The sequence below is a fragment of the Shewanella sp. TB7-MNA-CIBAN-0143 genome (assembly GCF_040310065.1).
Classification (GTDB): Bacteria; Pseudomonadota; Gammaproteobacteria; order Enterobacterales; family Shewanellaceae; genus Shewanella.
On sequence record NZ_JBEOPL010000029.1, the window covers coordinates 1 to 49,014 of the forward strand.

Annotated in this window: 45 protein-coding genes, 1 tRNA gene and 1 pseudogene; 32 read left to right on the forward strand and 15 right to left on the reverse strand. The window is 41.9% G+C overall.

Going from position 1 to position 49,014, the window contains the following annotated elements; translation table 11 throughout:
• Nucleotides 1–72: 72 nt before the first annotated feature.
• Together degS and degQ are read right to left on the reverse strand one after the other, a co-directional pair.
• Nucleotides 73–1,095 carry an outer membrane-stress sensor serine endopeptidase DegS gene (gene degS, locus AAEY97_RS18965; protein ID WP_351000850.1) on the reverse strand — a complete coding sequence of 341 codons (1,023 nt, stop codon included), beginning with the start codon at nt 1,093–1,095 and terminating at the stop codon, nt 73–75.
• Between the two features lie 156 nt (nt 1,096–1,251).
• Nucleotides 1,252–2,601, reverse strand: coding sequence for a Do family serine endopeptidase DegQ (degQ, locus tag AAEY97_RS18970; protein ID WP_162023889.1), 1,350 nt, complete (start codon nt 2,599–2,601; stop codon nt 1,252–1,254).
• A gap of 322 nt (nt 2,602–2,923) precedes the next feature.
• On the opposite strand from degQ, the gene zapE reads away from it, so the two are divergent.
• The 8 genes from zapE to rlmB all read left to right on the forward strand — a co-directional run bounded on the left by zapE (nt 2,924) and on the right by rlmB (nt 11,126).
• Nucleotides 2,924–4,036 (forward strand): cell division protein ZapE, encoded by a 1,113-nt coding sequence (gene zapE, locus AAEY97_RS18975; RefSeq protein WP_351000853.1) that lies wholly within the window; start codon nt 2,924–2,926, stop codon nt 4,034–4,036.
• Between the two features lie 263 nt (nt 4,037–4,299).
• Nucleotides 4,300–4,728: a 50S ribosomal protein L13 gene (gene rplM / locus AAEY97_RS18980; RefSeq protein WP_011638797.1), complete on the forward strand. Its 429-nt coding sequence runs from the start codon at nt 4,300–4,302 to the stop codon at nt 4,726–4,728.
• Between the two features lie 17 nt (nt 4,729–4,745).
• A complete protein-coding gene (rpsI, locus tag AAEY97_RS18985; RefSeq protein WP_011494965.1) occupies nt 4,746–5,138 on the forward strand; it encodes a 30S ribosomal protein S9 in 393 nt (130 codons plus the stop codon).
• A 392-nt stretch (nt 5,139–5,530) separates the two neighbouring features.
• Nucleotides 5,531–5,719, forward strand: coding sequence for a DUF2065 domain-containing protein (locus tag AAEY97_RS18990; protein WP_011638796.1), 189 nt, complete (start codon nt 5,531–5,533; stop codon nt 5,717–5,719).
• A gap of 69 nt (nt 5,720–5,788) precedes the next feature.
• Complete coding sequence (locus AAEY97_RS18995; RefSeq protein WP_101085197.1) at nt 5,789–7,084, forward strand: adenylosuccinate synthase; 1,296 nt, start codon at nt 5,789–5,791, stop codon at nt 7,082–7,084.
• 122 nt (nt 7,085–7,206) lie between these two features.
• A complete protein-coding gene (locus AAEY97_RS19000) occupies nt 7,207–7,824 on the forward strand; it encodes a tetratricopeptide repeat protein (protein ID WP_502959475.1) in 618 nt (205 codons plus the stop codon).
• 37 nt (nt 7,825–7,861) lie between these two features.
• Nucleotides 7,862–10,381 carry a ribonuclease R gene (gene rnr / locus AAEY97_RS19005; RefSeq protein ID WP_351000860.1) on the forward strand — a complete coding sequence of 840 codons (2,520 nt, stop codon included), beginning with the start codon at nt 7,862–7,864 and terminating at the stop codon, nt 10,379–10,381.
• Nucleotides 10,382–10,385: 4 nt separating this feature from the next.
• Nucleotides 10,386–11,126, forward strand: a complete 741-nt coding sequence (rlmB, locus tag AAEY97_RS19010; protein ID WP_011638792.1) for a 23S rRNA (guanosine(2251)-2'-O)-methyltransferase RlmB — start codon at nt 10,386–10,388, stop codon at nt 11,124–11,126.
• A 216-nt stretch (nt 11,127–11,342) separates the two neighbouring features.
• On the opposite strand, the gene AAEY97_RS19015 is transcribed toward rlmB, so the two are convergent.
• Nucleotides 11,343–12,767: an MFS transporter gene (locus AAEY97_RS19015; RefSeq protein WP_351000863.1), complete on the reverse strand. Its 1,425-nt coding sequence runs from the start codon at nt 12,765–12,767 to the stop codon at nt 11,343–11,345.
• A gap of 81 nt (nt 12,768–12,848) precedes the next feature.
• Nucleotides 12,849–13,601: a DUF481 domain-containing protein gene (locus tag AAEY97_RS19020; RefSeq protein WP_174839655.1), complete on the reverse strand. Its 753-nt coding sequence runs from the start codon at nt 13,599–13,601 to the stop codon at nt 12,849–12,851.
• Nucleotides 13,602–13,817: 216 nt separating this feature from the next.
• Here AAEY97_RS19020 and rpsF point away from each other — a divergent pair, with 216 nt between their 5' ends.
• From rpsF to rplI, 4 genes are read left to right on the forward strand one after another with little or no spacing between them, the layout of a single operon-like run.
• Nucleotides 13,818–14,210 (forward strand): 30S ribosomal protein S6, encoded by a 393-nt coding sequence (gene rpsF / locus AAEY97_RS19025; protein WP_011638789.1) that lies wholly within the window; start codon nt 13,818–13,820, stop codon nt 14,208–14,210.
• A gap of 21 nt (nt 14,211–14,231) precedes the next feature.
• Nucleotides 14,232–14,519, forward strand: a complete 288-nt coding sequence (gene priB, locus AAEY97_RS19030; protein ID WP_011638788.1) for a primosomal replication protein N — start codon at nt 14,232–14,234, stop codon at nt 14,517–14,519.
• Between the two features lie 12 nt (nt 14,520–14,531).
• Nucleotides 14,532–14,759 (forward strand): 30S ribosomal protein S18, encoded by a 228-nt coding sequence (gene rpsR, locus AAEY97_RS19035; RefSeq protein ID WP_101085203.1) that lies wholly within the window; start codon nt 14,532–14,534, stop codon nt 14,757–14,759.
• Nucleotides 14,760–14,804: 45 nt separating this feature from the next.
• Nucleotides 14,805–15,257 (forward strand): 50S ribosomal protein L9, encoded by a 453-nt coding sequence (rplI, locus tag AAEY97_RS19040; RefSeq protein ID WP_162023883.1) that lies wholly within the window; start codon nt 14,805–14,807, stop codon nt 15,255–15,257.
• Nucleotides 15,258–16,206: 949 nt separating this feature from the next.
• Here rplI and AAEY97_RS19045 read toward each other — a convergent pair.
• Nucleotides 16,207–18,396, reverse strand: a pseudogene (locus AAEY97_RS19045) (S46 family peptidase); the annotation flags it as partial.
• Between the two features lie 130 nt (nt 18,397–18,526).
• Between AAEY97_RS19045 and dnaB the strand changes: the two are divergent.
• Both dnaB and alr read left to right on the forward strand, forming a co-directional pair.
• Nucleotides 18,527–19,933: a replicative DNA helicase gene (dnaB, locus tag AAEY97_RS19050; RefSeq protein ID WP_101085206.1), complete on the forward strand. Its 1,407-nt coding sequence runs from the start codon at nt 18,527–18,529 to the stop codon at nt 19,931–19,933.
• A gap of 145 nt (nt 19,934–20,078) precedes the next feature.
• Nucleotides 20,079–21,197 carry an alanine racemase gene (alr, locus tag AAEY97_RS19055; protein ID WP_101085207.1) on the forward strand — a complete coding sequence of 373 codons (1,119 nt, stop codon included), beginning with the start codon at nt 20,079–20,081 and terminating at the stop codon, nt 21,195–21,197.
• A gap of 165 nt (nt 21,198–21,362) precedes the next feature.
• Here the strand turns inward: alr and AAEY97_RS19060 are convergent, their stop codons facing one another.
• Nucleotides 21,363–21,830 (reverse strand): chemotaxis protein CheX, encoded by a 468-nt coding sequence (locus AAEY97_RS19060; protein ID WP_101085209.1) that lies wholly within the window; start codon nt 21,828–21,830, stop codon nt 21,363–21,365.
• Nucleotides 21,831–22,171: 341 nt separating this feature from the next.
• Here AAEY97_RS19060 and AAEY97_RS19065 point away from each other — a divergent pair, with 341 nt between their 5' ends.
• From AAEY97_RS19065 to AAEY97_RS19090, 6 genes are all read left to right on the forward strand, one after another.
• Nucleotides 22,172–22,333 carry a hypothetical protein gene (locus AAEY97_RS19065; RefSeq protein ID WP_192114199.1) on the forward strand — a complete coding sequence of 54 codons (162 nt, stop codon included), beginning with the start codon at nt 22,172–22,174 and terminating at the stop codon, nt 22,331–22,333.
• Between the two features lie 195 nt (nt 22,334–22,528).
• Nucleotides 22,529–22,924 carry a cupin domain-containing protein gene (locus tag AAEY97_RS19070; protein WP_182743147.1) on the forward strand — a complete coding sequence of 132 codons (396 nt, stop codon included), beginning with the start codon at nt 22,529–22,531 and terminating at the stop codon, nt 22,922–22,924.
• Between the two features lie 255 nt (nt 22,925–23,179).
• The gene (locus AAEY97_RS19075) at nt 23,180–23,689 is read left to right on the forward strand and encodes a hypothetical protein (protein WP_351000868.1); all 510 of its coding nucleotides are present in this window, start codon (nt 23,180–23,182) and stop codon (nt 23,687–23,689) included.
• Nucleotides 23,690–24,154: 465 nt separating this feature from the next.
• Nucleotides 24,155–25,204, forward strand: coding sequence for a tRNA dihydrouridine(20/20a) synthase DusA (dusA, locus tag AAEY97_RS19080; RefSeq protein ID WP_162023880.1), 1,050 nt, complete (start codon nt 24,155–24,157; stop codon nt 25,202–25,204).
• Nucleotides 25,205–25,926: 722 nt separating this feature from the next.
• The gene (locus tag AAEY97_RS19085) at nt 25,927–26,232 is read left to right on the forward strand and encodes a hypothetical protein (RefSeq protein WP_059744650.1); all 306 of its coding nucleotides are present in this window, start codon (nt 25,927–25,929) and stop codon (nt 26,230–26,232) included.
• A 181-nt stretch (nt 26,233–26,413) separates the two neighbouring features.
• A complete protein-coding gene (locus AAEY97_RS19090) occupies nt 26,414–26,614 on the forward strand; it encodes a PspC domain-containing protein (RefSeq protein ID WP_011638776.1) in 201 nt (66 codons plus the stop codon).
• Nucleotides 26,615–26,686: 72 nt separating this feature from the next.
• On the opposite strand, the gene AAEY97_RS19095 is transcribed toward AAEY97_RS19090, so the two are convergent.
• Nucleotides 26,687–27,424, reverse strand: a complete 738-nt coding sequence (locus AAEY97_RS19095) for an enoyl-CoA hydratase-related protein (protein ID WP_182743153.1) — start codon at nt 27,422–27,424, stop codon at nt 26,687–26,689.
• Nucleotides 27,425–27,459: 35 nt separating this feature from the next.
• On the opposite strand from AAEY97_RS19095, the gene AAEY97_RS19100 reads away from it, so the two are divergent.
• From AAEY97_RS19100 to AAEY97_RS19110, 3 genes are read left to right on the forward strand one after another with little or no spacing between them, the layout of a single operon-like run.
• Complete coding sequence (locus AAEY97_RS19100; protein ID WP_182743155.1) at nt 27,460–27,948, forward strand: copper chaperone PCu(A)C; 489 nt, start codon at nt 27,460–27,462, stop codon at nt 27,946–27,948.
• 12 nt (nt 27,949–27,960) lie between these two features.
• Entirely contained in the window at nt 27,961–28,932 is a 972-nt protein-coding gene (locus tag AAEY97_RS19105; RefSeq protein WP_101085216.1) for a DUF2333 family protein, read from the forward strand.
• A 2-nt stretch (nt 28,933–28,934) separates the two neighbouring features.
• Nucleotides 28,935–29,669 carry a TIGR04219 family outer membrane beta-barrel protein gene (locus AAEY97_RS19110; protein ID WP_351000873.1) on the forward strand — a complete coding sequence of 245 codons (735 nt, stop codon included), beginning with the start codon at nt 28,935–28,937 and terminating at the stop codon, nt 29,667–29,669.
• Between the two features lie 118 nt (nt 29,670–29,787).
• On the opposite strand, the gene tolC is transcribed toward AAEY97_RS19110, so the two are convergent.
• On the reverse strand, nt 29,788–31,083 hold the full coding sequence (tolC, locus tag AAEY97_RS19115) for an outer membrane channel protein TolC (RefSeq protein ID WP_351000876.1): 1,296 nt from the start codon (nt 31,081–31,083) through the stop codon (nt 29,788–29,790).
• A 424-nt stretch (nt 31,084–31,507) separates the two neighbouring features.
• Between tolC and nudF the strand changes: the two genes are divergently transcribed.
• From nudF to parC, 7 genes are all read left to right on the forward strand, one after another.
• Nucleotides 31,508–32,134 (forward strand): ADP-ribose diphosphatase, encoded by a 627-nt coding sequence (gene nudF / locus AAEY97_RS19120; RefSeq protein WP_101085219.1) that lies wholly within the window; start codon nt 31,508–31,510, stop codon nt 32,132–32,134.
• A gap of 39 nt (nt 32,135–32,173) precedes the next feature.
• Nucleotides 32,174–32,611 (forward strand): DUF1249 domain-containing protein, encoded by a 438-nt coding sequence (locus AAEY97_RS19125; RefSeq protein WP_162023877.1) that lies wholly within the window; start codon nt 32,174–32,176, stop codon nt 32,609–32,611.
• Between the two features lie 35 nt (nt 32,612–32,646).
• Complete coding sequence (gene cpdA, locus AAEY97_RS19130) at nt 32,647–33,486, forward strand: 3',5'-cyclic-AMP phosphodiesterase (protein WP_101085221.1); 840 nt, start codon at nt 32,647–32,649, stop codon at nt 33,484–33,486.
• Nucleotides 33,487–33,550: 64 nt separating this feature from the next.
• Nucleotides 33,551–34,123 carry a YqiA/YcfP family alpha/beta fold hydrolase gene (locus AAEY97_RS19135; RefSeq protein ID WP_162023876.1) on the forward strand — a complete coding sequence of 191 codons (573 nt, stop codon included), beginning with the start codon at nt 33,551–33,553 and terminating at the stop codon, nt 34,121–34,123.
• 70 nt (nt 34,124–34,193) lie between these two features.
• Complete coding sequence (gene parE / locus AAEY97_RS19140) at nt 34,194–36,080, forward strand: DNA topoisomerase IV subunit B (protein WP_101085223.1); 1,887 nt, start codon at nt 34,194–34,196, stop codon at nt 36,078–36,080.
• Between the two features lie 117 nt (nt 36,081–36,197).
• Nucleotides 36,198–37,289, forward strand: coding sequence for a PQQ-dependent sugar dehydrogenase (locus AAEY97_RS19145; protein ID WP_502959474.1), 1,092 nt, complete (start codon nt 36,198–36,200; stop codon nt 37,287–37,289).
• Nucleotides 37,282–39,585 carry a DNA topoisomerase IV subunit A gene (gene parC / locus AAEY97_RS19150; protein ID WP_351000881.1) on the forward strand — a complete coding sequence of 768 codons (2,304 nt, stop codon included), beginning with the start codon at nt 37,282–37,284 and terminating at the stop codon, nt 39,583–39,585. Before AAEY97_RS19145 ends, parC begins: the two co-directional genes overlap by 8 nt.
• A gap of 93 nt (nt 39,586–39,678) precedes the next feature.
• On the opposite strand, the gene AAEY97_RS19155 is transcribed toward parC, so the two are convergent.
• The 7 genes from AAEY97_RS19155 to rsgA all read right to left on the reverse strand — a co-directional run bounded on the left by AAEY97_RS19155 (nt 39,679) and on the right by rsgA (nt 48,087).
• Nucleotides 39,679–39,870: a bacterioferritin-associated ferredoxin gene (locus AAEY97_RS19155; RefSeq protein ID WP_011638763.1), complete on the reverse strand. Its 192-nt coding sequence runs from the start codon at nt 39,868–39,870 to the stop codon at nt 39,679–39,681.
• 354 nt (nt 39,871–40,224) lie between these two features.
• Nucleotides 40,225–41,178, reverse strand: a complete 954-nt coding sequence (locus AAEY97_RS19160; protein ID WP_351000884.1) for a D-2-hydroxyacid dehydrogenase — start codon at nt 41,176–41,178, stop codon at nt 40,225–40,227.
• Nucleotides 41,179–41,211: 33 nt separating this feature from the next.
• Nucleotides 41,212–41,946 (reverse strand): glycerophosphodiester phosphodiesterase, encoded by a 735-nt coding sequence (locus tag AAEY97_RS19165; RefSeq protein ID WP_162023872.1) that lies wholly within the window; start codon nt 41,944–41,946, stop codon nt 41,212–41,214.
• Between the two features lie 24 nt (nt 41,947–41,970).
• Nucleotides 41,971–45,177: a mechanosensitive ion channel domain-containing protein gene (locus tag AAEY97_RS19170; RefSeq protein ID WP_182743239.1), complete on the reverse strand. Its 3,207-nt coding sequence runs from the start codon at nt 45,175–45,177 to the stop codon at nt 41,971–41,973.
• A gap of 48 nt (nt 45,178–45,225) precedes the next feature.
• Nucleotides 45,226–46,098 (reverse strand): DMT family transporter, encoded by an 873-nt coding sequence (locus AAEY97_RS19175; RefSeq protein WP_351000889.1) that lies wholly within the window; start codon nt 46,096–46,098, stop codon nt 45,226–45,228.
• Nucleotides 46,099–46,103: 5 nt separating this feature from the next.
• Entirely contained in the window at nt 46,104–46,970 is an 867-nt protein-coding gene (gene asd, locus AAEY97_RS19180) for an archaetidylserine decarboxylase (RefSeq protein WP_101085230.1), read from the reverse strand.
• A gap of 55 nt (nt 46,971–47,025) precedes the next feature.
• On the reverse strand, nt 47,026–48,087 hold the full coding sequence (gene rsgA, locus AAEY97_RS19185) for a small ribosomal subunit biogenesis GTPase RsgA (protein WP_101085231.1): 1,062 nt from the start codon (nt 48,085–48,087) through the stop codon (nt 47,026–47,028).
• A gap of 112 nt (nt 48,088–48,199) precedes the next feature.
• Here rsgA and orn point away from each other — a divergent pair, with 112 nt between their 5' ends.
• Nucleotides 48,200–48,745, forward strand: a complete 546-nt coding sequence (gene orn / locus AAEY97_RS19190) for an oligoribonuclease (protein WP_351000892.1) — start codon at nt 48,200–48,202, stop codon at nt 48,743–48,745.
• 197 nt (nt 48,746–48,942) lie between these two features.
• Nucleotides 48,943–49,014 (forward strand) — tRNA-Gly (locus AAEY97_RS19195).

The following is a 49,014-nucleotide window of genomic DNA, read 5'->3' on the forward strand; positions in this document are numbered from 1 at the left end:
AGTGCCTCCTTAAATTGGTGAGGTACTATGACAAATATTTTATTGATTGAGGATGTGGGGTTTATTTACCGCTTACCGAATAATGGTCATGTTGACTTTAGTACCCGGGGTAGTTTCTGCAATTCTGTCCATTAACATTTCAACACCTGGAACATCTTCGTCATTATATTGAGTAATAACATCTCTAGGAGATAAACGAGCACGTGCTGCTGGTCCGCCAGGATCAATACCTGTAACCAACACACCTTTTAAATCAGGTAAGTTGAGTATCTGGGCCATTACGGGATTAAGTGGTTCACCAGAAATGCCTAATGCACCGCGGATAACTCGACCATGCTTAATCAATTTGTCCATGATACTGTGAGCTAACTTTATCGGAATCGCGAAACTAATCCCATTACCCCCATTATCACCACCCACTTGGAATGCGGCAGTATTGATACCAATTAATTCACCACTGGTGTCGATTAATGCTCCACCAGAATTGCCAGCATTAATGGCGGCATCAGTTTGTAGGAAGTCTAAGTAACCTGAACTTAAGCCGTTACGTCCTGTTGCACTGATAATCCCTTGGGTAATGGTTTGGCCTATATTATAAGGATTGCCAATGGCCAATACCACATCGCCTACTTGGGCGAGCTTATTAAGATTAATCGGTACGATAGGTAAAGTGTCACCTTCAATTTTGAGTACTGCTAAATCAGTTTCGGGATCGGAACCAACCACTTCGGCGGTAAATTTACGCCCATCTTGCAGCGCAATCACAATCTCATCGGCTTTTTTTATCACATGGTAATTGGTTAATACGTAACCTTCTTTACTCATTATTACTCCAGAGCCGAGACCTTGAAGTGAACTTGAATTGAGTGGGTTATGTTGATCAATACTAAGGCTATAAATATTAGCAACGGCAGGGGCTGCACGGCGGACCGCTTTAGCAAAAGATAATTCTGAGCCATTATTGCTGACATTCGTTAAGCTATGGTTGAGCGAGGAGTTTTGGAGCAAGGAGGTTATGGCTAAAAAAACTGCTGCCATGATCAGACCAAATACCACAGCTTTAGTTATATAGATGCAAGTGTCTTTTAGGTTCATGGCATGAATAATTGTTAAAAAAAATGGCTGTTATATTAACATAGCTCAAAAAATTAAGCATCGACCAAACGGTTGTCGATGCTTAATTCCTTAACTGAAGTCACACTCAATAAACTCATGGTTGTTATCGAGTGCGATTCTAGTGGTTTGACAATATTAACGTAAAACTAGGTAGAGCAAGTTGTTGTCACGTAATATTTTTAGCGCTACAGAGCTTTGATTGTCTTTCAACATTTCTTTTAATGTTTTAAGACTGGTCACTTTGTTGCGGTTAAGTCCCACAATTAAGTCTCCTTTTTGCAAACCGCTCATTGCAGCTGGTGAGCCTTGAGCAATCTCAGTGATCTGGATGCCTTTCTTGCTGTCTTCTAACGTTGCGCCTTGTAACATAGGGTGGACGTTACCCGCTTCTGCCTCGACTTTATCCGCTTCGCCTAAGGTCGCTTTGATGGTCTTTTTATCACCGTCACGAATAATCCCAAACTCTACTTCTGCACCCGCGCCCATAGTGGCAACTTTTGCGCGCAGTTCTTGGAAAGTCTTAATGCTGCGGCCATTCAGGCTGGTAATAATGTCACCCGCTTTTAGTCCGGCTTTGTCAGCTGAACTTTTTGGCATAACTTCATTAACAAAGCCACCATGCTGAGTGTCTAAACCAAAGGCTTTAGCAAGTTCATTGTCAAGGTCTCGTCCTGATACTCCGAGTACGCCACGTCTTACTTCACCGTGTTCAATAATTTGATCAACAAGGTTATTAACCATATTGGCAGGAATCGCGAAACCAATACCGACGTTACCACCATTAGGGGCCACGATTGCGGTGTTAATTCCGATGAGTTCACCTTTTAAGTTAACTAATGCACCGCCCGAGTTACCACTATTTATAGCGGCATCGGTTTGGATAAAGTTTTCTAGCATTTCAATGCCTAAACCACTGCGGCCTAGCGCGCTGACTATCCCTGACGTGACGGTTTGTCCAAGACCAAATGGGTTACCAATGGCCACAGCAAAATCACCGACGCGAATTTCGTCAGAATCAGTTTGTTTAATAGCAATTAAGTTTTTTGCTTCAATTTGAAGCAGGGCAATGTCTGATTCTTTATCTGCACCGATTAGCTTAGCTGTAACTTCACGACCGTCGTGTAAGCCGATTTGAATGTCGTCAGCGCCATTAATGACATGGTTATTGGTTATGATGTAGCCTTTGTCGGCATCAATAATAACCCCTGAACCTAAACCTCTAAAAGGACGTTCCTGAACTTGTTCTTGTGGTGCATTTGGACCGAAGAAGTAACGAAACACATCTGGTACGCGTTGCTTGGAAACTTGGGTACCCGATACTGCTACCGACACAACAGCTGGCGTTGTCCGTTCTAACATTGGTGCTAAGCTAGGAATGGCTTGCCCGTCGACAGCTTGTGGAATGGCAGCAAATGATAGCGTGGGTGTCATGGCTAACGATGCAGTTAATAACGCGGCAGAAAGTAAGCTTAATTTGGTTTTCATCTATGGATAGCTCCTGTATGCATTCAAGCTTGATAACATAAAATATGTGGCTTGATGGCATGATTTCAAAGTTAAATATCGTTAATCATTTTTGTTAGTGTGTTGTCGTGAGCTTGTTTAATGATGTTCTACAATGGCGAGCAAGTCAGCACAATGATAAGCAAACAATTAGCAAATTTACGTTAATCAATCAGAGTAACGGTCATCGTGTTAGTTCCATTTTTATTAACAAAGGTTAATTTGATCCGTTGAAGCCATTACTCGTATTTATTATTTAATGTTATTATTCGCAGCAATTATTTGATGCAAGAGAGTCGTAATCGTGTCGCAGTTAACCCCTTGGCAGCATTATCAGCAAGACCTTACCCGAGATGATTTTTCACATGATGCCGCACAAGAACAAGCGGTTAAGTCACTACAGCGAGTCTATGATGAATTGATTGTCGCTGCTAAACCCACATCTGGCGTCAGTAAATTGTTTAGCGCAATAGGGATTAAGTCTACACCTCCACCAGTAAAAGGTTTGTATCTTTGGGGGGGGGTTGGCCGGGGTAAAACCTATCTAATGGACACCTTTTTTGATGCATTGCCTACAGAGCTAAAATTACGCGCTCATTTCCATCGATTCATGCATCAAATTCACCATGACTTAGGTGAACTCAAAGGCGTACAAGATCCTCTGCTTACTATCGCTAAAAAGATGGCGTCACAATATCAAATTATCTGTTTCGATGAATTCTTTGTGTCGGATATCACCGATGCCATGCTGTTAGGGACGTTATTTCAAGCATTATTTAAAGAAGGGGTTGTCCTCGTGGCAACCTCAAACATCATTCCTGATGAATTATATAAAAATGGCTTACAACGGGTGCGTTTTTTACCTGCCATTGCCTTGATTAATCAGCACTGTGAAGTCTTAAATGTCGATTCTGGAATTGATTACCGTTTGCGAACTTTAGAGCAGGCGGAGATTTATCATTATCCCCTCGATGAACAAGCTGACATCAATCTAATACATTATTTTGACCAACTGGCGCCGGAATCTGAAAAGCTTACCACTTCTATAGAAGTTGATGGGCGTGCAATTCGTATTCGTCAACAGTCACAAGGAGTACTATTAATAAACTTCCGTGATTTATGTGATGGGCCTCGCTCGCAACGTGACTACATGGAAATGGCTTGCCTCTATCATACCGTGCTGGTGAGTGGTTTAGAGCAAATGGGATCGCAGCAAACGGGTGATGATATTGCCAGACGCTTCTTAGCCATGGTAGATGAATTCTACGAAAGAAATGTCAAATTGATTATTTCAGCCCAAGTCGAATTGGAACATATTTATACCGATGGCCAGCTAAATTTTGAGTTCAGACGCTGTCGTTCAAGGCTGATTGAAATGCAATCAAGAGAGTATCTGGCGCTGGAACATTTACCTTAAGCCTGCAAACGGTACTTTTTGAAAACTCGGGCATATTTTGTTCAGCACTCATTGAGTAGTTTATTTGAAATATTATCAGAAAGCAGGTGATCTTTGCTGTGGCTTTGCGTATAATCTGCGACCTGCCCGCGTTAATCCGCCAATTTGGGCGGAAGTTGTAAGCCAATATTCATGTTCGAAGGGGCAAGAATCGGTAATTTTGTGTTGATTGCAACCTGCAGTCAGCATGTGAGACAGAAAATTAACTTTGGGTTTTTGTAATAATGAAGACTTTTACTGCTACACCAGAAACTGTAACTCGTGACTGGTTTGTTGTTGACGCTGAAGGCAAAACTTTAGGCCGTATCGCAACTGAAATCGCAACTCGCTTACGTGGCAAGCATAAGCCAGAATACACTCCACACGTTGACACTGGTGATTATATCATCGTTATCAATGCTGAAAAAGTGACTGTAACTGGTAATAAAGCTGCTGGTAAGATTTACTACTCTCATTCAGGCTTCATTGGTGGCATTAAGCAAATCAGCTTTGAGAAGCTTCAAGCTCATAAGCCTGAAATGATCATCGAGAAAGCAGTTAAGGGTATGTTACCAAAAGGTCCTTTGGGCCGTGCCATGTTCCGTAAGCTTAAAGTTTACGCTGGCACAGAACATAACCACGCTGCACAACAACCACAAGTTCTTGATATCTAAACGGGAGGAGTAAGCAAATGTCTGCAACTCAGTACTACGGCACTGGCCGTCGCAAAACATCTACAGCTCGCGTTTTCGCTAAAGCAGGTAGTGGCAATATCGTTGTAAACCAACGTCCTTTGGATGTATATTTTGGTCGTGAAACTGCTCGTATGGTTGTTCGTCAACCATTAGAATTAGTTGAAATGACTGATAAGTTAGACATCTATGTAACTGTAAAGGGCGGTGGTACTACTGGCCAAGCTGGTGCAATTCGTCACGGTATTACCCGTGCATTATTGCAACTAGATGAAGCTTTACGTCCTACTCTACGTAGCGCTGGTTTTGTTACCCGTGATGCACGTAAAGTTGAACGTAAGAAAGTTGGTCTACGTAAAGCACGTCGTAAGCCACAGTTCTCTAAGCGTTAATTCGTTTTTTGGATTCAAAAAACCCAGCATTTGCTGGGTTTTTTATTGTCTAAAATTTATCGTGTAAAATGTGCTGTGTGGGTTAATGATGTTGTATAGCATCAATGTGAATAGGCCAGAAACATCGGCCGAAAGGTACATAGCCTGAACTTGAGATAACAAACGCCTCGCAAGCAGTCCTTTGTCTTGCTAACTGCGTTATTCTTTATACAAGCAGGCTTGCAATAGGCCAGCTATTGACGCGTCAATTCGCCTTGTTAGTAAAATAAATGACAAGTTTGATAGTGGCTAATGACTAAGCTTTAATTTTTATAATGATGTAACCTCATTTATATGCCGAGTTGAGGTTACATAATTAATGGAATTGGTATCAGTTAAAAAGAGGCTAAAACATGAATTTACCATTGTTAATGACCGCATTTGGCTTAGTTTTAATTATTGAAGGGCTTGGTCCGTTACTTTTTCCTAACAAGTGGCAAAAATATTTATTAGAGCTTTCTACACAAAAGCAAAATGTTCTCAGACGCTTAGGTGGATGTTTAGTTACTGCAGGAATTGTTTTATTGATCATTTTTCAATAAAACACTTGCCTATAACCCCCTAAAATCTGTTAAAATTCTATTTTATACCACAAGACGTTGCAGCTAATAATGGGCAAAAATGTAGTCGTACTCGGCACTCAATGGGGTGACGAAGGCAAAGGTAAGATTGTCGACCTTTTAACAGAACAGGCAAAATACGTAGTTCGTTACCAAGGCGGTCATAATGCCGGTCATACTTTGGTAATTGATGGTGAAAAAACCGTTCTTCATCTTATTCCGTCAGGCATTTTACGTGATAACGTAAAATGTATTATCGGTAATGGTGTGGTTGTTGCTCCTGATGCGTTGATGAAAGAAATCAACATGCTAAAAGGACGCGGCGTACCTGTCGAAGAGCGTTTATTAATTTCTGAAGCATGTCCGCTTATCCTTCCATTCCATTGTGCATTGGATGTTGCTCGCGAGAAAGCTCGCGGTAATAAAGCCATTGGTACAACTGGTCGTGGTATTGGTCCTGCATATGAAGACAAAGTTTCTCGTCGCGGTTTACGCATCGGTGATTTGTTTAATGCAGAACTTTTTGCGACTAAGTTACAAGAAGTGATGAAATATCATAACTTCATGCTAACTGAGTACTACAAAGTTGAAGCCGTTGATTACCAGCAAACACTTGATGATGCATTAGCGATTGCTGATTATCTAAAAAGCATGTGTACTGATGTTAGCGAAATGCTTGATGTTGCGCGTAAAGCGGGTGAGCCAATTCTTTTTGAAGGCGCTCAAGGCACATTATTGGATATCGACCACGGTACTTATCCATTTGTGACTTCATCAAACACGACAGCTGGTGGTGTTGCGACCGGTTCAGGTTTTGGTCCTCGTCATTTAGACTATGTTTTAGGCATCATGAAAGCTTATACGACTCGCGTCGGTGCTGGTCCTTTCCCAACAGAATTAGCCAATGAAATTGGTGATTATATTGGTGAGAAAGGCCAAGAGTTTGGTGCAACAACTGGTCGTAAGCGTCGTCCAGGTTGGTTAGATGCTGTGGCAATGCGCCGCGCAGTTCAAATCAACAGTGTTAGTGGTTTTTGTTTAACTAAATTAGACGTTTTAGACGGCCTAAAAGAAGTTAAAATTTGTGTTGGCTATCAATATGCTGATGGAACAGTTTCAAAGGTTACGCCTTTGGCTGCAGAAGGTTATGATTTAGTTACCCCAATATACGAAACCATGCCTGGTTGGAGTGAAACCACTTTTGGTGCCACAACAATCGAGCAATTGCCTCCAGCGGCAATAAATTATATCAAGCGTATCGAAGAGTTATTAGAAACGCCTATTGATATTATCTCTACAGGGCCGGACAGAAATGAAACCATGATTTTGGTTAGTCCGTTCAAGTAAACCAAAAAGGCCGCGATAAGCGGCCTTTTTAATGGATGCTATTAACGGTTGTAACAGTTTCTATTCAAGAAATACGCTATACTGCCGATGGATAAGTCATGAAAGTGCCATTGAGAATCCTTATGTTGCGTATCTGTTTATTGTTGTTGAGTGTGGTTTCGATCAATGTATTTGCGGTGACAGAAGCCGTCGATATCTATAGCGATCAACAATTGATTTCGCTCATCCGCTCAAATCAATATTTACAACGCGTAAAAGCAGACGACTGTCAGCTGGTTCAAGACATTGAAGCCCGTGCTGAAGTATTACAGCAACCCATGTACCAATTTTTATGGGCTGAAATGCTTAATAACGGTGTTTGTGTCAAGGCTCATCCTTCTCGCGGCATGGCGCTGCTGCAAACCTCTGCTGAGCAGGGTAGCGCTGAAGCGATGGTAAAATTGGCAGATTATTATTATCGCGGTAAACTAGTGGTTAAAGATCCCAATCGTGCAGTGCAATATATATTGCCTGCGGCAGCTAATGGGGATTTAACCGCAAGAATGACACTGGTTCATTTATTTGGTGAAGGCTACGGAAGTCCTGCCGATTATGAACTTGGCTATCATTGGTTATATAACAGTATATTTGATGACGACGCCCAACAGAAAAAGGCCTCGTCTTTACTGCAGATGCTCGCTGCAAAAATGCCCGCCAGTATTGTGGCCAGGGCACAGCAGCCTCAGCTGTACACACGTTAAAGGCTCCAAAATATGGAGCGAATTATTTGGAAATTGAATGATCAACGATCCTCATTTTGAGAGAGAACAAGACAAGTACGACAATCCTATTCCTAGCCGTGAGTATATTTTAGAATACTTGCGCGCCCAAAAGTCTCCTGTTTCCCGCGATAAAATAGCTGAAGCATTATCCATTACAGATGAAGTGCCATTAGAAGCCCTCCGCCGTCGTTTACGTGCAATGGAGCGTGATGGCCAGCTAGTCTTTACCCGCGGACAAAGCTATGGCTTACCTGAACGGATGGATTTATTGTCTGGTACCGTTTTAGGCCATCGCGATGGATTCGGCTTTTTTAAGCCAGATGAAGGCGGTGACGATTTATTTATTAATAATCGCGATATGCTGATGTATTTCCATGGCGATAAAGTGCTTGCTCAAAAAGCAGGTACTGATCGTCGTGGTCGTCGCGAAGCACGAATTGTGCGCTTAGTTCATGAGCGAACAGCTGCATTAGTTGGCCGTTATCACGTCGACGGCGGCATGGGTTTTGTTATTGCTGATGACAGACGCATCACCCAAGAAATATTAATTGCCAGCGAAGATACACTAGGCGCGCGCGCCGGTGATGTTGTCGTGGTTGAGTTAACCCGTCGCCCTGGTCGTTTTGTTAAAGCGGCAGCGAAAGTGACCGAAGTCTTGGGTAAGACAATGGCACCGGGTATGGAAATTGAAATTGCGTTACGTAATTATGATTTACCACATACTTGGTCAGCGATTATTGAGAAAAAACTCAAACGTATTCCTGACGAAGTCACCGAAGAAGATAAATTAGGTCGCGTCGATTTACGTCATTTACCGTTAGTCACTATTGATGGCGAAGATGCCCGTGATTTTGATGACGCGGTGTATGCTGAAGCAAAACCAAGTGGTGGCTGGCGTTTATGGGTAGCAATTGCTGATGTGAGTCATTATGTACGCACTGATTCAGCATTAGATACTGAAGCGCGCTCACGTGGTAACTCGGTATATTTCCCATCGCAAGTTATCCCAATGTTGCCTGAGAAAATATCTAATGGCTTGTGTTCATTAAAGCCAAAAGTCGACCGTTTATGTATGGTCGCTGAAATGACCATTTCTGCAGCGGGTAAGTTATCGGGTACTAAGTTTTATCCCGCGGTAATGCACTCTCATGCACGTTTTACCTACACCCAAGTTGCCGACATGCTAGAAGGTGGTGCAATTGCCCCTGAGCATGAAGTATTATTCCCGCATTTATTGTGTTTGCAGTCGTTATATCTGATCTTAGATGAGCGCCGTGCAGAGCGTGGGGCGATTGCTTTTGAAACGCTAGAAACGCAATTCATTTTTAATGAACAACGTAAAATTGATAAAATTGTCCCTAGAGGTCGCAATCAAGCGCATAAAATCATTGAAGAATGTATGATTTTAGCCAACGTGGCGTCGGCGAAATTTGTTAAAAAGCACAAAGGTGAAGTGCTATATCGTGTTCACGAAGCACCATCAGAGCAAAAACTGGCTAATTTTAAAGAGTTTCTTGCTGAGCGTGGTTTAAGCATGGATGGCGGATTAGAGCCGACCCCGACTGACTATCAAAATCTGATGTTAAAAATTGCTGACCGTCCTGACTTTGAGTTAATTCAGGTGATGTTATTGCGCTCAATGCGCCAGGCCGTTTACAGCCCAGACAACGAAGGTCACTTTGGTTTGGCATTAGAAGCTTATTCGCATTTTACGTCGCCAATTCGTCGTTATCCTGATTTAGTTTTACATCGAGTGATCAAATATTTACTCGCTAAAGAGCTGGGTAATGCCAACGACAAATGGACTCAAGATGGTGGTTATCTCTATCAGATTGAAGAGTTAGATGCATTAGGTGAAGAATGTTCTACCACTGAGCGTCGTGCAGACGAAGCAACCCGTGATGTGAGTGATTGGTTGAAATGTGAATATATGCAAGATCACGTCGGCGACACCTTCGACGCGGTCATTGCCTCAGTCACTAGCTTTGGTTTATTTGTCAGATTAAACGAATTATTTATTGATGGGCTAGTACATATTTCAAGTCTTGCCAGTGACTATTATCAATTCGATCCGATGCGTCAGCGGTTAATTGGTGAAAATTCTCGCCAAGTATATCAAGTAGGCGATCCAGTAACGGTTAAAGTTGCGGCGGTGAATCTTGATGATCGTCAAATTGATTTATTGATGGTAGGTGACAACACTAAAGGTGCGGGTAAAACAGCGCGTAAAGGCAGTAAGCCAACAACAGCGCGCCAACGAGTGAATGCTGAAGGCGCTAAGTCAGCACGAGGTAAGTCATCTGCAAAGTCTGATAAACCTAAATCAGATAAGCCTAAGTCTGATAAATCAAAGTCTGACAAACCAAAGTCTGATAAGCCTAAAGCCAGCAAGCGTCGTTCAAGCGGAAAAGCTTCATCTCCAGCAGCAAAACCAGCGGCGGTGAAAAAACCTTCTGCAGTTGCACAAAAAACGGATGCAGCAAAACCAGATTCTAGCGTTAAGAAAAACCCTGCCAAGCGCAGCAAGAGAAAGTAATTAAATGAAAAAACAAGATACCATTTTTGGCATTCACGCCGTTCAAGCTTTGTTAGATAACAGCCCTGAACGTGTCATTGAACTTTGGCTATTACAAGGCCGTGATGACGAACGCTTAACCCCGTTAATTAATCTAGCGTCAACCTTTGGTACAACACTACAACGTGCAGCACGTAAAGTGTTAGATGATAAAGCGGGTAGCTCACAACACCAAGGTATTGTGGCTCGCGTCAAGGCTGTTAAGCCGTTGACTGAAAAAGATTTAGATGAGTTACTTGATAAAACTGCAGTGCCTTTCTTATTAATTTTAGACGGTGTAACTGATCCACATAACCTTGGCGCATGTTTACGTAATGCTGATGCTGCTGGGGTACATGCGGTTATCGTACCAAAAGATAACTCAGTAGGGTTAACCTCAACCGTAAGCAAAGTTGCTTGTGGCGCAGCAGAAACCATACCGTTATTTCAAGTGACTAACCTTGCTCGTACTATGCGTCACTTGCAAGATAAAGGTGTTTGGATTGTAGGTACTGCAGGCGAAGCCGAAGGTAATGTATACCAAGCTGACCTCAAAGGGCCGCTAGCGATTGCTATGGGCGCGGAAGATAAAGGTTTACGTCGTTTATCACGCGAAGGTTGTGATTCACTTGTATCAATTCCAATGTCTGGAAGCGTGTCGAGTCTCAACGTGTCTGTTGCCACTGGTGTTTGCTTATTTGAAGCGGTTAGACAGCGTTTAGGTTAATCACCTATCCATTAGCGTTGTTGCTAGCGAAAGTAGCAAAGAATGCGATCAAAAAACGGCGATATTAATCGCCGTTTTTTATTATCTCGAGCTCAGAATATTGAGTGTTTTACATACTGCTTTAACGTTTTTATTAATTCAAAACGGCTAATGCGTTCAGTTTAAACAAGTGCACTTTAAATAAATACACTTTATATATGCAATTTATGACATCAATTAACGTCTACCGATCTCATTATCGACATCTTCGTCATCCAATTCCTCATGCCCCAAACTATCATCGTTTACTACGCTAGCATAAGCAGTATTATAACCGGCTTGCTCATCGGCATCTTCAAGCTCATCGTCGGTTGGATCTGGCACGCTATCAAATGCATCCTCGGCAGGATTGATCATTTGCTCGTTGACCATTTCTATATCCACACGTGGATCGAATGATGCTGCCAACGGCGAGCTGACTAAATCACCACCTGCCATTATGTAATCTCCAGTGGCAGTCTGTTCGGCTTTTTGGCGTAAATTAATCCACAGTAGTCTTACTAATAAGGTAAACGAACAGATTGCCATAAACCCATACAGCATTTGGTCACCTAAGACCTGCATTAAACCAGAAGCAACTAAGGGGCCAATACTTGCTCCGATACCGAAGGTCACTAATATAGTGGCAGACAGTCCTACTCGTTCGTGTTGATCTACGCGTGAGTTTGCTAATGCGGTTGCTAATGGGTATAAGGTGAACGCTAAAATACCAAATAAACTGGTTAATATTAATGAATACACTGAATGGAATGGAACGACAGTAATAATTAATACAATAACCCCCAATAACGTACAGTTAATGCGAATTAATAAGCTACGAGAAATAATGTCAGATAATTTACCCATTGGCCATTGGGCTAACAACCCGGCAAAAATGGTACAAGACATGTAGAGTGCAACATGTTCAGGATCAATACCTTTGGCAGTCGCATAAGATGGCGCTAAACCATAAAAACAACCTACAATCATGCTTCCTAACGCTATTGTCGTTAAGGCTTGAGGGGCTCGTTTCCAATACAGACCCATTTGTAATGGTGCCGGCGTTAACGGTTCTGGGTGAATTCTTCGAGTGATTGAAATAGGCACAATGCATAATGCAAAACATATGGCGATTAACAGCAGTGGTTCTATGCCCAAATCAGGATATAAGCTAATGGCTCCCTGGCCAGCCATTAACCCTAAATAAGATACAATCATGTAACTGGCAAATACGGTGCCGCGTTGATTATTTTCGGCCTGTTCATTGAGCCAGCTTTCTAACACCATATATTGGCACATCATTCCCATACCAACGGCAAGGCGCAATACTAACCATATGGTTAAGTTGTCGATGAGGGCATGACCCAGTGCTGATGCGGTGACGATTCCAGCACAGGCAACAAAAGCACGAATATGGCCAACTTGAGCGATAAGTTTATGGCCAACTTTGGAACCGCATACAAGACCAATATAGTAGGCAGACATCATGCCACCAATCCATATTTGTGGCACTTGCATGGTGGTCAGGCTTAAGCCCAGGTAGGTTGTCAGTAGACCTGCAGCAAGTACCATTAAAAAAGTGGTGCTATATAAGGATGCAAAACTGCGAAGCGGGCTGTCCATAACTGCGCCTTTATTGGTTCAGTAAGGCTACGTTAGCCCTACTGATTGATTGTCTTGTTACGCTTCATTTACGATCAATAATTATTGAAACGTGTACAACAAGTTGAATGTGGTGACTGTATCGGTGTTTTTACTTTCATCAGGCACCACTTCAGTGTACTTGATGTTCATACCGATTTTAAATGCCCAATCTTGAATAAATGTATTTTTATAACTCATATCAAGGGTTAACGTGTTGTTGTCTAAACCTGTTTCGGCTGTTACGTCGGCGTTGAAGCTAGTATATTCTTGCAATTTTACCGTATATTTAGCCGCTGAACGTAATATTACATCACGATTTTCATCAGGGTTTGGTTCAGCAATACTGGCTTGCGGTTGGTCGTAACGATAACCAGGGCCGGCTTCAAGGCTCAATTTGGTTTTATAGTTTTTAATTAAGTCAAAACCGTAACCAGTAGAAATAGTAGAAATACGGGTATAAGAACCAAACTCGTTCCAGGTAAATTCACCACGACCAAATACATAACCACGCTCTAATTTATAGTTAGACTGTAAAAACAATTCGTACTTTTCCGCAGTAGACTCATTTCCATCAGAGGCATAATAAGCCTTTAATGTCGCTTCTTGTTTGGTGCTCGGCGAGTCGTAAGTTAAATAAGTACGGCCGTTAAAGTTTTTAGTTTCGTTGTTACCACTGTTTAGCTGTAAACCAGCTTCAACTTCAGCATTAAAATTACTAGGCGGTTCTTGATAATCTGGTGGTACTAACGCCCATGCCGGAGCAGACAATAAAAAGAGGCAGCATGTTGTGACTATGTTTTTCATGGTTATCATTAGACTGTTTTATTCTTGACGGCGTAAACGCGGTATTTTGGACTGTCGCCATCATACCTGTATTCAAGATTGCTGAAAAGAGTGAGTTAGTGCTTGAGTTTATAGCGCACTTTATGTATCATCGCGCGCTCAAATCAGTCACTTTAATTCGTTCCTTGCCTCCACATTGGTCTGACTGAGCCAGAAAAGAGGCTACTTAACCGTAAGGAGCAATAAATGCGTCATTATGAAATCGTATTTATGGTTCACCCAGATCAAAGTGAACAAGTCCCTGGTATGATTGAGCGTTACACCGGTGTTATCACCGCTGCTAATGGTACAGTCCACCGTTTAGAAGATTGGGGCCGTCGTCAATTGGCTTACCCGATCCAAGACCTACATAAAGCTCACTATGTTCTTTTGAACGTAGAAGCATCTGCAGAGTCTATCGAAGAACTAGAAACAGCTTTCCGTTTCAACGACGCTGTTCTGCGTAACATGGTAATGCGCACTAAAGCTGCAGTTACTGAAGCTTCTCCTATGGCAAAAGCAAGAGACGAACGTGATTCACGTCGTTCACCTTCTGATGACCGTAATGTAGAAGAAAGCGCTGAAGAAAACGCTGAATAATTTTTTGTGAATAATCACTTAATGTTGTCTGGAACGATAACTCGTTCAAGACGATTAGATAGCCCTAGCGGTATAGCCCATGTGGTCATAACGGTAGAGCATAAATCACAAAGACAAGAAGTAGAAATGTTGAGAAACGTCTACTGTTTGATTCAAGTGGTATTAAGTGGTCCGCGCTTTGATAGCGTAGCAAATAAATTACAAGCAGGTGTGCAAGTTGATGTTGAAGGGTTTCTTTCACTACAACAAGGGCGAAATGGACAAAACCGTTTAGTCTTGCATGCTGAAAATGTCGAATTGAAAACTTAGGAGACTGTCAAAATGGCACGTTATTTCCGTCGTCGCAAGTTCTGTCGCTTCACCGCTGAAGGTGTTGTCGAGATTGATTACAAAGATATCGTTACTTTAAAGAACTACATCACTGAAAGCGGCAAGATTGTTCCTAGCCGTATCACTGGTACCAGTGCTAGATATCAACGCCAACTAGCTCGCGCTATCAAGCGTGCTCGTTATCTTTCTCTACTGCCATATACTGATTTACATCAGTAATATTGCAGTATTAATTATTCCTAACAGAATATTGAGGATTTGATAATGAACGTTATTTTGCTAGATAAAGTTGCAAACTTAGGTAGCTTAGGCGACCAAGTTTCTGTTAAAGCTGGTTATGCTCGTAACTTCCTTTTACCTTATGGTAAAGCAGTTGTAGCAAACACAGCAAACACTGAAGTATTTGAAGCTCGTCGTGCTGAATTAGAAGCTAAATTAGCTGCTGAATTAGCTACTGCGACAGCTCGTGCTGATAAATTAACTGCATTAGAAGCTGTTGTTATTGCTTCTAAAGCAGGTGATGAAGGTAAATTATTCGGATCAATTGGCAACCGTGATATCGCTGATGCAGTTACTGCAGCTGGCGTAGCACTTGCTAAATCTGAAGTTCGTTTACCTTTAGGTGCTTTACGCACTACTGGTAGCTTCGAAATTGAAGTTCAAGTACACGCTGAAGTTAAAGCTGTAGTTAAGATTGCTATTGTAGCAGAAGCTTAATTACTGTTTAGCTCCATAAAAAACACCGCCTCCGGGCGGTGTTTTTTTATGTCTGCGATTTAATCACTAGCCTTGTTAACACCATCTGTTTAGGCCGCATGGCCAGCTGTTTAGGATCTTTCAATGCCAGAGAATATTCCAGTGAACCTCTATTTGATGGTCACTGGAATATTGTTTACCAGGGCTAGTTTAGTTCTTTTTTAGTCGCTGCTTCAGGCGCTACTACAACAGTCGCTTTGGCCGGTGCTTTGGTTACAACTTCGGCAGCTGCTTCAGGGGCTACTACAACTGCCGTTTTGGCTTGTTCTTTGGTTGTAACTTCAGAGGCTACTACAACTGCTGGTTTGACTGGTATTTCTGTTGTAACTTCGGCAGCTGCCTCAGGGGCTACTACAACTGCCGCTTTGGCTTGTACTTTGGTTGCAACTTCTGCAGCGGCTTCTGGTACGACTACAACTCCGGCTTTAGCAGATGCTTTGGTTGTAACTTCGGGGGCTACTTCAGGCGTTACTGCAACTGCTGGTTTGGCTGGTATTTCTGTTGTAACTTCGGCAGATGCTTCTGGTGTTACTGCAACCACTGCATTGGTAGGAACTTCAGTCGCTGCTTTTATTGCAACATCGGGTGCAACTTCAATTGCCGCTTCTGCTGGTATTTCAGTTGCAGTTTCTATTGCAACATCAGGCGCTACTTCAGTTACCGCTTTGGCTGGTGTCTCAGTTGCCACTTTGGCTGGTGTCTCAGTTGCCACTTTGGCTGGTGCCTCAGTTGCCGCTTTGGCTGGTGTCTCAGTTACCACTTTGGCTGGTGTCTCAGTTACCACTTTGGCTGGTGCCTCAGTTGCCACTTCGGGTGTGACGACTGTTACTGCTTCAGTTGCAATTTCAGGCAATATTTCGGTTGTTGCTATGGCAGTAACTTCAGTTGCTACCTTTGCTTCTCCTTCAGTCTTGGTCACTAAGGTTAACTCTTTTATCAAATTATCAGCGTGATCGACCTTGTCCATCATCCACAAAATGTAGCGAATATCGACATGTACGGCACGGGTAATCGTTGGGTTAAAGAACCAGTCTTTAGTGATGGCTTCATAAGTTGAGTCGAAGTTAAGACCAACTAACTCACCTTTACCATTTAACACTGGTGAGCCTGAGTTACCACCAGTAGTGTCAGCACTTGATAAAAAGTTAACCGGTACAGAGTTAAAATCGGCGGGCTTGTCTAAACAAGACATAAATTGACAACTGCTTTGCTGCTTATATACCGATGTGACGCGATGTTTACCTAAGTCGTCAGCTTTAATTGCCGCTAACAGTTTCGCGGGAGCATTATACGGTGCTTCACCGGTGTTTTTGGCTAGGATGCCAGCTAAGCGAGTAAATGGCTGCTTGTATAATGCATCTTTAGATTGATAGCCATCAACCATACCGTAGGTAATACGTAATGTGCGGTTAGCATCAGGGTATACAGGCCAGTTATTTGATTTGTAATAATCAATAATCGCCTTCATATATTCAGGACGAACAGATGACAATTTACCTGCAAGTAGCTTTTCGCTCTTTTCCAATGCCATATTGGTGTCATGAATGGCCACCGCTAAACGAATAAATGGGTCATCGCTAATCTCAAAATCTTCAGCTCTTTTACTCATCCACGCTAGGCGTTTAGCTTGGTCGGTGAGCTCTGTTAATGCATACAAACCTTCCACTTTAGACTCTAGCTGTTCAAAATTGTCTGAGCTGCTTAAGGCGTTATCAAACACTTCAGTTTTTAACGGTTGTCTTACATAGGCTTGTAAGTCTTGTAACCATAAAATTTTATCGACCACGGGATCGAAGCTGCTATCGATACGTTTAAGTGCTGCTTTAAACATTTTCATATCACGCAGCTGAAACCCTGACTCACGTTGGTCATTGGGTTTCTTCCTTTCTTTAGCTAAACGGTACAGTTTGCTAGCAGCCTGGAGCATTTCGCTTGATTGGGCATTTTTAAAGAAATAATTGGTTTGCATTTGCTGATGTTTTTCAGCAAGTAGTGCTTCAAGATCACTGATGAGATTTTGGTTAGCACCAGGATCTTTTTTAAGCCAAGCGAGAAAGTCATTCTCACGTTGCTGTTTAATACCAACAATATCAGTGGCGTTAAAGCCATCTAATAAGCCATTAAGCTTTTTCATCCGGTTAGCCATTGAGGCCATAGTGCCGGCATATTTAAGCGCGATATCTTTATCTACATCGCCCATTAAGGTAATGGTATCAATTTGCAACTGGTAGCGTTTTGCGTAGGTTGGATATATCCAATCACTAGCAAACTGTAACTCACTGGTTAAGTTGTAACGGCTGGTAGAACCTGGATAACCGGCCACAAAAATACCATCGCCTGCTTTTACACCGTCTGCGTTCACTTTTAAGTAGCTCTTAGGCTGATATGGCACATTGCCTTTCTTAAACGTTGCAGGCTTACCGTCTTTGCCCACATAGGCGCGTAAAAAGGTAAAATCGCCAGAATGACGAGGGTATTCATAATTGTCGATATCGCCGCCAAAGCCGCCAATACTTTTAGGTGGCGCATACACCAAGCGTACATCTCGAATGATTAACTGTTTCGTCAGATAATATTCTAAGCCGTGGTGAAAACTGTTAACTGAGCAACGGTAGTTGTCATCTGATTCGCAGATTTTAATTAATGCTTTTTTATTCGCCTGGATATCTTCAAAGCGTACCAAAGGTTCGGTGCTTAAGTTAGCCATAACGCTATCGGTCACGTTGGTAACTTCCTCGGTAATGTATAAGCGTTCGTTTGGCCCAGCAGAAGGTTCTTCCGCTTGGGTGTTTGCTAAAAAGCCATCTGCGAGGTAATTATGTTCTTTTTTGCTGTTATATTGTATGCCGCGATAAGCACAATGATGGTTTGTGACAACTAGGCCTTGGGGGGATACAAAACTGGCGGTACAATACCCCAAACTGACGACAGCATTCATTGGGTACTGTCCCAAATCTGCCAGTTGTGATGCGGGAATATCAATACCACGTTGCAGGAGTTTGTCGGCAATGGATGGCATTTGATACGGTTGCCACTGCCCCTCATCGGCAAAGGCAAAACCAGATGTCAGCACAAGTGCTGCAACAAGTGCTATACGCATGTATTTTCCTTAAATAATTATTTTATTTCCGTTTGACGGAGCTGTTATTCTAATCGGTAATGACGGCAAATTAAGCTAGACCACGGTGTTATACCATATTTTATAAAGTCGTTGGAAATTGGGAGTGTTAATGTCACAGCAAGGTGCTTTTAAAGCAAGAAACAGGCAAAGAGATGTAGAAGTTAATGCATTAAAATTGCCTCCTCATTCAATAGAAGCAGAACAATCCGTTTTAGGTGGATTGATGCTAGATGCTGAAGCGTGGGATCGTGTTTCTGAAGCGGTTGTGCCAGAAGATTTTTATTCTCGTTCTCATCGAATGATTTTCACGGCTATGCAACGTTTAATGGAATCGGGCCAACCGCTGGATTTAATTACCGTATCCGAACAGCTCGAAATTGAAGATCAATTAGACGATGCTGGCGGCTTTGCTTACTTAGGCGAAATTGCCAAAAATACCCCCAGCGCCGGTAATATTCTATCTTACGCAGACATTGTGCGTGAACGTGCCGTAGTACGTGACATGATTGCCGTTGCCCACGAAATTGCCGATGCGGGTTATAACCCAGAAGGCCGTGATTCAAGTGCATTATTAGACTTGGCTGAAACCAAAGTCTTTAAAATCGCAGAAATGCGTACCAATGCCAATGAAGGCCCGGAAAACATTAAAAGCATTCTTGAAAAAACCGTCGATAGAATTGAGCAGCTTTATAACAATCCCCATAACGGTGTGACAGGTGTTTCAAGTGGTTTTAATGATTTAGATAAAATGACCGCAGGTTTTCAGTCTGGCGACTTAATTATTGTAGCCGCGCGTCCTTCTATGGGTAAAACCACCTTCGCGATGAACTTGTGTGAACAAGCCGCCATGAATGAAGACAAGCCAGTACTTATTTTCAGTCTCGAGATGCCGTCAGAACAGATTATGATGCGTATGTTAGCCTCGCTTGGCCGTGTAGACCAAACCAAAATTCGTACAGGTCAATTAGACGATGAAGATTGGGCGCGCGTGTCTTCAACCATGGGTATCATGCTTGAACAAGGTAAAATGTACATCGATGATGGCTCAGGATTAACCCCAACCGAAGTGCGCAGTCGTGCCAGACGTATTGCGCGTGAGCATGGCGGTTTATCAATGATCATGATCGATTACCTGCAATTAATGCAGGTACCGTCGTTAAAAGATAATCGTACCTTAGAAATTTCAGAGATCTCTCGTTCATTAAAAGCCTTAGCCAAAGAATTAGAAGTACCTGTTATTGCATTGTCGCAGCTTAACCGCTCGCTAGAGCAACGAGCCGATAAACGCCCAATTAACTCTGACTTACGTGAATCGGGTGCGATTGAGCAGGATGCCGATTTAATTATGTTCATCTATCGCGACGAAGTGTATAACGACAGCTCTGAAGATAAAGGCACCGCAGAAATCATTATCGGTAAGCAACGTAACGGACCTATTGGTCGTATTCGTCTGGTATTCCAAGGTCAATTCTCTCGCTTTGATAACTATGCTGGGCCGCAATTTGAAGAAGATTAATCATTGATTAGACTGTATTTGTGTTTTTAGTATCGTTATTTATGATATTAGTTTATCTCTGTTAATGAGGTTGCATTCATGGCCCTAAACCTCTTAACAGACAGCAAGCCGCGCCATGTTATTTATTGTTAATTAAGGCAACCTATTGAAACCTTTTCCTCGTGCAGAAATCAGTCGTTACGCATTGCAAAGTAACTTGGCACAATTGCGCCTTATTGCGCCCAATAGCAAAATTATGGCAGTGGTTAAAGCCAATGGTTATGGCCATGGGTTATTAAATGTGGCTGAAAGTGTCGGCTTATTAAATTATGTAGAAAGTGTCGGCAAGTATCATGGCGGCGCAGATGGGTTTGGTTTGGCAAGGCTTGAAGAAGCATTGCAACTCAGAGAAGGAGGCGTAAAAGGTAAGCTTTTATTATTAGAGGGTTTTTTCCGTCAGTCAGATTTACCCACACTAGTTAGTCATAATATCGATACTGTGGTTCATCATGAATCGCAATTGCAAATGCTTGAAACTATCACGCTAGATAAGCCTGTCACCGTATGGATAAAAATTGATACTGGCATGCATCGTATCGGCTTTAGTCTTGAGCAGTTCGACAGTATTTATCAGCGTTTGCTGGCTTGTCCGCAAGTGGCTAAGCCGATTCATTTAATGACTCACTTTGCCTGCGCCGACGAACCCGATAATATCCTTACTCAAACGCAAATGAATGCCTTTGAGCAATTGATTAGTGGCTTAGAAGGCGATCGCACCTTAGCAAATTCTGCAGGTACCTTATTTTGGCCAACAAGCCAAGCCGACTGGATAAGACCCGGCATTGCGCTTTATGGTGTATCTCCGGTGGTGGGTGATAGGGGCGTTAATCATCGATTAATTCCGGCGATGGAATTAGTATCCAATCTGATAGCTGTGCGCGAACATAAAGCCGGCGATAGTGTCGGCTACGGTGCAACTTGGACCGCTAAAAAAGACACTCGCTTAGGGGTTGTTGCCATTGGTTATGGTGATGGTTACCCACGTAATGCGCCAGAAGGCACACCGGTATGGATTAACGGCCGCCGAGTACCGATAGTCGGTCGAGTGTCTATGGACATGTTAACCGTAGACCTAGGTGCCGATGCACAAGATAACGTCGGCGATAGTGTTCAGCTGTGGGGTAAAGCGCTTGCAGTAGAAGAAGTGGCCGAACACATTGGTACCATTGCTTATGAATTAGTCACTAAGCTTACGCCACGAGTGTTGGTTGAACTGCTCGATTGAGCATGAGATTGATATAAACAATGCCCAATACGTAGATAACGTGTTGGGCATTGTTGTTTTAGATACTTTTTTAGGTGCTGTAGTTTTGAGGCTCTGTTGTTTTTAAGAATTGGGTGCCAGCGTTAGATTCAGTTTTTCACTTTGGCGTTAACTTCTAATGTTTGATTAAGAATCCTCAAAGCAAATTTCAATAAAAGCGTTACCGAATTCGTGGCTAAAAGGCATCATGATTTTTTTACCGCGCGCTTTATGAGAAATAGTATGGTTTTTACCAGACACCACAGCCGGTGTTGCCATATCAAAGTCGTAACCTTTTTCGCTGAGTAAGTTTTTGGCACCGCCAGTCACCATGTTAGTTATTTCACCCACTAAATCAGTTACTTCATCATTAATAACCCCCGGTTTTTCACCAAGCATTTTATTCATAATTTCAAGGATAAGTGATTGCTCAAAAGTAATCGACAGCGAACCGCGAGTTTTAGGACCCACCATACCAATCAAGCCAGATACGTCACCTTTTGCAAGGTCATGGTTTTTTAATTGAGGTTTACCAGGCTTAAGATCCATTGTTGCCATGGTAGAGATTACATTGATTAAAGACACAAGAAATGGGTTGATGAATTCAACGTTCATAGGCAAAGCAATCCTTCTACATTTTAAAGGGTGGCATAGTATATAGAGAGGGCATAAAGAGTGCGTAACGCTACACGGCCCTATCATTATAGTAGCTGACTAACACAAATACTGACTATATCAGCAAAGTAAAATACAGGTTTAAGCTTAGAGCACAAAAAGGAAATTGATAGTGGCATTAACGGTAAAAATATTTTTATACAGTTAATTCATGTAACAAAAATCTAGAATGAGCCATTAATTTACTATGGTCGGTCTAACGCTACAAGGGCTGAGCTGAGCATCAATTGATTGCGCTACTGACTAAGGTGGTTTCTAGTTGGAGCTAATATTGATTACCCATGCACTTAAAAGTAATTAGCGCGACAGCGAAGACTGCAAACGTTGATTATCCAATGATGATAAATTCGGTTAATGCCACATCAAAGCGAGGCTCACCAACGGATAAGCACAGCAATAGCTATGCTCGTGCGCTTCTTTTCCATTATACCGATGTTGGATAGTTCATTATGTTAAGTCGCTGACTGTAATTGTAATGATTCAGTTTGGAATTTCTATTAGCTAGTTCATGTTTTTAACGCTGTGTTGGCTACCTGAAAAGCTAAGATGATTTAATCGCTTTACATCAATAAGATGGCAAATGTAGGATAAATCAATAACGCAATGACTAAACGTCATGTACCACAAGGATCGAGCAAGTGTCGAAATCTGTAGCAATCACAATAAATGATCAATTTTCACGAGTTGATTTTCTGAAACATAGAACGCCAGAAACCACTAATGAACAAGCAAAAAATGCTTTTGCGCTATTATCTGAATATAGAGACGGTGGAATATATATCGCTCATTATTCCGGTTTTAGTGAGTGGGAGAAACACCCAAAAGGTGATGAGTTCGTTCAGATTTTAGGTGGAGAAACGACATTAGTCCTTCTAGTTGATAACGTAGAGCAACGTTACCCTTTATCGACGGGGCAAATGTTGGTTATCCCCCAAGATGTTTGGCACCGTTTTGAATCACCAGAAGGTGTTAAAATTATGACAATAACACCGCAACCAACAGAGCATAGTATCGAGAAGCCAAACGGAACATAACAAATAACGATAGGTCGGCTGAAGCCGTATTAAGTACCCATTAGCGCGAGCAGCCCGATTCGGTTAAGCAAAAATGCTGTCGTGAAATGTGCCGTTGTGCAATGTGCCGTTGTGAAAGGTAGTAAGAAGATAAACCTTGGATTACTCTGCGTTTTTGCAACCTTAAGTTCTTGTTGTGGCTTAGGTTTTATGGTTTTTAATTTCATGAGAAATCATATCGTTGTACAATAAAAATAACTAAATAAGAGGTGTTCTATGGATGGAAAATCATTAATCGTTATTTTAATAATGGTGTCAGCTTCAGCTTCTGCAGAAGTCTATAAGTGTGCAGATGGTAAGTATCAAGCAGACCCGTGCGACGACCAAAGCGAACTGTTAGATTTAAGTAATGTAGGCAGCGTGGTTGCACCATCGAGAGGTTACCCTGAAAGCCTAACTAACGAGACCATAGATGCAAGGCAGCTGGATAGTGCTGTTAATGCGCGTGATAAAAAAGCTGAAATCGCTCAATACTTACGTAAACAAAAAATTGAACGTGACATTAGAAACCTCGAAAAAGAACGGAAAAAAGCGTTCAAAGATCGTGATGATAAAATCGATCAATTGCGTACCACTGGTAAGCGAGCTAACAATAATTTAGCGGGTGCAACTTGGCAGCAAAGTCTAGCGCAAGAAATGACTGCAGTTATGCAACAGGGAAGTACAGAAGTCGAATCAATTGATCGTCAAATATCTGCACTTAGGTCTGAATTAAAACAACTGTAAACCAAACAAACTAATCAATAACCGTGGCTGCCAATAGCGAGTCTCTCTTTACGCGAATTAAGTAACGCTACTGACGTGTATTATCAGCTTTATCACGTTTATGAATGCTATAAGACACCATAATTTGGGTTCCCCACTTTCATTTGCCCAATGCATTATGGTTCCCCTGGCCTCTAAAAACGTGTAAAAACGTCTTAAAATGTGTGAAAAACTCAAAAACGTGAGAGGTGTTAATTCAGTGAATACAACGTCAAAGCTAGCCATACCAACGTATACACTCTATCGCACCGTGATCTTTCCCTAAATCAGTAGACACTTGCTTCTCGATGATGGGTTAATGATATAATTAGCCATTACTTAGGGCAGCCCAGTTGTTTTAGCCTAATTTATGACTTTTTTACTGGCTCCTTGTGCAACAACGATTACCCAAAATGCAGCTAAAAAGGTGCATCAATACCGCAAATTATGAGTATAAAGAATTCAGTGAATACAACACCAAAGCTAGTCATACCAACAGATACGCTTGATCGCACCTTTTCCATAGCGCCGATGCTGGATTGGACTGACCGCCACTATCGTTACTTTGCACGCCTTATGTCGAGCAAAGCCTTGTTGTATACCGAGATGATCACCACGGGTGCTATATTACAAGGTAAGGGCGACTATTTAGCTTATAACGAGCAAGAGCATCCTGTAGCGTTACAGTTGGGTGGCTCTAACGCTGTGGATTTAGCGGCGTGTGCCAAATTGGCTGCTGAGCGCGGTTATGATGAAGTGAACCTCAATGTAGGGTGTCCGTCTGATAGAGTGCAGAATGGTCGCTTTGGTGCGTGTTTAATGGCTGAACCTGCGTTAGTAGCGCAATGTGTTGATGCGATGAAGCAGGTAACCGATATGCCGATCACGGTAAAAACCCGTATTGGGATTGATGAGCAAGACAGTTATCAGTTTTTAACGGATTTTATTGAAACCGTGAGCGCTCAAGGTTGTAGTGCATTTACTATTCATGCGCGTAAAGCCTGGTTACAAGGGTTAAGCCCGAAAGAAAACCGTGAAATTCCGCCGCTAGATTATGATCGGGTTTACCAGTTAAAGCGTGATTATCCACACTTGAACATCAGCATTAACGGTGGCATTAAAACCCTTGAAGAATCTAAGCTGCATCTAACCCAGCTAGATGGAGTGATGGTGGGGCGTGAAGCTTATCAAAACCCCTATATATTGGCGCAAGTTGATCAGCAATTGTGTGGACTCGATACCGTGGTGATTACTCGTCAGCAAGTGATTGAGCAAATGTTGCCGTATATTGAGGCTCATTTAGCCCAAGGCGGTCGGTTAAACCACATTACTCGTCATATGATTGGTTTATTTCAAGGATTGCCGGGTTCACGTGGCTGGCGTCGTCATTTAAGTGAGAATGCTCATAAGCCTAATGCTGATATTGGGGTAGTGCTTAAAGCCGCTGAGTTTGTTGATGCCGAAGCATTGGCCAGTGACGAATCGACTTTGATATAACACTTTATATTAATAGGTTATATCGAGAAGTTATATCGCGAGGTATTTCAATAGAATACGTTGTCAAATAAACGCCCAGACGGTTATATTAACAATAGCCGTTAGCATATCAAAAGCGTCTTTTATTAGGCGCTTTTTGATTTTTTAACTCGCTTGTAAAATCAGCTCGAGAATCCATAAAGCCTGCTAGACAAAAGTGGCCAAGACAATTACCTATGATAAGACCTAGAAAGACTAGACCGTCACTGACTATTGTCAGTAACGATTGTCACGAATCCAGTTACTAAACCTGTCACTCACGCAATCATTTTCTCAATTATTAACTCACCCATTAACTCTGTCAGCGTAACCATCACATTCATCAACTATTAATCTCGCCGTTAATTTAACCTCTACTTCAGCCACTCATCTAAGCACTTACTTCGCTGTAGCTTTTCGGTGGGTGGTAATATTGGGCTATTTCTGACGACGTTTTAGTCTTGCTAAGATGTTTAATAAAAATCACTGGTCATTTTCACTAACTATATGGTTAATTTTACTACCTGTTGGTTTTTTGCTCACGACTTTAGTTCAGTTATATAAACTATAATTAATTTATTTAGTTTACAAATTAAGTGGTTAGAGTAGTTTTTAAAAGTTGGCACGCAGCTTGTAATACCTATTGTGTAATCAACTAGACGGGTGTTTAGTTGCCATTAACCAACACAAGAAAGGATGCCATTATGTCTACATTAACTTCAACCAACGTGATTCGCCGTAGTGTTCAACTATCAATTGCTGCAGCATTATTGGTTACCGCCAGTGTTTCGGCACAAGCAGATGAAATTTCAATCTCTAATACAGTCGCTGCGCTAGAACAGAATATGACGCAAGCGAGCCAAGAGATGATTTCAAATGTGAAGCAAGAGTTAATGCTGTCGTTGCAAACTCAAATTGCTGAACAAGTTTTTGAAATTAATTCAGCTTTAGAGTTTGCTAGCTTTGAACAACCACAAGTGAGTACCGCTGTAGCTGCTGAGAATAAGTAATGGATGGGGCGATGAATATAGGCTTGGTGCTGCCATTAATGTCGTTATTGTTATTGCCAGTTATCAGTTTTGCATTGTGTGCGATGTTAGTCAGCTGGCTGTTTTGGCCAAGCATTAATGACCAAGCTTAATCTTAACTCATTGCTTTTAGAATAAACCTTATTAAGTACGAGAGGATAATATGAACCGTTTAATCAATAGATTACAAGATGAAACTCGAATTGTATGTGGCGTATCTGCGAAGTTAGCAAAACAATATGGCTGGTCATTACTTTGGACTCGTATTGTGACAGTAGGATTAGTGCTAACCAATCCAAGTATTAGTTTACTTGCGTACTTTGTGATTGCAGTGGTGATGAGTCAAAAAACATCTCGATTTTAAGGCTTGCCCAGTAATGAGTAAGCGGGGGAAGTTTGATTACCCCGCAGATAGGTTATGTATTGATGTATGTGGTTATTTTTTTAAGAAAGCTTGGAAGCGTTGTTTTGCTTCGTCACTTTGTAAGCGTTCAGCAAACTCAACTAATTCTAATTTCATCTGAGCTTTAACTTCTGCCTGGTTATGACGTAAAAGCCGTTTTGATGCTTGCATAGATAATGGTGGCAGAGCTGCCAATTTTTTTGCTTGCGCTAGACTGAAGCTAATGAGCTCGTCTTGCGCAACCACGCGGTTAATAATGGTTAATTTTTCAGCCGTCTCTGCATCAAAGGCTTCGCCCAGTAAAATCAGTTCAGCCGCTTTTTGTTGGCCAACAATTAAGGGTAACAAGATGCTTGAGGCTGCTTCTGGTACTAGCGCTAAATTGACAAATGGCATTTGGAATTTAGCCTGATTGTCGGCGTACACTAAGTCGCAATGCAATAGTAGAGTTGTTCCTATTCCCACAGCCGCTCCGGTTACCGCTGCAACCACAGGCTTTTTAAGATCTAACAAACAAAACAAGAATTTAACGGTTGGATGATTGTCATCTAAGGCACCACTTTGCAGAAAATCGACGATATCATTGCCAGAGGTAAAACAGTTTTCGGTACCATGGAACAGAAAGGCACGAATATCATTGTCGGCTTCACCTTGGATCAGGTATTCTGTGAATTGCTGATACATTTCTAGATTAAAGGCATTGCGCTTTTCTGGACGATTAAAACTGATGATACGCACGCCTTGATCATCTCTTACCTGAATATGACTCATTCGTAGCTTCCTGTTGTGAACGCGAGTGGGATTACATGGAGTTTAAGACATTGAAAGCAATATTCAAACATCTGTTTAACTTTTTAGTGTTATCATCATTATCATTCGCCGCCACTGCTAACGTTGTCCTGGTCGATGGACATGTTAGAGCTATGCCTGCGAGTGTGCCTAATACCGCCGCTTATTTTACGTTAGAAAATCATAACAACAGCGATGTTAAGTTAGTTGAAGTGAAGACCAGTGCGGCAAAAGTAGCGCAGTTACATACAATTTTAGAAGAAGATGGCATGGTTAAAATGCGTCAAGTCGAAGGGTTTACTATACCGTCTCACGGTTCGTTAACACTTCAACCTACTGGCGACCATGTGATGTTGTTGTCGTTAACCGCGCCATTGGTTATTGATGATAAAGTGCCTTTAGAATTAATTTTTGAAGATGGTCAGCATCTTATGATTGAGCTTACAGTGCTTAAACAGACCGCGGCTCAACATGATGAACATGTCGAGCATCATCACCATCATTAAGGAGCAATATTGATGCAAGTAACAAGGAATAAAATTTTAGCCGTTGTTGGTGTGCTGGGTTTAGTACTTTACTTTGTTAGCGTGTGGTGGAGCGTTGAGCCGGATCCCATTAAGCCGGTCTCGTCGCAAACCGATAACGGTAAGTTAATTGTGGGTTATGCCACAACGACTGCATTAATTGATACCATGGAAACCTTGCTGGATAAACCAGGTGGTTGGCTATCTAATGATATTATGCCTCCGTCGGTAATGATGGATAACATGCCTGCATTTGAATTTGGTGCATTAGAGCAAGTGCGTGATTTAGCACTGACTATGCGTAAAGAGTTTAGTCGTTCGCAGTCGCAGTCGACGGCGGACACTGATTTGTTAGCCGCTCATTCGAAGTTAAACATTGGTCATACTAGTTGGTTAGTGCCAAGTGCTGAAGGTGAGTATCGTGATGCGATCAAATTATTGAAACTTTACCGTGCTAAAATCAACGACGCTGATAACAATAATGCTCAGTTTTATGCTCGTGCAGATAATCTCAATGAATGGTTGAAAGAAGTTCAGAAACGCTTAGGCAGTATGTCGCAACACTTATCTGCCAGTGTGGGCCAAGAACGCTTAAATACTGATTTAGCAGGTGATAAGTCTGCGCGTCAATCTACACCGGGTTTATCGAGTAATGAAATTAAAACCAGCTGGTGGAAAATTGATGATGTATTTTATGAAAGCCGTGGTTCAGCCTGGGCATTATTGAATTTTATGCGGGCTATTGAAGTTGATTTTGCCGATGTGTTAGAAAAGAAAAACGCTGAGGTCAGTTTACGTCAAATTATTCGTGAACTTGAAGCAACTCAGCAAACAGTTTGGAGCCCTTTGGTTCTTAATGGAAATGGTTTTGGTTTAGTGGCTAATCACTCGTTGGTGATGGCTAATTATATTTCGCGTGCAAATGCCGCGGTAATTGATTTAACTAATTTACTCTCACAAGGATAATGATGAAAAAGACTCTTCTTGCCACAGCTGTAGTGGGCCTTTTAAGTGTGTCATCGGCTCATGCGGCAACTGTATTGGGTTTTAAAGTAGGCGCCGATTATTGGCAGGCAGACACCACAAATGCATTTAATGATGATAGTGGTGTTGCTCACAGCTTTAATGATGATTCTTCACAAGGTAGTGTGTGGATTGCTGTTGAGCATCCATTGCCGTTTGTGCCTAATGTTAAAATTCGTGAAAACCGTCTTGAGTCGAGCACGAGTCTTGCTAATGCCGATTTTAACTTTAACGGTCACAATTTTACTGGCGCAACCTCAGTGACTAATGACTTAAGTAATACTGACTTTGTATTGTATTACGAAATTCTCGATAATGACTTAGTGTCTGTTGATTTAGGTGCGGCATACAAGTTAATGAGTGGTTCATTACGTGTTGCTGATGCAGGTCACCCAGAAGAGGTGGATATCGATAGCGGTATCGTGATGGGATACGCCAGTGCACAAGTCGGCATGATTGGTTTAGGTTTGTTTGGCTTTGCTGATGTAATGATCGGTGTAGATGAATCTAATGTATATGACTATGGTGCAGGTTTAGGATGGCAGTTTGACGGATTAGCTGTCGATACTTCTATCCGTGTTGGTTACCGCGAGTTCAATTTTGATGTAAGCAACTTCTCTGGTGTTTCTCAGAATACTGACTTTAGTGGTGCATTTGCTGGTGTTGAATTAGTTTTCTAATTCGGTATCGAGCTTAACGATTATGTAAATAATTGTAATGCCTATAAAAAAACCGCCAATTGGCGGTTTTTTTGTGGGAGCTTATTTTTGTGTAAGCTTAGTGCTTAGTGACTAGTGCTTATTGAGCAATAAGTCCGCTGTTAATCGAGATAACATCATCTTCGTTCAACGTACCCGCAGCCTGTTTAAGCGCTAATATAGAGTTAATATAACCATAACGAGCTTCAGATAGTTGACGCTTTGAATCATATAAGTCGCGTGTACGGTTTAGCACATCAACAATTGTACGCGTACCCACTTCAAAACCAGCTTGGGTTGCTTTTAGCGCGCTTTCAGATGAAATAACTGATTGCTCATACGCTTTGATTGAACTGATAGACGCATTCACGTTGTTAAAGTTATTACGCACGTTTTTGGTAACGCTACGATGAGTTTGTTCTAATTTCTCGCTAGCTTCCACATATCGGAATTGCGCTTGCTTCACTTGAGAGGTGACTTTAAAGCCTTCAAAAATTGGAATGCTTAACGTGATACCAACATTGCTGTTGTCATAATCTGGACCAGGCGTTTGATCAACGCCTTTGTTGTAACCAGCATTGAAGTTCAATGAAGGCATGTGGCCAGCTTTGTACAATTTAATGGTTTCATTGGCGATATCTTTAGCGATACGTTGAGTCATTAAATCGATACTATTGGTTTCGGCCATTTTTAACCAAGCAGCAGATGATGCTGGGGCAGGTGTAACGGCTGAAAAACGGTTAGTATCAAGAATATCAATTGATTTATGATCTATACCAGTAATTTCACGTAATGTTTCGTAGCTATTGTCTAGGGTATTTTGAGCCAAAATTTCTAATGCTGATGCTAAGTCATATTGTGCTTGAGCTTCATGTACATCAGTAATTGCGGTTAGGCCGACTGCAAAACGTTGCTTAGTTTGTTCAAGCTGACGTTCAATGGCGGCTTTTTCTGCACCTTGGAACTCGTAGTTATCTTTAGCCGTTAATACGTCAAAGTACGCTTTAGTTACGCGAGTGATTAACGATTGTAATGACGATGCATAAGTTGAGTCGGCTTGAGATGCTGCCATTTCAGCAAGATCTAAACCAACCCATGCACTATGATCGTAGATAACTTGAGTTAAGCTAACACCACCCGTTAAACCGTCGGTGTCTGCTAAAGGATCGTTCCACGCTTTGGCATAACCAACGTTTGCGCTGATGGTTGGTAATAACGGTGCACGGTTTTCTTCAATACTCTCGTATAACGCATCACGTTGTGCTTTGGCTTGTAAAACGATAGGGTCGCTAGTGAGTGCTTGCTGATATATTTGAAGTAAATCGTCAGCTTGTACTGCTGGTGCTGCAATAGCAAATGCTAATGCTGCGTATAATGAACCAATTTTGAATTTCATTTGCTGCCCTTTTTAGACAATTCCTCGGTAATTTGAGGTGTTGATTAACTTATAATTTGGTCATGCTCTTGGTTAAGTGAATGATTGATCATCATTTAATCTTAACTCGGCAATCAGTGTTAACTCACTTGCTTAATGAATATGCACAATAATTTACAGATGATAGCGTCGTTCAATGTCGACATTTCATTGTTGATTACATATTGCTCACAATATATCGATTATGTCATGTCGATTACTACATATTGTGCACTACTTAATAGTAGTGATTTTTTCATTTTCAAGTCAAATTTGAAGTGTAACAGATTTTATTTTAATTAGACCCGTTTTTGCTTTTTCAAGCTCAAATGCTTAGTTCTTAATTATGTTAATTTAAACTGTTAAAATGACCCGTTAGTTTATGTTTTGATAGACAAGGATAAATATGTCTGAGCAATCGGTGTTAACAACCTTTGACGCAGAGTCAGGTTTTAGTTTGATATCTAAAAAAGTGTTGTATAAAGGTTTCTTCCAGTTGGACGAATACACCTTTAAGCATAAGTTGTTTAAAGGTGGCTGGAGTGGTGAGATTACCCGTGAGGTTTTTGAGCGCGGTAATGCGGTGGTTGTACTGCCTTATGACCCGGTTCGTGATGAAATTGTATTAATCGAACAAATTAGGGTACCTGCATTAGCAACTACTAAATCAATCTGGCTTCTTGAGTTAGTGGCAGGTATGATTGAGCCCGGCGAATTTCCAGAACAAGTTGCAGAGCGAGAATTGGCCGAAGAAGCTGGATTAAGTCTATTAGGTTTAACACGCATAAACAGTTACTTAGTCAGTCCTGGTGGCACTTCAGAGCGTTTTCATTTGTTTTGGGGGCAGGTTGATACGACCAAAGCTGGCGGAATACACGGACTTGAACATGAAAATGAAGATATTCGTGTGCATGTTGTTAGCCGTGAACAAGCCTATGAATGGATTAATAATGGTCGCATTGACAATGCATCGACGGTATTAGGCATCCAATGGTTGATGCTAAACTACCAACAGATTCGTGACGCACTTTAGTTTATTGAACATGGTGATAAGCAAGATAGGAATGATTGAGTGGCAGAGTTTAACCAGCGAAACAAGCAAAAATATCAACCCAATATCAGCGCATTTTTAGCGGTATGTGGTCGAAATTATGCACATATTTTAAAATGGTTACCCGATCAAATTACGGTCAATGTGCCTTGGCAGGTTGAAGGTGAGTTTGGCCAGTTGTCGATCAATCTTCTTGAGAATACTAAATATACTCAGTTAATCGAAATATCGCGCCCTATACCAAATGGACATTTTTTTAAATCTCCAAACGCAATTGTTCGTGTCTATCATGATGCTCAATTAGCAGAAGTGTTAACTAGCCAACAGATTTATCGCTTAAAGCCAGTGTATGATTACCCGAATATACATATGCATCATAGCGATGAAAAATTTCAGGTGAATGCATTCCTTGAGGAGCTGTTGAAGATTGGGTCTCTGAGAGTGACTTGCCAATCGTAGCTTTTTTCTTCTTTTTACCATGTTAGGAATATTTTGTGCTTAAAGACGCAGTGCATTATTCTGTTGCTGAAAATGAGCCTGTGCGATTAGTACAAGTGACGGATCCGCATCTTTTTGCTGATCCTGAAGGTCAATTGCTTGGTGTTAATACGGCACAAAGTCTTCAAGCCGTGTTGAATACATTTATTGCAACCCAATATCCCGCCAATATTTTATTGGCTACGGGAGATATTAGCCAAGATTATTCACCTGAGTCTTATCAGCACTTTGTGCAGAAGATTGAGATGTTAGATCTGCCTTGTCATTACTTACCCGGAAACCACGATGATCCTCGCTTAATGAGTCTGCGTATGCAGGGTGAAAAAGTGTTTGGTCAACAACGGATAATTATTGGTAACTGGCTAATATTAATGCTTGATTCAACTGTTCGTGGTAAGCCTGGTGGCTATATGGGCGAACAGCAGTTTGCATTGATCGAGGCTTCAATTAAGGCGACACCAGATAAACATGTGTTATTAGTGATGCACCATAATCCTATTTTAATGCAGTGCGCTTGGTTAGATCAGCATTGCATGATGAATGGCGAAGACTTTTTGCAACGAACAAGTCGCTACCCGCAAGTGAAAGGCGTTCTTTGGGGGCACGTACACCAACAAGTCGATAATATTCATCGTGGACCGCATGGTCCTATTCCACTAATGGCGACACCATCGACGTGTATTCAGTTTAAACCATTATCCTCCTATTTCGCCTTAGATCATCGTCAACCGGGTTATCGTTTGCTGGAGTTGGCAGGCGATGGTAGCATTCGTACTAATGTGTATCGCGTGCCTGGAAATCGATTTGCACCCGATAATGAGGCCAGCGGATACTAGTTTAGTGCGTCATCTTATGTTACTAAGGGACGTTAAGTATTGATTAACCGTCTCGCGAGGGAATATGCTGCTTTATATACATGGTTTTAATAGTTCTCCTCAGTCGGATAAGGCCGTTCAAACCGCACACTATATTCAGCAACATTATCCACAAGTCGACTTTCACCAACCACAATTACCTTCATCACCCTCTGCTGCTATGGCTTTATTGTGCAACATCGCTGAGCAAGCGAAACGGCAAGGGCAGATATTGCGCTTTATTGGCTCGTCGTTAGGTGGCTATTTTGCCAGTTATTTAACCGAAACGTATGGTGGCAGAGCTGTTTTGATTAATCCGGCGGTAAAACCGTTCGAATTATTTGAAGAGTTTATCGGGCCTCAATATAATCCTTATACCAATGAGCATTATCAAGTGTTGCCGCAGCATCAAGATGATGTCGCCCTGTATAATACTCACGTGATCCGGCACCCGGATCGTTTTCTGGTGCTGTTGCAAACTGGTGACGAAGTGTTAGATTATCGACAAGCATTACATAAGTACCATAGCTGTGAATTACATTTAGAGCCTAATGGCGACCACAGTTTTGTCGGCTATGAACAACAATTAGACAAAATATGTAAATTTATTCAGTTGTAACTTTCTACCGTTACAAACAACGATCAATTTGAGCTAACTTTGGCTCTATTTAACTCCAAATGTGTGGATTATGAGCAACCAATATACTTCTGACGCTATTGAGGTCCTTAATGGACTTGACCCGGTAAAACGCCGTCCAGGTATGTATACCGACACCTCTAGACCAAATCATCTTGGGCAAGAAGTCATTGATAACAGTGTTGATGAAGCTCTGGCAGGACACGCGACTAAAATTGAAGTTGTACTCCATACTGATAATTCCCTTGAAGTGACCGATGATGGCCGCGGTATGCCGGTGGATATTCACGCTGAAGAAGGCATTCCTGGGGTTGAACTGATCCTAACTAAATTGCACGCTGGCGGTAAGTTTTCCAATAAAAACTACCAATTCTCGGGCGGTTTACACGGGGTTGGTATTTCTGTTGTTAACGCCTTATCCACCCGAGTTGAAATCAGCGTTCGCCGTGATGCACAAATATACGAAATGGCCTTTGAGAATGGTTTTAAGGTCGAAGAGTTGGTGGTGACGGGTACTTGTGGACGTCGCAATACCGGGACCCGAGTGCATTTTTGGCCCGATGTAAGTTATTTTGATTCACCTAATTTCTCGGTCAGTAAATTAATTTATATTCTGCGAGCTAAAGCGGTATTGTGCCCTGGTTTGCGGATTAAATTCACCAATAAACAAAATGGTGATGTGCATGAATGGTTTTATGAAAGTGGCTTAACTGATTACCTCAAAGAAGCGATAAAAGACTCGGTTTTATTACCTGAAGAGCCTTTTGTTGGCAGCTTTAAAGGCAAATTAGAAGCTGCTGAGTGGGCTATTACATGGTTACCAGAAGGTGGCGAAAGTTTAAGTGAAAGCTACGTTAACTTAATTCCGACACCATTAGGTGGTACTCATGTGAATGGGTTTAGACAAGGTTTGCTTGAGTCTATGCGTGAGTTTTGTGAATTTCGCAATCTTGTTCCTCGGGGAATTAAGTTGTCGCCCGAAGACATTTGGGACCGTGCGGCGTTTATTTTATCGATAAAAATGCAAGATCCACAATTTGCTGGGCAAACCAAAGAAAAATTATCGAGCCGTCAAAGCTCTGCATTTGTTTCTGGTATTGCTCGTGATGCCTTTTCGTTGTGGTTAAATTCTAATACTGAGTTAGCAGAGCAGTTGGCAGAATTGTGTATTGGCAATGCATTGCGGCGCTTAAAGGCAGCCAAAAAAGTCGCGCGTAAAAAAGTCACTTCTGGACCTGCGTTACCGGGCAAGTTAACCGATTGTAGTGGCCAAGACCCAATGCGAGGAGAGTTGTTTTTAGTAGAGGGTGATTCTGCTGGTGGTAGCGCTAAACAAGCTCGAGACCGCGAGTTTCAAGCGATTATGCCGCTAAGAGGTAAGATTTTAAATACCTGGGAAGTTGATTCCGGACAAGTGTTAGCGTCGCAAGAGGTACATAATATTTCGATTGCGATTGGTTGCGATCCTGACAGTGATGATATTTCAGAATTACGTTATGGTAAAATTTGTATCTTAGCCGATGCGGATTCTGATGGGCTGCATATTGCGACATTGTTGTGTGCGTTGTTTTTAAAGCATTATCGTGTATTAGTTAACAATGGTCATGTGTATATTGCAATGCCACCGTTATTTCGTATTGATATCGGTAAAGAGGTTTTTTACGCTTTGGATGAAGCGGAAAAAACCGGTATTTTAGACCGTATAGCGGCAGAAAATAAAAAAGGTAAAGTGCAAGTGACTCGTTTTAAAGGTCTGGGTGAAATGAACCCGTTGCAGCTACGTGAAACCACTATGGATCCCAATACTAGACGCTTAGTGCAATTAACCATTGATGATGCCGATGAGACCGTGGCATTAATGGATATGTTACTTGCCAAAAAGCGTGCACCGGATCGTAAAAGTTGGTTAGAAACCAAAGGTGACCTAGCGTTACTTTAGCCGTGTTTCTTAGTGCCAATAATAATGTATAACATAAGGCAAAAGATAATTAGCATGCAATATATTAGATTACGATCTTACGTAAATTTGGGCGGTAAATTCGCCTTCATGGGGGTTATGTTTTTAGCCCTGACGCCTATTTTAGCCTCTGCTGCGCAATCGGTGATGATTACCGTTACCAAAGGTTTTGGATTAAGTTTATATGCTTCCGATTTAGGTGATATTAAGCAATTAACTGTAGGCGATGAGGGCACTCTTTTTGTAGGCTCTCAAAAAAGTGGCACTGTTTATGCGCTAGTTGATAGCGATCAAAATGGCCAAGTTGATAAACGTTATCTTATTGCCAGAGGCCTCGATTATCCTGAAGCGTTAGCCTTTCATGATGGTTCATTATACGTCACTGAAGACGATCGCATTATCCGTTTTGAAGAGATTGAGTCTCGCTTGCGTCGCCCTAGCCGTGCGCGTGAAGTGTATTCAAATTTACCAAGCTTAGACAAAAAGTATTCGCGTTCGATGCATTTTGGACCCGACGGACGTTTGTACATTGCCATCGGCTCGCCTTGTAATGTGTGCGAGGCTGCTTCGCCATTTGGCAGTATATTAGCGATTAATGTCGATACCGGTGCCAGTGAGCAAGTAGCTTCTGGGCTTCGCAGTGTTATTGGCTTTGATTGGTCACCCGATACTAACAAGTTATGGTTTGCTGATTTAGGCCGAGATTGGATGGGCGATAATATTCCCGCTGATGAGATAAACCGTTTAGACGTTAAAGGCAGCCATTTTGGCTTTCCTTATTTGCACGGTAAAGATGTTATTGAACCCGCCTATGATAAACCGGAAAATTTAAACATCACCCTGCCCGAATTTGAATTACCAGCCCATGTTGCTGCAACGGGATTAAGCTTTTACCGAGGCGAGCAATTTCCTGAACGTTATCGCAAACAGATTTTTGTGGCTGAAAATGGTTCGTGGAACCGTTCAAGTAAAGTCGGTTATCAAATTGTAATGCTTGAAATGGAAGATAACAAAATTATTAAACGTGAAACCGTAGTGAGTTTTCTGGATGGAGAATTTCCGGTAGCACGTCCATTTGATGTAATTAATGCGCCTGATGGTGCAATGTACATTTCAGATGATCTAAAAGGTAATATTTACCGCTTGTTTTATAATGCACCCGAACAATCACAGGAAACGAATAATGAGTGATGCGATTGAATTAAGCCTTGATGGTGTAGAGCAAATGCCGCTGAGGCGCTTTACCGAAGGGGCTTATTTAAATTATTCCATGTACGTGATTATGGATCGCGCCCTACCGCACATTGGTGATGGTCTAAAACCTGTCCAACGCCGCATTATCTATGCAATGAGCGAATTAGGCTTATCAGCGCAATCTAAACACAAAAAATCAGCCCGTACTGTCGGCGACGTGTTAGGTAAATATCACCCGCACGGTGATAGTGCGTGTTACGAAGCAATGGTGTTAATGGCGCAGCCATTTTCCTATCGATATCCGCTGGTTGACGGCCAAGGTAACTGGGGTGCGCCAGATGACCCTAAGTCATTTGCTGCAATGCGTTATACCGAAGCTAGATTATCAAAGTTTTCTGAAGTGTTATTGTCGGAATTAGGGCAGGGTACCGTAGATTGGAGCCCTAACTTTGATGGCACCATGAAAGAGCCTGTAACCTTACCAGCACGATTACCGCATATATTATTGAATGGTATTACCGGTATCGCAGTGGGCATGGCAACGGATATTCCGCCGCATAACGTGCGTGAATTAGTAGGCGCCTGTATAGAGCTAATCGATAATCCTAAAGCTGATTTAGCCCGCCTAATGGAGTTTGTTCCTGGTCCTGATTATCCAACAGAAGCCGAAATTATTACTCCTAGAGCTGATATTGAGCGGATTTATGAAACTGGTAAAGGCTCAATCAGAGCGCGTGCAGTTTACAGTGAAGAGCAGGGCGAGATTGTTATTACTTCATTACCGCATCAAGCCAGTAGCGGTAAGATTTTAGAACAAATTGCCAATCAAATGCAGGCCAAAAAGCTGCCGATGGTGTCTGATTTACGTGATGAATCTGATCATGAAAACCCAGTGCGATTAGTGATTGTACCTCGTTCAAATCGCATTGATTGTGATCAGCTAATGACCCATTTATTTGCGACGACAGATCTTGAAAAAAGCTTTCGAGTTAACCTAAATGTGTTGGGACTGGACGGTCGTCCGAAAGTAAAAGGTCTGAAACAACTGTTAACTGAGTGGTTGGAGTTCCGCCTTACAACGGTCACTCGCCGCTTGCAATATCGACTTGATAAAGTATTAGCCCGGTTACATATTTTAGAAGCGTTGATGGTTGCGTTTTTAAACATTGATGAAGTGATTGAAATTATTCGTTATAACGACGAACCTAAAGCTGAGTTGATGGCACGCTTTAACTTGTCAGATAAACAAGCTGAATCAATTTTAGAGTTAAAATTACGTCATTTAGCCAAGCTTGAAGAATTTAAAATTAAAGGTGAGCAAGATGAGCTTGCGGCAGAACGTGACAAATTAGAGTTATTGTTAAGCTCAGAACGTCGCATGAAAACCTTAGTGAAAAAAGAATTAATCCAAGATGGTGAGACTTATGGTGATAATCGTCGCTCGCCAATTATTGAACGTTTAGATGCCAAAGCGCTGACTGAGCAAGAGTTAACGCCAACTGAGTCTGTCACAGTTGTATTGTCTGATAAAGGCTGGGTACGTTGTGCTAAAGGCCATGATGTAGATGTAGAAGGCTTATCGTATAAGTCTGGTGACAGTTATCTTTGTAGCGTGATGGGCAAGAGTAACCAAGCTGCGGTGTTTATAGATTCGACTGGACGTGCATTTGCCACAGACAGTCATACGTTGCCTTCGGCGCGCAGCCAAGGCGAGCCAATTACCACACGCTTTAATATGGCTCCTGGCGCGACGATGCAACATGTACTCATGGGCGAAGATGAACAGTTCTTCTTGTTGGCAACCGATGCTGGTTATGGCTTTATTTGTGCTTACCCAGATTTGGTTAGCCGCAATAAAGCCGGTAAGGCACTACTCAGTCTGCCAACCAATGCGTTAGCTATGCAGCCAAAGTTAATCAATAAAACGGCAGATCAGTCGTTGTTAGCGATTACCTCTGAAGGCCGAATGTTGATGTTTAGTTTAGATGCCTTGCCACAGTTATCAAAAGGTAAAGGCAACAAGATTATCGGTATTCCAACCGATCGCGCTAAAAATCGTGAAGAGTTACTTTTGCACTTAAATGTTGTGCCACATAATACCGCAGTAACGTTGTGGGCTGGTAAGCGCAAGCTAACCTTGAAACCAAGCGATTTAGAGCACTATCGTGGTGAGCGTGGTCGTCGTGGTGCTAAGTTACCAAGAGGATTACAACGCGTAGACAGTGTTGATGTCGAAATGGGACCATTGGCAGAAGACGGCTTGCAAGACGATAATCTGGATATAAACGAGTAAGAATGCTGGATTGTAGAATAAAAAAATGCTGCTCATATGTCATATGAGCAGCATTTTTTTATGGAAGCAGAGTCGACTTATATATTAATGCGACTAGGCAACTTCATAGAAATTAGGTTCGTACTCAAGCTGTGTTTGAATTATTTGACTAGCCATGCGGGCACATTTGCCGCATTGGTCAGCAACGCCAAGACGTTTCTTTACATCAGCTAACGAACTGTCACCTAAGCTAACAGCTGCTTTGATTTGAGTGTCGGTAATCGCATGACAAAGACAAACGAACATAGGGAAAGCCTCTTCATTCAAAAAAATGGTCTGAGCTAGAAAGTAATCTAATTCTAAATGAAAACAGTTATCATTGGCAATAACTATTTTGCTTATGTAGCGATCATTTTTAATACAGTTTGATCTGGCTCACCTTTTTCCGATAAACCAGCACCGCGATATTAGTCCCGGCATAAACCAGTTGTTAATTAACGTATTGATATAAATGAATTTAGTTCGATGAGTGAAGAGAACTGTGAAAGTGGTTAATGTTAGATGCTAGCTGGATTAGATTAAGTACATGCTTGATGTTATACACCAAAGTGATCAAAATCTCCGCAAGCCTTCCCTGTTAATCCTAAATTGATTGCAGCTTTAGTAACCTTGTTTAACGTCGACCACATATTGTAATGGTTTAGATTGTTGCCATAGTTGATAGTTGTGGCTGAAAATTTGTGTTACTTGTTCAGGGAAGCTTAGTGCAGCGATATGCGGTGTGATAGTGACGTTATGGTAATGCCATAGTGGATGATCAGCAGGTAAGGGCTCTTGTTCGAATACATCTAATATGGCTTGACGTTGTGGTTGTAAGGTTAATTCAGCTTGTAACGCAGCTAATTCAATGGCGTTACCTCGGCCAATATTAAATAACATGGCATCTGCTTTTAATAACGACAGATTAGCCGTATTTAATATGTGCTTGGTTTGAGGTGTATTGGGCAATACGCTAACAATCACATCTGCTAGAGGCAAATAGTCGGCTAATTTATCAATGGTGTCGATGTTATCAAAGCCACTAACAGGAGCACCTTTTCGATTAAGCCCGCTGACAGTCATACCAAAATGATGGGCTGTTTTTGCAAGGTGCTGTGCGATAGAGCCGGTGCCTAATATTAATAGTTTGACTCCTTGCAAAGTACCATAACTACCCGGTAACCAACGCTGCTGTTGTTGCTGTTGAGTGTACGCATTATGCTGACGATAATGGCTTAGCAGGTAACCAAAAACATATTCGCTCATGAGTGGACCAAACACACCGCGAATATTAGTCAGTAAATAATCATGTGGTAACGACATATGCATTAATGCATCGACACCGGCAAAGGTAGATTGTAACCATTTGGGCGACGGTACATGCGGCAATAATGAAGCGGCTAGATGAGGTTCTGCTAACCAAATATCGGTATCGCTAATATTGCCGCCAGTATAATGGCCAGAATCATCAACCATCAGATCGTCAACAATTTCGAGGTTCGGCAGGCAAAGTTTTGTTAATAGTTGCCTATATTGATCGTTTTCTCTGGTGAGTAATAACAGTTTATGTGCCACATTAACCTCATTGTCGAACGTGGGATAACTAGATTATTCAAACCAAGCGCTATAATCGGTTGTTATCGGCATCATTGCAGCAGCGATGGCTTTATCTGGGTAATTACTGAATATACCGTCCACGCCCATCGCTTTTAACGCTTGAATATCTTGTGGGTTATCAACCGTATAAACAAACACTTTGCCGCCTCGCTGGTGGGCATCATCAACAATGGCTTGATTAATAAAACCAACATCAAGGTTGATTGAATAGGCATTAAGTGTGGTCATTATTGTAGCTAGATCGAGCGGAATGCCTGCTAATAATGGTGCGATCACCGCGTGCGGAAAAGACTGTTTTATCTGCGCCAAATAAGGATGGTTAAAGGATGATATTAACAGTTGTTCTGGGGTGAAACTAAGTTGCTCTAAGGCTTGAGGATATAAGGCAATAAACGGTTGTACGCAGCCAATGCCTTTTAATTCGATGTTAATAGTACACGAGCCTTTGCCGCTAACACTGACTCGTTCGAGTACTTGCCACAATGTGGGGATTGCTTGTCCGCCAACCGTAAATTGAGCCAATGCTGCCTTGGTGGTTAAATGGATTAGCCCTGTTCCGGTTGATTTACCTTCTAAGCGGCGATCATGAAACACCACTAATTCACCTTCAACGCAATGCACATCCAGTTCAATGGCATTAACACCCAAGTCGAGCGCTTTGTCCATCGCGGCTAAGGTGTTTTCAGGAGCATAACCGCTGGCGCCGCGGTGAGCAAAAACGAGCATAGGTGTCCTTAATCAATACTTAGCTTAGCCCTTGTATAATCCTGTGGATTCTTTAGGCGCATGATTAATATGAACTTCCATCTGAGGGTAGGCAAGTTCAACATTATTGTCTTTCAATTTTTTACTAATACGCTTATGTAAATTATGGCGCAGCGGCCAACGATCAGACATGTCTTTAGCATACGAACGTACTTCATAATCTTGTGTGTGTTGACCAAAACCAGCAAACCACACTTCGGGTTCTGGGCTGGTTAATGATAAATCACATTCGCGCACCGCTTGATGCAATAGCATTTCTACTTTGGTTGGATCTGAATCACGAGACACAGATACCGTGACGATAACGCGGGTAATTGGATCTGATAAAGACCAGTTGACCAATTGCTCGGTGATAAAGGCTTTGTTAGGCACGATAATTTCTTTACGGTCCCAATCGACAATTGTGGTTGCTCGAATCTGGATTTTACTGACAGTACCAGTGAGATCTCTAATGGTGACGGTATCGCCGATACGGATCGGTTTTTCAAATAGAATGATAATACCGGAAATAAAGTTGGCAAAAATTTCCTGGAGGCCAAAACCTAAGCCCACTGATAATGCGGCAACTAACCACTGTAATTTTGACCATTCCATGCCCAAGGTTGAAAAACCGAACAACGTGCCAAAAAATACCACAAGGTAGCTACTTACCGTGGTAATCGCAAAACCTGTGCCTGGTGATAAATCGAGTCTTTGTAAGAGCATTAATTCAAGTAAACCGGGTAGATTCTTCGCAATAACGACTGAGAACCCGACTAACATGATGCCAAATAAAATCGACTTTAATGTAATGGGCACTTGTTGCTCAATACCATTTACATTGCTATTGGTGGTCCATAAGGTAATGCCATCTAAAAATGAGAATACCGCGGTATGCGTTTGCGCCAAAATGCCTAATAAGCTGGCAAAAAAAGCTAAGATTAGGATCGATCTTACTAAGCCTAACGATTGGCTAGAGATGGTTTCTAAATCAACGACGGGTTCTTCGTAGGTTTCTATCGGCTCATTATTCATTTCGCCTCTTTCACGCTGTGCAAGACGCTCTGCACGTTTAGCTTTGGCACGGTCAAAGGCTATTAAGCGACGCTCGATTAACATCCAACGTTTAATGAGCTGATAGGTGAGTAAGAAACCTAAGCCTAACAGTACCGATATTTGTAGCTGTAATAGCAGCTGGAAAGCCGTGAAGTAGTAACCTATTCCCGCTAAGATAGCGCTAAAAATTGGCGTGACAACTAGAAGTGCCCATACCGCTTTTTGAATCAACTCCATGTTAGTGGCGTTAGGCTTATTTTTACGATATTGGCCAATAAGTAACATGATATCTTTATACAACAGGCATAACACAATACAGAAAACGATAAATGCCCCGCGGCCAAGGCTGTTGCGTACTAATGAAGTATCTAGTGCTTCGGTGAAACCCATTAAGCCGATTAATGGTGCCGATACCATGACAAATGAAGCCATGGTTTGTTGTGCTTGTTTAACAATTTTTTTGGGCCGTCTGAAGTGGCTAATCAAAATGCCTTTATCAACGGTTAATAAGTAAAAGAATTGATAAATGAGATAACAGACACCAATGGCTAAGATGCCCACTCCGACGGCATACACCATGTTTTGCTCTGATCGCGAGAATATAAACCCAGCCATGATCACCGGTAAGGGTTTTATTAGGGCATACACTAAGCTGATGATTAAGGTTTTGATGGTGTATTTAAATTTATCTTGAGTCACATTACCGACAAAGATGGCATAGCGCCCAATCGCTTTATTGAACTTAGGTGTCAGCATGTCTTGTGCCATTAAACAGCACAATAATAAAATTCCCCACCAAGCCCAATAATTACTTTGTTCGGACCACGCTTGTTGTAATGACTGCCACTGACTCGGTTGCAGCAACCAAACGCTACTGTGGCTTAAATCAATTAGCCATAACGCGCCAATGCTAGGGGCGTTAGGTACCCAAAACAAATGCTCATTAAGAGTGTTTTTTAATGTGTTATGCAGTTGATTTAACTGTTCATACCCAATGCGCAATTTTGCAAATTCAGCTAAATATCGATCATAGCTTTGCAGTAGCTGCTCTATCAATACTTGCTGTGATTGCAATAATTTGATTTGGGTTTCATTAAACATTTCGCTGTCATCGAGTTGCTGACTATTTAACGCTTGTTGTTGTTCTAATTGGTAGCGCTCTAGCCGTGTGTCAGCTAATTCAGTTTGCAATTTGTCGAGATTGGGCGGTTTCGGCAATGATTGCAGCATTTGTAAAAAACGATCGCCAAATGCAGAATTAGTTTTAACCCAGGTAATTTGCTCAAGCACGTTTGATAGCTGTGCATTTTGCGATTGATAGCGTTTTTCAATGCGTTGCTGTTTCTCTATCGCAGATTTTATATTGCTAGTAAGTTTTTGTAATTGTTCTGCATAGTGTTGATTCAATTTGCTTAAATCTTGAGACAATGGGTCGGCTAGCTCTTGGGCATCAATTAAGTTGTTGGCTATGGTGTCTGCTGTTTGCTGCTGACGATACTCAATATTATGTTTGTTGATAAGCTCGATAAAGGTTTCTTGTTGGCTTAACGATAAGCGATTGAGCTGTTGTTGTAGTTGGGTGATCTCTAATTGCTTAGGGTTAGCTAAACGTTCCGATTCTAAGGTCGCAATATGCTGCGTTAGCAGTTCTGCTTGAAGTTTGTTACGTTGACCTAACGGAGTTTCAATCGGGACTTGGAGGGTTTTATTATGTTGAGTTAAGGCATTTTGTGCCTGAACGATTAAGTCTGGTAATAATGTCTGACGTTGTGAAATTAGGCGCAACTTATCATTAAGGCTCGACTCAGTCTCTTTTAATTCCGATAAGTGAAAGTAGGCCATTGAAGCTTGCTGATCAAGGTCTATATCCGCATCTAGACTCAATGCTATTTGCGCTTCACGTAGCTGCCCTGTAAGTGATAGTTTGGTTTCGTTGTTAGATTGTTCAATATTGGTATAGGTTTGTTGTTCTATTTGTAGCTTTTCAATGCTGCTTTGCAGTTCTGCAATTTGAGATGTGATATCAAGCGGCTGATTTTCGGCTTGGCTATTGAGCCCCAAACGCTTATCTAGGGTTAGGGGAGTATTGGCGAATACAGAAACCGACAGTGTATTAACTATAAGGAAACACAGGAATAAACACGCTAAACGTAACATAATACTTTGCTCAGGTTGGAGTAAGGCTATGGTAGCAAATTTGCGTGATTATGCTCTACTTTTTTGATGACTTTGTTGGGTTTCAAATAAAGCCGTTGCCACAATAATGGTTCCGCCGATAAGGGTTGGTGTTGTGAGTTGCTCGTCTAAAACCAATAATGCGAGCACTGCACCATAAAACGGTTGTAAACACGACACTAACCCCACTGTTTTAGCGCTTAAAAAACGCAGTGCTGTAGTAAATAACGCATGAGGTAAGGCGGTGAACACTATGCCAAGTAACAGAATCAATCCCCAAGTGGTTTGGCTAATGTGCTGGGCAGGGACATCTTGCCAAGGACTCAATAGAATTAACGTTATCAGTGTTTGATAAAACATAGCATGCGGACCGCTATATTGCGAAAATACTCGTTTATGAAGCAAATTTCTGCAGGTAAATAAAGCTGCTGAAATAACGCCAACGATAATGCCTAAGGTGGTGTCGTTATTCAGATTTGCCTCAGGGATCAGCATTATTACGCCTGCTAATACCGCGATACCGGATATTACATCGACAAGTTTGAGCTGCGTTTTATTGATTAATGGTTCGATTAATACCGTCATGACGGGATAAGTAAAAAATGCAATCATGCCAATGGCGACAGATGACAACTGCATAGCTGCAAAATAGGTTACCCAATGCAGACACACTAAAGTGCCTAGCGCTAAGGCCGCCCAATAATCTTGTTGGCGTTGTAATCTAAGTGGGCATTTGGTCGCTTTAATCATTGCAGCGAGTACTATTGCGGCGATGATACAGCGCAAAAAGGTAATGTTAAGTGCACTAAGGGGAATGAGTTTAGAAAATAAAGCCGTACCACCAAAGAGCAGTACGGCTATATGTAACTCAACTAAGCCAGAGTGTGGTTTAGTTGTTGTCATGTTGGTTACTGCTGTGTGAGTTTAGCGAACGGCTGACCCATACGAGTTGTTGCACCTGGTTCAACACCATCTGCAAATGTTTCAATAGCATCTTGGGCAAATAACATCACCACAGTACTGCCTAGTTTAAAGCGGCCCATTTCAGCGCCTTTTTCTAAGGTGACCGCTTCTGGACCCGTGGTTGGATAGTCCCAGCTAAATACTTGCTTACCGCCTGGCGGTGTTACCGTGCCAGACCATATGGTTTCAATACTGGCAACAATGGTTGCACCAACCAGTACCATTGCTAATGGACCTACTTCGGTTTCAAATATAGCTACAACACGTTCATTACGGGCAAACAGTCCTGGCACGTTTTGAGCGGTAAGTGGATTAACCGAGAATAAATCACCTGGCACGTAAGTCATTTTTGATAATGTACCTGTAATAGGCATATGCAGGCGATGGTAATCTTTTGGGGCCAAATAAATGGTGGCAAAATCCCCACCATCAAAGCGTGCAGCATCGGCCTTATTGCCACCTAACAATGCTTCAGAGGTATAAGTGTGGCCTTTAGCCTGGAAAATATTGCCCGCTTCAATCGGTCCACATTGGCTTACCGCGCCGTCAACAGGGTGCGCCATCATATTACTTTCTGTGCAGATAGGTCTGAGTTCAGGCTTTAATGCACGGGTAAAAAATGCATTAAACGTTTTATAGGCTTCGGGCTCAGGTTGCTGTGCTTCAGACATATCAATTTTGTATTGTTTGATAAACCATTTAATTCCTGCCGTGGTGATAGCGCCTGCTTCCGCAGCAGCAAACTTACCCACTAAACGCGACAGAAAATGTTTTGGTAGCATGTATTGCAAAGCAATTTTAATTGAGTCCAATGTATTTTCCTTTTCTCTAATCTGGTTGAACCATAAAATATTATTCTATTGAGTATTATTCATCAATAGCACGAAAATGTCGTGCATGACGTTGCTCGTCTAAACTGGCAATAATACGTTGGTAATTACTAAAGCGGTCTTGAGTTATCTTTCCATCAGCTAAAGCCTGCTGTAAAGCACAACCTGGGTCGTCGCCATGTTTACAATCACGGAACTTACACGATCCTAAAAAGTCTCTAAACTCAACAAAACACCAGCCCACTCTGATGGCATCCAAATGCCACAAGGCAAATTCGCGAACACCAGGTGAGTCGATTAAATCACCGCCGCTGACAAAGTGCAGTAATTTGGCCGTGGTTGTAGTGTGCTGCCCTAAACCTGAGTTGCCAGACACATCTCCGATCAACAGTTCAGCATCAGGCATTAATGCATTGATTAAAGAAGACTTGCCAACACCAGACTGACCAGCAAAAACACTGACGCTGTTATTGAGTAATTCTTTAAGGTCTTCAACGCCTTCACCGGTGTGACTACTGACGCGGAAAACCTGATAACCAATATTTTGGTAACGCGTTAATGCCGTTTCGATTTCATCACGATTAGTGTCATCCAATAAATCAATTTTATTGAGAATGATGATCGGTGTGATATCTGTATCTTCTGAAGCCACTAAGTATCGGTCAATAATTTGAGTGGTAAAGCTGGGTAATACCGATGACACAATTAAGATTTGATCGATGTTGGCGGCAATAATTTTTACGCCATCGTATAAATCTGGTCGAGTTAAAGAAGATTTTCGAGGGTGAACGGCGATAACAATACCACCGATACTGGAGCCAGATTGGACTTCTGTCGCTAATCGGACCACCACTTTATCACCAGTAACTAAACTGGTCACTGCGCGGCGAATATTACATCGCGATACAGTACCGTCAGCTGTTTCGATGTCGGCATGCTGACCAAAGCGCGAAATAACCACTCCAGCTTGCTCAGGGCCTAAGAGGTTATCCTGTAACTCAGCTTGTTGAGTGTCATCGTCACCGCGCTTTAATCGCTTGGTTTGATTCGCTCGCATTCGGCGTAATTGGCCTTGGCTTAGGGGTTTCTTTTTACTCACTGGCTTATCTTCATTAAATAGGTGTTTTTTTGTGTGTCAAAAAAACAGTATGATACACACTCTTTTATAAAAATGCCTGAATTTAGGCGACAGATAACATAAGGCGGCATAAATGGCTGTTGATGCGAATAATCTAATTTGGGTTGATTTGGAAATGACAGGCTTAGAACCAGATGTCGATCGAGTCATTGAAATTGCAACTTTAGTGACCGACCAAGAACTCAACATCATTGCTCAAGGCCCTGTTCTAGCCATTTATCAGACCGATGAAGTACTAGCAGGCATGGATGATTGGAACCAAAAACATCACGGAGAGTCTGGATTAGTTGACCGTGTGCGTGCCAGTAAATGTTCTGAACAAGATGCGATAACACAAACGATTGATTTTTTAGCTCAGTACGTGCCTAAAGGCGCATCGCCAATGTGCGGTAATAGTATTGGTCAAGATCGTCGCTTCTTGAATAAGTACATGTTGGAACTTGAAGAGTTCTTTCATTATCGCAACATTGATGTCAGCACAGTTAAAGAATTGGTTCGTCGTTGGAGTCCTGAAACAATGAATGGCTTCAGCAAGAAAAATACTCACCAAGCATTAGAAGATATTAAGGAATCTATTGCTGAAATGCAGTTTTATCGCAAAGAAGTATTTAAAATTTAACCAATCGAACAATTTTTTTTAAAAAGGGGGTTGCAGCATAGTAAAATTTACCTATAATGCGGCCTCAACTTTCTACAGAGCGCCAAACTCTGAGTCATAGAAAGTTGTAATGAAATTTGAAAGTATGCGACATTAGTTCAGTTGGCATAGGTTGAAAGACGATACCTTGTTGATTGTAACAATGAAGCAAACAGTACGCGACATTAGCTCAGTTGGTAGAGCGATACCTTGCCAAGGTATAGGTCATCAGTTCGAACCTGATATGTCGC

What these genes read in the sequence shown, in the direction of transcription:
- dusA (WP_162023880.1), top strand. Translation starts at nt 24,155, where the DNA reads ATGAGTATAAAGAATTCAGTGAATACAACACCAAAGCTAGTCATACCA.
- priB (WP_011638788.1), top strand. Translation starts at nt 14,232, where the DNA reads ATGTTGTCTGGAACGATAACTCGTTCAAGACGATTAGATAGCCCTAGC.
- AAEY97_RS19085 (WP_059744650.1), top strand. Translation starts at nt 25,927, where the DNA reads ATGTCTACATTAACTTCAACCAACGTGATTCGCCGTAGTGTTCAACTA.
- AAEY97_RS19075 (WP_351000868.1), top strand. Translation starts at nt 23,180, where the DNA reads ATGGATGGAAAATCATTAATCGTTATTTTAATAATGGTGTCAGCTTCA.
- AAEY97_RS19155 (WP_011638763.1), bottom strand. Translation starts at nt 39,870, where the DNA reads ATGTTCGTTTGTCTTTGTCATGCGATTACCGACACTCAAATCAAAGCA.
- rplI (WP_162023883.1), top strand. Translation starts at nt 14,805, where the DNA reads ATGAACGTTATTTTGCTAGATAAAGTTGCAAACTTAGGTAGCTTAGGC.
- rpsI (WP_011494965.1), top strand. Translation starts at nt 4,746, where the DNA reads ATGTCTGCAACTCAGTACTACGGCACTGGCCGTCGCAAAACATCTACA.
- tolC (WP_351000876.1), bottom strand. Translation starts at nt 31,083, where the DNA reads ATGAAATTCAAAATTGGTTCATTATACGCAGCATTAGCATTTGCTATT.
- AAEY97_RS19135 (WP_162023876.1), top strand. Translation starts at nt 33,551, where the DNA reads ATGCTGCTTTATATACATGGTTTTAATAGTTCTCCTCAGTCGGATAAG.
- rnr (WP_351000860.1), top strand. Translation starts at nt 7,862, where the DNA reads ATGATCAACGATCCTCATTTTGAGAGAGAACAAGACAAGTACGACAAT.
- AAEY97_RS19105 (WP_101085216.1), top strand. Translation starts at nt 27,961, where the DNA reads ATGCAAGTAACAAGGAATAAAATTTTAGCCGTTGTTGGTGTGCTGGGT.
- AAEY97_RS19090 (WP_011638776.1), top strand. Translation starts at nt 26,414, where the DNA reads ATGAACCGTTTAATCAATAGATTACAAGATGAAACTCGAATTGTATGT.
- AAEY97_RS19000 (WP_502959475.1), top strand. Translation starts at nt 7,207, where the DNA reads ATGTTGCGTATCTGTTTATTGTTGTTGAGTGTGGTTTCGATCAATGTA.
- orn (WP_351000892.1), top strand. Translation starts at nt 48,200, where the DNA reads ATGGCTGTTGATGCGAATAATCTAATTTGGGTTGATTTGGAAATGACA.
- nudF (WP_101085219.1), top strand. Translation starts at nt 31,508, where the DNA reads ATGTCTGAGCAATCGGTGTTAACAACCTTTGACGCAGAGTCAGGTTTT.
- AAEY97_RS19020 (WP_174839655.1), bottom strand. Translation starts at nt 13,601, where the DNA reads ATGATAACCATGAAAAACATAGTCACAACATGCTGCCTCTTTTTATTG.
- rpsF (WP_011638789.1), top strand. Translation starts at nt 13,818, where the DNA reads ATGCGTCATTATGAAATCGTATTTATGGTTCACCCAGATCAAAGTGAA.
- AAEY97_RS19145 (WP_502959474.1), top strand. Translation starts at nt 36,198, where the DNA reads ATGTTTTTAGCCCTGACGCCTATTTTAGCCTCTGCTGCGCAATCGGTG.
- degS (WP_351000850.1), bottom strand. Translation starts at nt 1,095, where the DNA reads ATGAACCTAAAAGACACTTGCATCTATATAACTAAAGCTGTGGTATTT.
- AAEY97_RS19175 (WP_351000889.1), bottom strand. Translation starts at nt 46,098, where the DNA reads ATGACAACAACTAAACCACACTCTGGCTTAGTTGAGTTACATATAGCC.
- AAEY97_RS19015 (WP_351000863.1), bottom strand. Translation starts at nt 12,767, where the DNA reads ATGGACAGCCCGCTTCGCAGTTTTGCATCCTTATATAGCACCACTTTT.
- AAEY97_RS19095 (WP_182743153.1), bottom strand. Translation starts at nt 27,424, where the DNA reads ATGAGTCATATTCAGGTAAGAGATGATCAAGGCGTGCGTATCATCAGT.
- rlmB (WP_011638792.1), top strand. Translation starts at nt 10,386, where the DNA reads ATGAAAAAACAAGATACCATTTTTGGCATTCACGCCGTTCAAGCTTTG.
- AAEY97_RS19060 (WP_101085209.1), bottom strand. Translation starts at nt 21,830, where the DNA reads ATGAACGTTGAATTCATCAACCCATTTCTTGTGTCTTTAATCAATGTA.
- rpsR (WP_101085203.1), top strand. Translation starts at nt 14,532, where the DNA reads ATGGCACGTTATTTCCGTCGTCGCAAGTTCTGTCGCTTCACCGCTGAA.
- rplM (WP_011638797.1), top strand. Translation starts at nt 4,300, where the DNA reads ATGAAGACTTTTACTGCTACACCAGAAACTGTAACTCGTGACTGGTTT.
- AAEY97_RS19165 (WP_162023872.1), bottom strand. Translation starts at nt 41,946, where the DNA reads ATGCTCGTTTTTGCTCACCGCGGCGCCAGCGGTTATGCTCCTGAAAAC.
- AAEY97_RS18990 (WP_011638796.1), top strand. Translation starts at nt 5,531, where the DNA reads ATGAATTTACCATTGTTAATGACCGCATTTGGCTTAGTTTTAATTATT.
- degQ (WP_162023889.1), bottom strand. Translation starts at nt 2,601, where the DNA reads ATGAAAACCAAATTAAGCTTACTTTCTGCCGCGTTATTAACTGCATCG.
- dnaB (WP_101085206.1), top strand. Translation starts at nt 18,527, where the DNA reads ATGTCACAGCAAGGTGCTTTTAAAGCAAGAAACAGGCAAAGAGATGTA.
- parC (WP_351000881.1), top strand. Translation starts at nt 37,282, where the DNA reads ATGAGTGATGCGATTGAATTAAGCCTTGATGGTGTAGAGCAAATGCCG.
- AAEY97_RS19170 (WP_182743239.1), bottom strand. Translation starts at nt 45,177, where the DNA reads ATGTTACGTTTAGCGTGTTTATTCCTGTGTTTCCTTATAGTTAATACA.
- parE (WP_101085223.1), top strand. Translation starts at nt 34,194, where the DNA reads ATGAGCAACCAATATACTTCTGACGCTATTGAGGTCCTTAATGGACTT.
- AAEY97_RS18995 (WP_101085197.1), top strand. Translation starts at nt 5,789, where the DNA reads ATGGGCAAAAATGTAGTCGTACTCGGCACTCAATGGGGTGACGAAGGC.
- AAEY97_RS19065 (WP_192114199.1), top strand. Translation starts at nt 22,172, where the DNA reads ATGCACTTAAAAGTAATTAGCGCGACAGCGAAGACTGCAAACGTTGAT.
- AAEY97_RS19110 (WP_351000873.1), top strand. Translation starts at nt 28,935, where the DNA reads ATGAAAAAGACTCTTCTTGCCACAGCTGTAGTGGGCCTTTTAAGTGTG.
- AAEY97_RS19100 (WP_182743155.1), top strand. Translation starts at nt 27,460, where the DNA reads ATGGAGTTTAAGACATTGAAAGCAATATTCAAACATCTGTTTAACTTT.